The sequence below is a fragment of the Pseudomonas sp. MYb118 genome (genome assembly GCF_040947875.1).
Taxonomy (GTDB): Bacteria; Pseudomonadota; Gammaproteobacteria; order Pseudomonadales; family Pseudomonadaceae; genus Aquipseudomonas.
In genome coordinates this window covers 3355469-3396933 of the sequence record NZ_JBFRXN010000002.1, presented here as the reverse complement: position 1 = coordinate 3396933, position 41465 = coordinate 3355469, and the positions used below count along the sequence as shown (strand labels likewise).

Genomic DNA, 41465 nt, shown 5'->3' with positions numbered 1-41465 from the left:
CAAAGCCCGGAGCGCTTGACGACGCTGCCGGGCTTTTGGCGTTATGGGTGGTTTAGCTGTTCTTCTGCTGGGCGTTCATCGCTTCGAACATCGAAGTGATGTTGCTGGCAGTCGCCTTCAGCTTGCCGACCAGCGTGTCCATGTCGTTGTACTTTTTGGTCAGTACCGCGGTCAGGGACTCGATCCGGCGATCCAGGGCCAACTGGTCGTTGGCCAGCTTGGTCTTGGTCTTGTTCAGCGCCGTGGTACGGGTATCGAGGATGCCACCGGTATCGGTGTAGGGCTTGATGGCATTGTCCATACGAGCCAGCAGACCGTTTTCACCCGAGAATAGGGTTTGCACTTCGCCGCCGAGCTTTTTATCGGTCATTGCGGCGTTGAACTTGTTGGTATCGAAGTTCAGCGCACCGGTTTTCTGGTCGGTGGTGATACCCAACTGGGACAGCACGGTCAGCTTGTCACCGTTGCCAGTCTCAGCCAACGGACCGCGCATGGCCGCCAGGATCGAACGCGGCATGGAGTCGCCGGTCAGCGCCGCCGGAATGGTTGGGTTACCGTCGTCATCCAGCGATGGCTTGGTCAGCGAGCTGATGGCGTTGGCCACCGCGTTGTAGGCATCGACAAACTTCTGGATAGAAGCTTTCAGGCCATCATTGTTGGCGCCGATGGACACCTGGGAGTCGCCAGTGCCAGTCAAAGTCATCGACAGACCCGACAGCGTTTTGTCCAGCTTGTTGGTCGGGCTGGTGATCGCCATACCGTCCAGTGGGACAGCCTGGCGTCTTGCGCCAGCCCACCGACACGCCAGAGGTGGTGGCCGACGCAGGCGTGCCCATCACTGCCTTGCCATCAACTTCCAGACCCGGAACGCCGCTCAGCGAAATATCACTGCCTGCGCCAGTGTTGGTGGAACCCACCACCAGACGGGAACCGAAGTTATCGGTGACGACGCTGGCGCTGAGGCCACTGAATTGATACTTGCTGTTGAGCGCCTTGGCAACCGACTCAAGGGTCGAGCCAGCCGGCACTTCGAGGTTGTAGGTCTTGTCGGCCCCACCAGGCGTTCCCTGGGTGATGGTCAGGACACCGGCGGCACCGCCGTTGACGGGCGCAGTGGAACCCGCAGCAAATGCTTGCGTGGCCACTTTCGAACCGGTCGCGAGCGCGTCGACATGAATTTTGTAGATGCCACTGACAGCCGAATTGTTGGCGGTCGCGGTAAGCACCTTCTGGCTCGGAAGAAGTGGCCACGAATCCGGTGAACTGAGGCTCGGTGGTGCTGCCCAGGGTCTTCATGGCCGCCTGGAAGGTGGCGAGCAGCGACTTCAGGGTACCGACACCGGAGATCGACGCGGTGTTGGCAGTGGTGCCACGGTCGATCTGGCCTTGCTTGGCCGCTTTGTCAGCGTTGACCAGCGCCTTGACGATAGCGCCAGTATCGAGGCCCGAACCTAAGCCCGTGCCCGGTAGAATTGGACTTGCCATGTAGATCTCCCTTCAGTGTCTCGCCGGTCTTTTGACCACTACAACGCCCAAAAGAACATAGCAACAAATTTCGTGCCAGCTGTCAGACTTTGGCGCTGAACAGCAGACTGCTTGCGTCATTCAAACTATTGGCCAGCTTGAGGACTTCTTCGTTGGGGATCTGACGGATCACCTCACCGGAGTCACTGGCAATGACTTTGACCACGACTTTACCCGAAGGCTCGTCGATCGAGAATTCCAGGTTGCGCTTGAGCGACTGGACGAATTTCTCGATTTCCTTGACGGCCGTTTTCAGCTTGTCCTGATCACTCTGTGCATCCTTGGGCTCATCCTTGACCAATGCCACAGGCGCAGCATCGGCTTGAGGCTTTTCTACAGCCGCTTCAGCCACTGGCGTCGCCGGCTTGGCCGCAGGATAAGACAAGTTCAGCTTCACGCTCATATCCATGTCCATCACCTCACTTAATCAAAAAAGCGAGAGAGTGCGAAACGCACTCCCCCGCCGAAAGTCACCAGCTATTACTGAAGCAGTTTCAGTACAGCGGATGGCAGTTGGTTGGCTTGTGCCAGAACCGAGGTCGAAGCTTGTTGCAGAGTTTGTTGCTTGGTCAGCTGTGCAGTTTCAGCAGCGAAGTCGGTATCTTGTACGCGACCCAGTGCAGCACTGGCGTTTTCGTTGATGTTCTGCAGGTTGGAGATGGTGCTGGTCAGACGGTTTTGTGCAGCACCGAGGTCAGCACGGCTGGCGTTGATGGTCTTCAGTGCGGTGTCGATCGCGCCAACAGCAGCAGAGAAGTTGGTTTCAGCAACGGCGCTGGACGAACCGGCAATGGTGATACCGGAGGTGATACCCAGGCTCACGGCGTCGAACTTGCCGTTCAGGTCCAGAGTGATCTGGTTGGTAGCGCCAGTGTTGGAGCCAACCTGGAAGGTCATGGTGCTGGCGGAACCGTCGAGCAGGTTTTTGCCGTTCAGGTTGGTCGAACCGGCGATACGGGTCAGTTCGGCGGACATTTGCGAGAACTCTTTTTGCAGAGCATCGCGGTCGTCGGAGCTGTTGCTGTCGTTTCGGGATTGAACAGCCAGTTCACGCATACGTTGCAGGATGTTGGTTTGTTCCTGCATCGCGCCTTCAGCGGTCTGAGCGATGGAGATACCGTCGTTGGCGTTTTTGATCGCCATGGTCTGACCACGGATCTGCGAAGTCATGCGGGTTGCGATTTGCAGACCAGCAGCGTCGTCTTTGGCGCTGTTGATTTTCAGACCGGACGACAGGCGGGTCATCGAAGTCGACAGAGCATCGGAAGCCTTGTTCAGGTTTTTCTGAACGTTCAACGATGTAACGTTAGTGTTTACTGTTAAAGCCATGACGAATTCCTCGTTGGTTGGGTACTGCGGCTTCCGGCCCTGGCAACCGCCGGGTATGGCCTAGAGAACCTTCGTAATAGTTATCGTCGTCGTGGCAGGTTGCTTGAGGGCTTTTTTAAAAAAAATTACTAGCAGACTGCCACCCCCCGTAAATCAAGGACTTGCCGTCGGCGCACCATAAAAAAATGGCGCCAAAAAAGCCGCCAGCAAAAATTTCAGGCAAAAAAATAGCGCTGACGGCGAACCGGCAGCGCTACGCAAAAACCTCTGGCGATCAGCCGCGATAGAGAATCGCCGACCCCCAGGACAGGCCCACGCCGAATCCACTGATGGCCACTCGGCTCCAGTCAGACGTCAGCACGTGTTTTTCCAACAGCAAAGGAATGCTCGAGGAGACCGTGTTGCCCGTCTCGACCATGTCCTTGATGAACTTCTCCGGCTCGCCTTCGAAGCGTCGCGCCACGGCATCGACGATGGCCGCACTGCCCTGATGGATGCAGAAGGCGTCGATGTCAGTGGTTTGCAGGGACGATTCGTCGAGCAGTTCATGCAGGTGGGCAGGCACTTTCAACAAGGCAAAGTTGAATACCTGGCGGCCGTTCATGAAGAACACACCGTCACTGACCTTCAGATGCGGCGCACCGGAACCGTCGGTACCGAACTTGGACTTGCCCAACTGCCAGGACGCACCCTCCGCCATCCAGGTGGCCGTGGCAGCATCACCGAAGAGCATGGTGGTGTTGCGGTCTTCCGGATCGACGATCTTCGAGTAGGGGTCGGCGGTGATCAGCAGGCCGTTCTTCAAGCCAGCGGCTTCCATGAAGCCTTTCATGGCGTAGATGCCGTAGACATAACCCGAACAGCCCAGGGAGATATCGAACGCCGCGACGTGCGTAGGCAGGCCGAGCTTGTCCTGCACGATGGCTGCCGTGTGGGGCAGGCCCTCTTCATCACCGTTCTGGGTGACGACGATGAGCGCGTCGATGGACTCGCGCTTCAGATCAGGATTGCTGGCAAACAGTGCGTTGACGGCTTCAACACACAGGTCCGAGGTTTCCTGCTCAGCGCCTTTGCGCGGCAGGAACGCCGAACCGATCTTGCCCAGGATGAACTCTTCATCCTTGGCGAATTTGGCACCCTGAGCGTAGTTATCCACGCCGGCCACCGGCACGTAACTCGCTATGCTTTTTATGCCAATCATCATGGCTTCCCGATCATAAACAGCGACTAGGTTCACCCCGAAAAAGCTCAGGGGCGCATCAAAATGGTTGATTTCCGGAGGCAGACTGATCGCCCGCACCCAGGAACACAATACAGTGAAGATGCACTTTATGACCTATGCGTCACGCCGTTAAGCGCATGAATGTAATATTTCGCCTGCGAAAGGAAACAAGGCTGCAGGAAAATGCTGACTTCGCGTGGCCTCTGGACCGCTGGCCAGAGGTCGCCGCCGCAGAAAGAACAAAGCCCCGAACGGGGCTTTGTAGAGGGGTGGATCAGGTAAAGCTCAGGTTGACCCGTCGCTGCCCGTAGACAACCCGCGCCGCCGGCATGAGCTGATGAGGGATCTCGACAAACGGAATGTCCGAGTTGGTCAGCGCGATGTCGACGAGCTGCACCATGATCGAGTTCTTCCTCACCAGGATCACGTCGGACCAGTCGGTGCTGCTGACTGCCAGGGGGATGAAGTCCGAGCGCTTGATAAAGCTGCTCATCGCTTCGAGCACACCCAGGTTCTGCTTGGTGCCCTGCACGCTGTGGCAGCAATCGTTGAGCAGGATGAAACCATCGTCGGCCACCAGGTGCTGGTAGTACATCAAGTCACGCAGGATGTACTCGTACTGATGGTTGGCGTCGATGTAGACCAGGTCGAACTTCTCGATACCGGTTCTCGGCTGAATGTCGTCGATGGCGGCAATGGTCTCGGAACGGATCAGCGTCACGTTGTCCTTGTCGCTGAATCTGTTCAGGCACTCTTCATACAGCTTGTCAAAGGTGGCCATTTCATACATCGGGCCGCCATAGTAGTAAGCATATTTTTCGACCGGCTCAAGCCATGGCGGCAACTGGTCGAAAGGGTTGTAGGCATGAGTGGCAGCCGGGCTCCAGCTGTCGATCAGGACCATGTGTTTCGGGTTCAACGCGTTGTAAAGATTCAGCGCGTTCTCACCGCGCAGCACGCCCAGTTCGGCGACCAGGGGCTGTTTGTCGTACGCGGTAAACACTGCATGGAGAAGGTTGTAAAAGGCTTCTCGCTGGGTAATGCAGACTTTCATACCTGCTCCTTCTCTTTCATGACTTCAGCCCAGGCGATGCTGGTGACTGGCCCAAGCGTGAAACCGGTGCCTTCGACGGACAGGTTCCTGTTGTAGAAACGATCATGACCCAGTGCCTCAGCCCACTTCTCGGCAAACGCCTGACGGGCCGCTTCGGACTGCGCCAGCACCCCCGACTGGATGACGTGTACGTGAGGCGTCCACACCGTCAGATAACCGGCCTGGCCGACACGCAGGCACAAGTCGATATCACCGAACGCATCGCCGAACTGCTCGATATCAATGCCATCAGCCGCTTCGAACAGCTGCTTGGAGATCATCATGCAGGTGAAGGAAACGGCCGAGCAGTTCTGCTCTACCGCCAGGCGATTCATGTAGCCATTGGCAGTCTTCGTCTCGCCCACGAACGGCGAACCCACCAGGCCGTCGAAACCGAGGATCAGGCCCGCCTGGGTGACCAGGCCCTGGTCGTCGATCAATTTGGCGCCGGCAACGCCGACTTCCGGACGCAGCACCTGGTTGAGCAGGGACTCGATCCAGTTGACATTGACCACTTCGGCATCGGCCGCCAGGGTCACCAGGAATTCACCCTGGGCGTGCTGGCTGGCGGTGTTGATCAGGCTGGCGGTCGACAGGCCGGTTTCGGCACTGAACAGACGAACCCGATTGGCGTGCGGGCCCTGGCTGTCCAGCCAGTTACCCAGTGCCGCCGCGTACGCCGGATCGTCAGCCAGCAGCACTTCGTAACGGTGGTAACGCGTGCGCTGCAGGATGCTGCGGATGCAGCGCTGCAGGGTTTCGAGGTTGCTCGCGCCGTGGAGGATGATCGAGACCATCGGGCGCTCGGTGAAGCGGTAGTCGATTTTGTGAGTGCCCGGCACCACGGAGCCGACATCGGCCTGGTAGCCACGGGTGGCCAGGTGACGCAGCAGCGTCCTGCGCTCATCGGCATTGGTTTCCTGTTGCGGTGCCGTGCAAATCAGCAGGGGCTCGGCCAGATGCGCGAAACCGTCCAGGCCACCTTGTTCGATCAGACGCAGCAGCAGGTCGAATTCCAGGGCTTTCTTGAATTCGCGAGCATATCCGCCCGCCTGAACCAGCACTTCCCGGCGTACCAGCCAGTGACGCGCCATCACGCCCGGATAGCTTTGCAGCAGGTCGAGGTTGAAGCCCGGACGGAACACACCGGCCAGCGTCCCGTTTTCCTGGCGCTGGAATTCATCCATGGCCACGGCACGAATCTGCTTGTCGCCCAGCAGTTCCAGGCTCGCCTGGTACAGCCCGCTCGGCGTCAATTCATCGCCCGCCTCGGCAAGTACCAACCATTCGCAGTCGGACTGCTCGGCGACCTGATTGATCTTGTCGACGTAGTTGCTTTCGTTGACCTTGACGAAATGCAGAGTGTTTTGCAGCGTCGTTTCCGCCGGCAGATCGCCGGTGGTGAAAACGACGATTTTGAACGCCCGGCAGTAGTTGTTCATGATGCTGTCGAAGGTTGCCTGCAACTTGAAGATGTCGGCTTCCAGATCCAGCAACATGATGCCGAACGTCGGCCCACCGGCATTGCGCGCCAGGTGCCGGGAAATGTCCTTGACCTGGGCTTCGCTCGGATCACGCGCCTCCAGCCATTGCAGCAGTTGACCGGTCGGCGTGGCATCGAACAGCCGGCCATTGTCTTCGAGCGTCGCCGCCCCCAGGCGCTGACCCCATGCCAGTACCTTCTGCGCCTGCTCCTTGTCACCATCGGCCTGCAGCGAGCGAGCCAGTTGCTGCACCACATCCTGGTTGAAGGCATACAGGTCGAACGCCTTGAGCAGACGCTCATTGAGCGGCTCGGCACTGGTGTTGCGGTGAACGCGCGACAGTTCTTTCTGCTTGAGCATCGCTGCCTCAAGCTCTTCCAGTTGCACCGGACTCGTCGGCACTGCGTGCAGCAGGAACTCCAGCGAGCTCAGTACATCGAAAAATGCCTGGTTGTAGAACGGCAGCTCGACGTATTGCGTCGGTTCGAACAGACGAACCGGCTCACCCTGCTGCGCGTTCCAGGTCGACTCGAAGAGTTTTTCGGTCACTTCGCCAAACGTGACGCTGCGGCGCTCGTGCAACGCATAAGGGATGGGCAATACGCGCACTTTGGCGCCTGCCACCAGTGCATCCGAATAACCGTTGCCGCTTACGTTCGGGTTGAAACCCTGGCCCAACGAGGCAAACCAGCGCTTCAGGACTTCGGTGCGCGTGACGGCGTTGGCAAAGGACGGGCCATCGTTTTCCAGCACGGCCAGGCGAGCTTCGACCGAATCGTCGCTGTAGTCCTCGCAGCCCTTGCGGTCACGGCGGTAGAAATCGACGCGATCGGCATGGGCTTCGAATGCCAGGCTGTAACCCTGGCAAGTGCCGTAGTCGGCATTGGCCTCAAGGAACGCCACGGATTCGCCGAGCGCTTCCGGCAGCAGGAAACTTTCGACTTCAGCGACCACCATGTACGGCGTCGAGATCCGCTCGATCACCTTGCGTACGGTCACGGTGAAATGTTCGAAGCGCGGCGCCGGCGCGTGCAGGTACTGCACACCGGAGAAAGTCGCGGCGATGCCGGCATCCGGTTCGGCCGAAGAATCGACCACCAGTACGCTGCATGGCAACGCGCTGTAGTAGCGCAATGCACGACGCACGGCACGCGGTTGTTCGTGGGCCAGCAGCACCAGAGTCAACCGCTCGTTCAACGCAGCAGTTGTTCCATTCGAGAAGTTGCTTTGCATATAAATTCCTATAACGAGCAGGTTGCCGAATCAGCGGCATTACGTTCTTTTCGCGGTTCCACGTTCAGATTCATCACTCCGGCAGCCAGCCATCGGCCCAGTACTGCAGGTTATCGCCGCGCAACATGAAGTCGCGCAAGACCACTTCACGCAATTCGTCGCCCATCCGATAACTGGCCGCCGGGTCCGACAGATGCATGCGAATGGCCTGCAGCCATTCGTCCGTACTGTTGGTGCGGATGCGGGTGCACGGCAAATGGCCGCGATACGCTTCGGTATCGGAGCAAATCACCGGATACCCGCAGGCACCGTATTCGAGCAGTCGCAGGTTGCTCTTGCAGTCGTTGAAGATATGGAACTCCAGCGGTGCCAGCGCGAGATCGAGGTTCAGGCTCGCGAGTTTTGCCGGGTATTCCGACAGGGCCACGCCTGGATGGAACTCGTGAACATAGGGCTTGAGCAGGTCCGGGCACATGCCGAACAGCACCCAATCGACCTCATCGGCCAGCTCGCGAACCACGTCGACGATCAGTTCCAGGTCACCACGGTGACTGGTGCCGCCACCCCAGCCGACACGCGGCTTGTTCGAGGTCCGGCGCCGGCTGGTGAGATTGCTCCACAGGTACGGCGCCAGCATGTTCGGCACCACGCGGATGTTGTGGTGCATGTCCGAGAGGACACCGGCCAGCGCATGGGTCGACACCACCACGCGGTCGCACATGGCGATGCCTTTGCGCATCAGTGCCTCGATGTTGTCGGGCATGTTGCGGGTGTGTTCGTTCTTCTCCGGAATCCGCACGACGTAGTCGTCCAGCTCGTAGATGCGCATGGCCTGGGAATAGTTTTTCAGCTGAACGATGTCGTTGATCTTGTTGGGGTTGTAACGCCCCTGGAAAATCACCACGTCCGGCGACTGCCGTTCGACCTCGATGATCGACGGCATGTCATAGGCCACCCGCCCGACGATTCGGCCGGCATTCTGCAATTCGAACAACGGCTGGCTGACACGGTAGTGACCGATCGCCGAGCTGTTGAGCGCCAAGCCGAGAACGGTCGGCACGTTGCGCGTGCACAGCGGGTTCCAGCCGGTGCGCGCACCGGGATACAGGCCAAAGCTGTCGCCACTCAAGTTCAGGTTGCGGTTGTAGGCCGGGTCATTGGCGATCTGCGGCAACCAGCGTCGGTAGAACGTCTCTTGCTCGAGCTCCAGCTGCTTCTTGTCGTGCTCTTCGGCCCGGGTCTGCGCAGTCGGGATCAACACCACATTCGAATAGGGTGTGGTGACGATCAGGTAACCTTCCTGACCCACGCGCAGGCACAGTTCGAGGGCGTTGATGCCCTGAGTGCTGATGGCCTCTTCGAAGCCACCGACGCTGTCGAACACTTGCTTGCGTACCAACAGGCAATGACCGCTGACAGCACTCCAGTTCTGTACCACATGCAGACGCTGCATGTAGCCACCGGAGGCGACGGGCTCATTGACGAAGGCCCTGCCCGCCAGGCCATTGAGGCCGAGCACCAGGCCGGCGTCGATCACGTTGCCCTGCAGGTTGAGCGTACGCGGCCCGACGATTCCGACTTCCGGACGCTGGCCATGATTGAGCAGCTCGTCCAGCCAGCGGTCTTCGTGGGCCACACAAGACGGGCTGAGCAACAGCAGGTATTCACCGCGCGCCTGTTGCACGGCGAAGTTCCTGACCTGTGCATCGCTGCCCTTCTCGGCAAGGCAATGGATGCGCAGCGTGTCACTGCCCAGCTCGGCCATGGCGTTGAGCCAATGGCGCATTTCGGCGCCTTCGCTGGCGTTGTCGACGATGATGATTTCGTAGCGGGTGTACGCCGTGGTGCTGATCAGGCTGTTGACGCAACGCTCAAGCGCGGCCAGTTCGTCACGTACGTTGATGATGATCGACACCAGCGGGCGCTCGGCATGCTGATATTCGATCCGCGGGACCAGCTTCAGCACCGGCCCCGGATGCAATTGATGGCTGACACCGATGCGCTGCAAGTGCGCGCTGATCAGACGGGCGTTCTGTTCGATCACTTGCGGCAGGGATAACCACTGCGCAAAGGCGAACATCGACTCGACCTGCACCTCGGCGATATGCCCAATGACGTGCGGCCCGTCGGCTTCCACCAGACGCCAGATCAGGTCATGCGGTGCCAGCTCGCCCGCTGCCGAATCGAACCCGCCCAGCGCGAGGACGCGTTGGCGTTCGAACGCCAGGGTGCGTCCGACATAAGGGTAACCGCGCATCAGGTCGAGGTTGAAATCGGGCTTGAACACCGGCTGCTCGGACTCGTCATCCACCAGCGCACCTTCGTCGCTGTAGATGCAGGACGCACCCGGCGCACCCACGATCCGGTCAGCCAGCACCAGCAGTGCGGACTCGGTCAGCCGGTCGCCAGCGCGCAACAGATAGAACCAGTCGGCCTGATCCAGTTGCGGCATCAATTGATTGAGTTGCTGCGGCCAGTCCGCTTGCAGCGGCAAACGCACGATGCCCTCATCCAGCTCATCGGTGCCATTGGACAACAGCACGATCGACTCGCAGGCATAGGTCTGGGCCTGGAGACTCTTGAGGGTCACACTCAGTTCGTAGGCATCTGCGTTGGTGTCGATGATCACCGGCACGATGGCGGGACGATGCGCCCAACGCGCAATCTGCCGCGACAGCACTTGCTTGCGCGATGGCGTGAGGCGGCGGCACTCGATCCATTGCGCGTAAAGATCGGCGTAGCTTTCCGTGTCGGTGCCGACCTGAACCAGCATGATGCCCTGACGGTTCGACATGATGGTGTACAGGTTGAACTCGTCCCACTCGCGCGACTCCGGCGGCGTGAACTCCTCCATCATCACGTAGCGCACCCAGTCAGTGGCCGGTGCATCTTCACCACCACGCTGGGCGATCATCTGCGCCAGCCATTTCCATTCGACAGCCGCCGCGGAGACCATCTCCGGGCGCTTGCTCAAACGCTCCGGGTACAGGCGTTCGATGCTGCCGACGTTGCTGAGCTGCACCAGGTTGCCGCGGCGCAACAGGCAGACATACAAGGCGAAATCGAGCACGGCGCTAAAGCCGGCTTCGGCCAGCGCAGGCAGCAGAGTGGCGATATCCTCGCGACGCATCAGCGAGCAGGTGAAGCCGCCCAGGACATTGCGCGGGGTGCGCTCGAAGGCCGCCAGCAGATCATCGCCCTTGACCAGCACGTCGAATGGCGTCAGCCCGACGTTTTCCATGCGGATCGGCAAGACGTAGTTATCGGCATCGACCACGTGATGCTTGCTTACCACCAGGCTCACTTCGGCGTGCTCGCGCAAAATGGCGACCTGCTGGCTGACGTCGTTGACCATCAACTGATCGTCATCGCAGAGGAACTTGATGTACTCGCCCCGGCTCTGCTCGAAGCAGCGCAGCAGGTTCTGCTGGAAGCCCAGGCGCTCGGGGTTGCGCTGATAACGCACACGCACGTGCGCCGGGACGCTCAGCGAATCGACGATCTGCTCGATCTCATCGGAGCGGCAATCGTCGCAAATGACGATCTCAAGGTTTTCAAAGGTCTGGTCGAGTGCGCTTTGCAGTGCCACACGGAAAAAACGGGGGTTGAAGGCGGGGATGGCAATGCTGACAAGGGGAGTAGGTTTCACACGCGTGATTCTCGACCGGTGGGTGTCATCTGCTGGGGGAGCACAACGCCCTGAACCGTAAAAAGTAGAGGGTCAGGGAGCGCATGTGGTCATGCGCCCCCTGCTCCGGATCAGACCTTGTTGAACAGGCCCAATTGCGCGATTTTGCTGAACGCCAACTGCGAGGCCTGCAACATGGTTTGCTGCAGGGTCAGGCGAGTCATCACCTCAGCCGGGTCCGAATCACGGATCGTCGATTGAGTCTGAGCGTTCGCCAGTACCAGTGCCTGGTTGGTGTCGCTCTGGGTATCGAGTGCCGAACCACGACCACCGATCGAGCTCAAGCCGGCAGACACCTGGTCGATGCCGCTGGCGAGGTTGCCCAGGCCTGCGGTCATCGCTGCCTGTTGCTGCTGGGCAGCGACGGCGTTGCCGGTGGTCGGCGTGTTCAGCGCGGTTTTCAACTGGCTCACGGTGTCCAGGATGTTCTGGGTCTCGTGGGTGTTGACCGCAATGTTGAACTGGTCACCATTTTGCAGCGGATCGGCAGCGGTGTTGTTCAAGGTGAACTCCACACCGGAGGCGGTGGCGGTATTGCCAACCATGGTGCCGCTGGAAACCGGGCGGCTGTCGGCAGTGATCGGCGCCGCGTACAGATCGAACGTGGTAGCGCTGGTGAACTTGAGCACCGCGGAGCCATTCGGGAAGCTGGCCTTGTACGCCGCCGGATCGGTGATCCGGGTACCGGTGGCCTGTACCGGGCCCGGGTTGCCGGGCGCGCGGGAAACGTTGAAGGTGTCCGGCTTGGACTCCAGCGAGAACGAACGACCGGCCAATGGCGCGTTAGGGTCGTTGAAGTTCAGGTTCAGGTCGATGCCACGGAAGCTGAAGCTCTGATTGGTGCCGGTGGTGATCACGCCATTCTGCGAGGCTTCGTTGGTCACGTCGTTACCCAGGCCGTCAGTGATTCGCAACTGGGTGCCGCTGACAAACTCGATGGTGTAAGGCTCGCCACCACGGAATTTGTTGTTGTACGTCACGTTCGAGTTCACCTGACCATTGGACAGGGTCACCAGACCGTCATTCATCGAACCGGTCACCTGGGTGCGGGCGGTGTTGATGGCTTGCTGGAACAGCTCCCAACCGGTGCTGTTGGTGGCCATCGACATGCTGTCGCCCACGGGCAGGTTCAACGTCGACTGGTCGCCGTTGTAGGTGTAGGTACCGTCGGAGTTGCGGGTGAACGGAACGGTGTCGCCCTTGGAGCCGCCGAAGATGTATTTGCCGTTTTCATCCTGAGTGTTCATCAGGCTCAACAGCTGCTCTTCGATCTGGCCCAGCTCCGAAGCGTTGGCCTGACGGTCGGCGTCGGTGTAGCCGGAGTTGTTGGCACCGATGGCCAGTTCCTTGGCGCGTTGCAGCACGTTGTTGATGCTGTTCAACACCGACTCGGCCTGACCCAGGGTCGCCTTGATGGTGTTGGTGTTGGCCGCGTACTGATCGAGCATCGACGCCTGCTGGCCCAATTGCAGCAGACGCGAAGCGCCGACCGGATCATCGGCGGCGGTGTTGACGCGTACGAGGCTGCTGGCCTCTTCGCTGCTCTTGACCACGTTGGCGAAATTCTTCTGATAGTTGGCAGCCGTGGTCTCGTAAAACTGGGCGGTAGAAATGCGCATGGACTACGACTCCTTAAAGGCTGTTGATCAGTGTGCTGAAGATTTCCTGCGCAGCCTTGATGATCTGCGAAGACGCGGTGTAGTACTGCTGATACTTGACCAGGTTGCCGGTCTCTTCGTCGAGGTCGACACCCGACAGCGAGTCGCGTTGGCCCTTGGCGTTGGCCAGGATGGCTTCGGTCGCGGCGCTGTCGAGCTTGCCCTGGGCGGCCTTGGAACCCACACCTTCAACCAGTTTGCCGTAGGCGTCGGTCAGGGAAATGCCCTTGCTGCCCGAACCGGTGTCCACGGTCTGCGCGGTCTGCAGACCGGCCAGCGCGGTGCCGTTGCGGTTGTCCAGGGTGCCTGGCTGACTCAGCGAGACGTTGATCGCAGCACCCTTGGCCGGCGAACCGGCGACCGTCATTTCGAAGGTCGCGGTGTACTGGGTCGCAGGCGGCGGCGGAATCGGCGCGCCAGTGGCATCCTTGAGCGGGATGCTCAGGTTGAGCGTGTTGTTTTCGTTCGGCTTGATCGTGCCGCTGCTGATCACGCCGCCGTTGGCATCCAGGAACTGGTAGGTCTGGCTGGTGCCATCGGCCGACACGTCGCCGAACACGACCTTGGTCGGCGTGGAGTACTTCAGGCCGTTCTGCATCGCCGTGGCGGTGGCCGTGTCGTAGATGTCGAACTTGGTGGTCAGGGTCGGTTGACCGCTGGCCGGAATCGTCAGGGTGCCACTGGAGCCTGCCGCGATGGCCGCGCCCAGCGGTGCCGCGATGGCCAGACGCTTGGAGTCGGTCATCTCGGTCTTGATGTTGGCCGCCGCGTTGCGGGTCGGGGTGATCTTGAACGTGTCACCGGCAGTGGCGGTGTTGCCAGGTGCCGGCGTGCCGCCCTTGAGGTTCAGGGTGAAACCGTCGATCACCGGTGGCGGAGTGGTCGTGGTGTTGAAACTGCCCATCGGCGTGTTGTCCGGCAGACGCTGGACGGTGTAGTCGGTGGCGCTGGTGAAGGTCACCTTATAGTCGCTGGTGGTGAGCTTGCCAGTGTCTTTGATGGTCACATCAAAATTGCCGGTACCGGCGTTGTTGCCGATGGTCGCGATGCTGCGCTGGGAGACCTGGGCCGCACTGTTGATGCTGTTGAACAGGGCCGAACCGAAGTCACCGTTCTTGTCGATGCCCTGGGCCTGCAGGCTGTTCATCTGATCGGCGACGACCAGGGCCACGCGACCCAGTTCGTTCATGGCCGGGTCCAGCACGGTGCTGCGATAGCGCAGCAGGCCGCCGATTTCGCCACCGGTCATGATCGCGGTGATGTCGATGGTGCTCGAACCACGGTTCATTTGCAGCGCCAGACGATTCGGGTCGTCCTTGCTCGGCACGGTTTCCAGTTTGTTGACGGTGTTGCCCATGACCAGCGGCTGGCCGCTGCCCAGGTAAATATCGAGGTTGCCTTCACGCTCTACCACTTGCGCACCGGTGAAGGTCGACAGTTGGCGAACGGTTTCGTTACGGGCGTCGAGCAGCTCGTTCGGCGCGCCGCCGGCACTGGAAACTTCAGCGATTCGCTGGTTCAACTGGGCCACGGTCGCGGCCAGCTTGTTGACCTGGTCGGCCATGCTGGTCAGGTTGCCGTTGATCGTGGTGTTCTGCTGGTTCAACTGCGTGGACATCGAGTTGAAGCGATTGCTCAAGGCCTGGGCATCGCTGAGCAGCAACTGGCGGGAGGCGTCGTCGCCCGGCTTGGCATTGACGTTCTGTACCGAAGCAAAAAACTTGGTCAGGGCGCCGTTCAGGCCGGTGCCGCTGTCCGACAGCAGCTTGTCCAGCGGCGTCACCTGGCCCAGGTACGCGGCGGAGTCACTGTTGAGCGAAGTGGTGGTCTGCAACTGGGCGTCGAGGTAGCTGTTGTACACCCGGCGCACATCGGCCAGCGTGGTGCCGCTGCCAATCCACACGTTGCCATACTGTTGCGAGGCTTTGGTGCCCTGCACTGTTTGCTGGCGTGAGTACCCGGCGGTGTCGACGTTGGCAATGTTATTGCCGGTTGTCATCAATGAGGACTGACCAGCGGACAGCCCCGACATCCCGATATTGAGCAAACTCATGGTTCAGACCTTAATCCTTGTGCCCTTATAAAGGCGTGGTGGAAACGCCCGCCGCAGCGTAGTTCTGGTAACTCGTCATCTGCTTGGCTATCTGCGAAATCTTGCTTGCGTAGTTCGGGTCGGTTGCGTAACCGGCCTTTTGCAACTCGCGTACAAACTGTTCTGGGTTATCGGCCGATTTCACGACATCTTGATAGCGATTATTGGTTTGCAGCAAAGTCACAAGGTCATGAAAACTGTCCTTGTAAGAGTCGTAGGAACGGAACTCGGCCGTCTCCTTGACCATCGCACCATTCCTGAATTCGCTGGTGATCGCCCGCGCCGAATTGCCCGTCCAGTTGCCACTGGCCTTGATGCCGAACAGGTTGTGACTGCTGCTGCCATCCTGGGCGCGCATGACCGATTTACCCCAGCCGGTTTCCAACGCGGCCTGGGCCACCAGATAACGCGGATCGACACCGATGCGCGCGGCCGCTTCCTGAGCCATCGGCAGCATGGTGTCGACGAATTCGTCGGCGGAACCGAAGGCTTTCTTCGCCGGCGCCAAAGGAATCTGCGCCATGCTCCGACCGTGGATCTGCAAGCCACCGTTGGCGGCGGCCTGTGCATTGGCCAGCCAGTCGCCATTGAACAGCGGGCCCACACCGGTGAGGGTGTTGCGCTCTGGCAGTGGCGTCTTGTTGGCCGCTGCCACCGTCGCGGCAGCGTTCGTGGTTGCCGAAGGCACCAGGCCCGCCAACAGGCGATCGGCCAGTTTCGGTGGCAACGCCAGGCGCCGCTGATTGAGCAGCGCCATGTCATTGCGATGCTCGCCCTCACCCGCTGCCTGCGGTGCGCGAACCGAGCGCGAAGCCCACAATGGACGTTCGCCATTGACCCGCGACAACGGCCCGTTGACGGCCAGCGTACCGGCGGCAATCGGGGTTTCCACGGCGGCTTTCGCCGCCGCCTGCTTGGCCGCCGATGCCGCTTCGGCTTCGCCCGGCGCCAGGGGTTTGTTCTTCGACATCTGGCGCATCAGCACGTCCGCCAGGCCGATACCGCCGCCCTCGCGAGACATGGAAACCGCCAGTTGCTGGTCGTACATTTCCTGATATTGCTTGGCCGCCGGGGTGTTGAGCGGGTTACCCTCCCCCAGGGTGTCGGTGGCCTTGCGCATGGACTTGAGCATTTCGCCGAGGAATAGCGACTCGAATTCCTGCGCCACCTTGCGCAGGTTCGCATCACTGTTCTTGTCGCCGACCTTGAGCTGGTTCAGGCGATTGAGGTCCGAGTAGGAACCCGAGTCGCTGCTGCTGACCAGACCACTCTTGTACATATCCATGGTCGCCGTCCTTAGATCACGATCAGGTCGGCTTGCAACGCGCCGGCCTGCTTCAGTGCTTCGAGGATGGCCATCAAGTCACCCGGCGCCGCGCCCACCTGGTTCACCGCACGCACGATTTCGTCGAGGGTGGTGCCCGGGCCGAACTTGAACATCGGCTTGGCTTCCTGCTGGGCGTTGACCCGCGAGCGCGGCACGACCGCTGTCTGCCCATTGGACAGAGGGCCGGGCTGGCTGACGATCGGGTCTTCGGTGATGGTCACGGTCAGGCTGCCGTGGGTCACGGCGGCTGGAGAAACCTTGACGTTCTGACCGATCACGATGGTACCGGTACGCGAGTTGATGATGACTTTCGCCACCGCCTGGCCCGGATCGATTTCGAGGTTTTCCAGGATCGACAGATAGTCGACACGCTGGCTCGGATCCAGCGGCGCGCTGACGCGAATCGAACCGCCGTCGATGGCCTGGGCCACGCCTGGGCCGAGCATGTCGTTGATCTTGTCGACGATACGCTTGGCGGTGGTGAAGTCCGAACGGTTGAGGTTCAGGGTCAGGCTGTTGCCCTGGTTGAACCCGCTCGGCACGGCACGTTCAACCGAGGCACCACCAGGAATGCGACCCGCCGACGGAACGTTGACGGTGATCTTCGAACCGTCGCGACCTTCGGCATCGAAACCGCCGACCACCAGGTTGCCCTGGGCGACCGCATAGACGTTGCCGTCGATCCCCTTGAGCGGAGTCAGCAACAGGGTGCCGCCACGCAGGCTCTTGGAGTTACCGATGGACGAAACGGTGATGTCCACTTGCTGACCCGGCTTGGCGAACGCTGGCAGATCGGCACTGACCGACACCGCCGCGACGTTCTTCAACTGCACGTTGCCGGAGCCCGCCGGCACCTTGATGCCGAACTGCGAGAGCATGTTGTTGAAGGTCTGCAGGGTGAACGGGGTCTGGGTGGTCTGGTCACCCGTACCGTTGAGCCCGACCACCAGGCCGTAGCCGATCAATTGGTTGGAACGTACGCCGGAAATGCTGGCGATATCCTTCAAGCGCTCGGCTTGAGCGCTGAAGGTTGCGGACAGCAACAGGGCAGCCACCATAAGGTGTTTGAAATTCAACACGGGGCGCGTCATCTCTTATTTCCTGGGCTGCGTTGAGGCCTGAGCGCGTGCCAGGCAAGGCGCAGGCCGCCGCCAATGGTCGCTCCCTTGGCAAGGCCTGCAACGCAGCATGGCGCGCGCTCAGGCACAACCCGAAGGGCCGGGCCTGCTTTTACGCAGGGCGGCGTTACTCGTCGTTTATTTGGAACAACCAAACTGCACTCCTCGCGCCTTGCCCTGCGTAAAAGCAGGCCCGGCGCAACCCAGGAAATAAGAGATGACACGCCCCCCACCTAGAAAGGGAACAGCGGGCTGAGGAAGAAACGGTCGAACCAGCCTGGCTGACTCGCATCGGCAAACGAACCGGTACCCGAATAAGTGATGCGCGCATCGGCGATACGGGTCGACGACACGGTGTTGTCGGTGGCGATGTCATCGGCACGGACCAGGCCGGCAATACGCACCAGCTCATCACCGGTGTTAAGGGTCATCCACTTCTCGCCACGCACGGCGATGATGCCGTTGGGCAATACGTCGGCGACGGTCACGGTGATCGAACCGGTCAGGCTGTTGCCCTGCCCGGCCTTGCTGTCGCCCTTGGTGGCGCGATCGCCGCTGTAGCCGGCGTCCAGCGACAGGTCACCGCTGCCCAGCGGGTTATTGGTGTTGGGCACCGTCCCGAACAGCGAGGTCAGACCGATGCTGGCCTTGCTGGTCTTGCCCACCTGGGAGTTGGCATTCTTGCTGGCCTGGGTCTTCTCGTTCAGGGTGATGGTGATGATGTCACCGACCCGGAACGCCTTGCGGTCGCTGTACAGGTTCTGTTCGAAACCGGCCTGGTAGATCGAGCCATTGTTCGCGGCCGCCGGCAACGGCGTACGCGGCAACACCGGGGCGTAGTAAGGGTCATTGGGCTTGGGCGTCGGACCGACGCACCCCGCCAACGCGGCGACCCCACTCAGTGCCAGAACAGATACGAAGCGATTCATGACCCTACCTCACGGTGTAGCAGGCGACCGATCAGTCGCCACATAGACTTGATTACAGATTCTGCGTTACGAACGAGAGCATCTGGTCGGCGGTGGAGATCACCTTGGAGTTCATCTCGTAGGCGCGCTGAGTGGTGATCATGTTGACCATCTCTTCAACGGTGCTGACGTTGGACGTTTCCAGGGTGTTCTGCAGCGTGGTACCGAAACCGGCCAGGCCCGGGGTGCCGACTTGCGGCGCACCACTGGCGGCGGTTTCCAGGAACAGGTTGTTACCCACCGCTTGCAGGCCGGCCGGGTTGATGAAGTCGGCGGTCTGCAGGTTGCCGATCACCTGGGCAGCCGGGTTGCCGGCCACGGTGATGGACACGGTGCCGTCGCGACCCACGGTGAAGGTCTGGGCGTCGTTCGGGATGACGATGGCCGGCTCCAGGGCGAAACCGCTGGCGTTGACGATCTGGCCGTTGGAGTCGAGGTGGAAGGTACCGTCACGGGTGTAGGACGTGGTGCCGTCCGGTTGCAGGATCTGGAAGAAACCGCGACCGTCGATGGCCATGTCCAGCGGCTGCTCGGTGGTTTGCAGGCTGCCGGCGTTGAAGTTTTTCTGGGTGCCGACGATCCGCACACCGGTACCCAGTTGCAGACCGGACGGCAGTTCGCTGTCCTGGGTCGACTGGGCGCCTGGCTGACGCTTGATCTGGTACAGCAGGTCCTGGAACTCGGCACGGTCACGTTTGAAACCCGTGGTCGATACGTTCGCCAGGTTGTTGGAAATGGTGGTCAGGTTGGTGTCCTGGGCGGACAGACCTGTTTTGGCAACCCATAGAGCCGGAAGCATTCGATTCTCCTCGTGCGCCTGTTTTACGGCGCGACGTTCTGATAATTAGCTGATCTGCAAGACCCGAGCCATGGCCTGGTCGTCTTCTTTGGCGGTGTTCATCATCTTGACGTGCAGCTCGAACTGCTTGGCCAGCGCCAGCACCGAAGTCATTTCTTCCACGGCGTTGACGTTGCTCGACTCAAGGAACCCGGACACCAGTTTGACGCTGGCATCGGCTTGCGCCGGCTGCCCGTCCTTGGTGTGAATGGAGCCATCCAGGCCCTTGGTCATGTTCCTGAAGTCCGGGTTGACCAGCTTGATGCGGTCGACCTCGGCCATCACACGCGGACCTTCACCCATCGCACGAATGCTGACGGTGCCGTCCTCGCCGATTTCAACCTGCTGCTCGGGCGGCACGGAAATCGGCCCGCCGTTGCCCAGCACCGGCATGCCGTTGCCGGCGCGCAATACGCCCAGGGCATCAATGTTCAGGCTGCCGGTGCGCACATAGCTTTCACCGCCATCCGGGGTCTGCACGGCCAGCCAGCCGTTGCCCTGCACCGCGACGTCGAGGTCGCGACCGGTCTGCACCAGCGAACCGGGGGAGAAGTCGGTGGCCGGGCGCTCGGACATGGCAAACGCACGCGCCGGAAAGCTGTCACCGAACACCGGCATCGAACGCGCCTGCTCCAGGTCTCGCTGGAAACCGTTGGTGGAAATGTTCGCCAGGTTGTTCGCATGAGCCTTCTGCGCCAGTGCATTCTGGCTGGCGCCGGTCATTGCCACATAAAGGTACTTGTCCACACTCTTTCCTCTGCATGCCGGACGTTTGCCGCCCACTGCTGTACTGCACAGCCATAAGCAATTTGCAGACCAACTTTGTTCAAGCGGCGCCAGGGCCGCTAAACAAAGGGGTTGAGGGGATCGAGGGGCGGCCGAAAAATGTATCGAAGACGAAAAACCGGCGGTGTTATGCCGGTAAGAGGCAAGGACCGTCAGGCCCTTGCCAGCGCATCGCGCAGAACACTCACCACCTGGTTCTGTTGCTCCTTGGTCAAGCCAAGCCACAGAGGCAGGCGCAACAGGCGCTCGGAGTATCCATCGGTCACTTCCATGGAGCCCTGCACGCGACCATAACGCTTGCCAGCGGGCGAAGAATGCAGCGGCACGTAATGGAACACGGCGTAGATGGCGTACTTCTTCAGCTCATCGAGCACCCGTTGACGGTCTATGCCTGGGGCAAGCAGCACGTAGTACATGTGCGCGTTGTGCTGGCAGCTTTCCGGCACGATTGGGCGACGCAGCAAGCCGTCTCGCTCGAATTCCGCCAGGATCGTATGGTAGTAGTCCCAGATTGCCAGCCGGCTATTGGTGATGGCCTGAGCCTCTTCCAATTGCGCCCAGAGGAAAGCCGCGATCAGCTCGCCAGGCAGGAACGAGGAACCGACCTCCTGCCAGGTGTATTTGTCCACCTCGCCCCGGAAGAACCGGCTGCGATCGGTGCCCTTTTCCCGGATGATCTCGGCCCGCAATGCCATCTCGGGGTCATTGACCAGCAATGCCCCACCCTCTCCCGAAATGACGTTCTTGGTCTCGTGAAAACTGAAGGCGCCAAGGTCGCCGATACTGCCCAGGGCGCGCCCCTTGTAGGTCGACATCACGCCTTGCGCGGCATCCTCGACCACCGCCAGCCCATACTTGCGCGCAATCGCCAGGATTGCGTCCATCTCGCAGGCCACACCCGCGTAATGCACCGGCACGATCACCTTGGTCCGCGGCGTGATGGCCGCCTCGATCAGACGCTCGTCCAGGTTCAGGGTATCGGGACGGATATCGACGAAAACCGGCACGGCGCCACGCAACACAAAGGCATTGGCCGTGGAGACGAATGTAAAGGAAGGCAGGATGACTTCGTCACCCGGCTGGATGTCCAGCAGCAGCGCGGCCATTTCCAGCGCAGCGGTGCACGAGTGGGTGAGCAGGGCCTTGTTGCAGCCCGTTCGGGACTCCAGCCACCCGTGGCAGCGCTTGGTGAATGGACCGTCACCGGCAAGCATGTTGCCGAACTTGGCCTGGGCGATGTAATCCAGCTCCCTGCCAGTCATGTGCGGCCGGTTGAAGAATATTGTGTCTTTGCTCATTGCGAACTTCCCTGGGTGGGCGTGGTAATTAGTGGCGCACAGCACAATCGTTCAAAGTGTGCTGATCCGCCCACCGATCTGAGTGCCTTTTTCTAGGTTTTCGTAGAAGTACGGGGTGAAGCCGGCCTTCTTCATCGCCTGTTGGGTTTCACCGATATCGTATTCAACCCGGTACAGCTCGAATGCTTCGCCATCCCAGGTCGCGAAACCTGCTCGTGCATCGCCGTCCCGGGGTTGACCCACCGAACCGGGGTTGCAATAGGCCTTGTCCGCACCACGCCACAAGCACTGCACATGGGTGTGGCCCGATGCGAAAAACCGACCAGGCAAAGGCATGAAATATTCGCTCGATGGCCGCAGGTATTCATCCAGCGGATCGTTCCAGCCGCCATGGACGATGCTCAATTCACCCTGGGTCGAGCGCTCCGCAAGGGAGTCCAGCCACGCCAGGTTCTGCGCGGTGATGACACTGCGCTGATAGTCCAGGCAGGCATTGGCGCTGTTGGAGCGAGGACATTGCTCATGCCTGGCCAGATACCAGTCATGATTGCCCATCACGGAAAGGATGTTGCGCTCGCGCAGGGCCTCGCAACACTCGTTGACCTGACTGTAATAACCGGCCGTATCGCCCAGGCAGATAATCCGCGACACACCCAGCTCATCGAGCCTGGCAAGCACGGTCCGAAGGGCGCTGTAGTTGCCGTGTACGTCAGAAATGATCCCGATCATAGACAATGAAGTCCTCTATAAAACGAACGGCAAAACCACTGCGGATGACGGGCTGGACCAGCGTCTTGCCATCGAGGTAGTGGTCCAGGCACATGGCGGCCTCGTTGTAGCCGAATGCGCGACGGATCGAGCTGGTCGAGGAGATGCGCGGATTGATTTCGAGCAGGTGCCAGACACCGTCACTGCTGCGACGGAATTGCAGATTGGTCGGCCCTGCCGGCTTGAACGCCTGGCACAACCTGATGACCGTCTGGTCCAGCGAATCATGCTGCTCCACCCAGGCCTTGGCGGTGGATCCGTCCGAGGCCAGGCTGCGGCGGAAGGTGATCATCGGACCGGCATTCCCCGTCCCATCGCCAAACGCCGCCACGGTGAACTCATCGGCGGCGCTGCCAATGATCGGTTGTGCCATCAGGTGATCACCGAGCAGTGCCGCATGGGGGGTAAAGTCGCGCTCTTCGCGGACCCAGACCAGCCCCTTGGAGGCGTAGCTTCTGCGCGGCTTGAGCAGGAACGGCAGGCCCAGCGCAGCCTTGAGCGAATGAAAATCGCCGCTCAGCAGCGTGGGAATACGACTGGGATCGCCCAGCGCCACCAGCGCCTGGTCCATCGCCCATTTATCCCTGGAAAGCTCGATCAGGCGCTGATTGTTGAGCACGACCTGGCAGTCGAAAGTGGCCAGCAACGCCCGGTTGTCCGACAGCCAGTGAATATCCTGTTCGATCCCCGGAATCAGCAGGTCCACCTGGTATCGGGCCAGCGTATCGCCCAGCCATTGGCCGTACTCCGGCGCAGAGGTCAGCGGCGCCTGCTCGAAGACATCGCTCCAGCCGCGACCGACCGCATCTTCGTAGATGTCCGTGCCGACCAGGCGAATGGAAGGGGCCGCCGCACGCAGCGACTTGAGCAGGCCGTAGCCCATGATGGCGCCTACGCCTGTCACCATGACCGTCTTCATGACAGATTCTCCCGGTGCGCCCTCATCAATTCGAAGCCCCGGCGAATGTCTATTCGCGGGGAGAAACCGATGCGATCGAACAATGCCTGCCCACACTCGAAGGCTGGCAGATCGGGGATGTCGCTTTTGTCCGCGAGAAAGCGCACATCCACCGGCTTGCCAAACGCCTCGAATGCAGCCTCGGCGATCTCTGAAAGACGGGGGTTGTCGCTATGACCGCAGTTGTAAATACCGTAAATACGCTGCTCTGCCAGTCGCGCGCAGACCTGCGCCAGGTCATCGAGGTGAAGGTAATTGCGACGGGCGTCATTGCTGCCATACAGCTCGACAGTCTGCCCGGCCTGCGCCTTGTCGGCGAAGGTGTACAGCAGCGGCTGGTGCGACCTGCACTGGCCCTCGCTGTCGTAGACCTGACTGATGCGCAGGACCGTCAATGCCATGCCCTGCTGCTGGCAATAAAGGCTCGCCACTTCTTCGGCGTGGCGCTTGGACAGCGAGTAGATGCCAAAATAGGGATCCTTCTCCTGATGACCGGCCCAACGCGACGACAACAGAATGAAATGACGCGCCCCGCACTGTTCAGCCAGGCGGCACGCGGCCAGTGTCCCGACACTGTTGACCAACTCGGCACGAACCAGATCATCGGGCAGACTCCCGCCAAAATCGGCAGCGGCCAGCACGACCACGTCAAAGCGCTCGTCGCAGGTACCGGGCTGCTGGCTGCTCAAGTCAAAAGCCACATCGGCATCCCGACGCCCCGCCAGTTTGACCTGGCCATGGCGCGACAACTCACGGGCGACCGCCTTGCCGATGACAGAAGTACTTCCGATGATCAGGCTTTTCATGATGCAGCGACTGTCGCTTCCACCATCATTGCGCAACTGAGCTCCGGGTAGTCGATACCCACGGTGCACATGGCCGCCACGATGTCCGCACTCAGGTTCAGCTCTTTCAGCTGCCCGGTGGTGAAAGGCTTGAGGAATATGCCCTCCTTGCGCACTACCTGGTAGCCGGCAGCTTCCAGTTCAGCGGTCAGGGTCTGCACCGAGTAGCTGCGCATATGACCCAGTTCCAGGTCGCCCTGCCCCAGCGCCATCATGTCGTCGAGCAGTCCGGCCTCGTGACCGAACCGCCGATGCAGAGACTCGCCATTTGGCACCGCGACGAAGCAACGGCCGCCCGGCGCAAGATAGCGCTTGAACTTTTGCAATATGACCTGCGGGTCTTCCACATGCTCAAGGACAAACCCCATCACGATAAGGTCGAATCGCTTGTCGGTATCGAATGTCTCGAAATAACCTTCGACGATCTCGGCCCGACTGTCCGGGTACTGGGTCTTGAATTGATTGATCACCGACGCAGAACCGTCGATGACCGTGTGCTCACTGAAGAACTGCGAGAAGTGGTTCGTGCTGAAGCCATGCCCGACACCGAGTTCCAGCAGGGTCTGCTCACGGGTGCAGAGCGCCATGATGCGGCGCGGATACCAATTGAGAATGATGTTGTTGTCATACGCGTAGCCAAAGCTATCGCTGTAGGCTGCGATGAAAGTATCGAGATCGTTGCTCATGTCACATGCACTCCGCTGAGCGACCAAAGTCAGAATTAGTAGGCATCAATCGGCCAACCAGGCCCGTCGCCAGGCGTCCAGGCGCTCACCCTCGAGCAGCCATTGCGCACGCACGGTCGACTGCAAGGCATCCCCCAGCGTCGCGGAAGCGGCACGGTCTTCCAGGTGCAGGCGGATCGCCCGGATCCAGTCCTGCGCCTGGTTGCTGACCCGTGACAGCGGCAATACCTCGCCCCCGACAAAACCCTGCACTCGACTGCAAATGATCGGGTGCCCGCATGCGGCATGTTGCAGCACACGCAGATCAGCGGAACACGCGTTGTTCAGGGTCTCCTCCATCGGCACCAGCGCCAGGTCGAGATTCAACGCGGCCAGGGCCACGGCCAGTTGCTGTTGCCCGACAGCCGGGTGCAACTCCGCCAGAAACGGTCGCATGGACTCAGGGCAGTCGCCGAGCACCACCCATTCGACTTCGCCCGCCAGCGCTGGCAGCACATCGGCGAGCAGTTGCGAGTCCTTGCCACCCATCCAGCCCAGGCGTGGCTTGGACGCCACACCGCGCTGGCTCTGGATACGTCCCCACGGGGCCGGCAGCAGGCTTTCCACCACGCGGATATCGTCGTGCTCACCCTGCAGCAGTTCGGCCAGCGCAGGCGTGCCGACCAGTACCCGATCGGCCTGCATCATGCCGATGCGCAGGCGCTCGAGCAGCTCGTCGGTGGAGTAATTGCCCGGCAATTCCATATGCGGCAGGTAACCGTCCAGGTCGTAGACGATGAACGCCTTGGAAAACGCCCTCAGGCGCCGCAGAGCTGTCAGCCCGGCATCATCCAGAGGCCGCTGCAGCACCACGGTGGTCGGCGCCAGGCGCTCGATTTCCACGGGTGACAACAGACTCGAAACGGCGGCCCCTTCGACCTGTCCCGCCTCAAGCAGGGCCTTGAGCGGTTGCGCCAGTCGCGAGTGACCCGGCGCCTGCTGGTCGGTGACGCAGGCCAGCACCCTCGGCACGCTGCCTTGCGGCATTTGCCAGATCAGGTCGTTGTTTTCCAGCACAAAGCCCTCGCCGGCACGCAGCGAGAAATTGCTGTTGTAGGACGGGTCGCGGGCCAACTGCGGCAACCAGCGTGCGAACAACACATCTTCCTGATCACTGCTGGCGCAGGTGACGGGTGCCGGGTCCAGCAGCAGTCGCGCGTAGGGTGTCCAGACGTTCAGGTAGCCGGCCTGCTGCAACCTCAGGCACAGGTCGACCGCGGTCCAGGGGGCCAGCGACGGATCGGTGTCGAAACCGCCGGCCTCGAGGAACAGCGCCCGACGCACCATCAGGCATTCGCCGCCCATTGCCGAGCAGTGCTGCTCAAGGCCAAGGCGCCCCATGTAACCCGGTGCCTGGGACTGCAAGCCTTCAAAAGCCCGACCGACCGTGCCGCCCAGCCCCAGCACGAGGCCTGCCTGAACGATGCGATCACGGCTGTCCTGCAATTTGCCGCCCACGGCGCCGACTTCCGGACGCTGGGCGTGATTGAGCAAGGCCGCCAGCCAATCGGCGTCGAGCACGGCGCTGTGCGCATCGAGCCAGACCAGATATTCGCCACGGGCCTCCTGCGCCGCCGCATTGCACATCGCTGCGCGAGGCTGGCCCGGCATGAAGCGCAACACCTGGATGCGGTTTTCACCCATTTGCTCGATCAGCCCCAGCCACTCCAGCAAGGCGGGATCTTCGTTGCCCGGCTCGACCAGCAGGATTTCGTAGTCCACCGAGTGGGTCTGCGTCAGCAGGCTTTCCAGGCAACGCTGGAAATTCGCCAACTGCCCTTGCAGGTAAACCAGGATACTGACCGAGGCCTGCCGTACCTGGCCGTAGTCGATACGATAGCGGCCCGGCTCGTCGCTCAGCGCGATCGCACGCGCCTGCGCGTAACCACGCCCTTGAAGATGCGCCTCGATGACCGCGCGCTCTTCGGCGCAATCGGATTTTCGCACCTCGTTGGCGGTCAGCAGCGGCTCGCTGACATGGCCGATGCTCGCCACACCCTGCTCGCCGATCAGGCGCAGCTGGTAGGCCAGTTCGAAGGCAGCGCCACTGAAGTTGTCAAACCCGTGCAGGCGCACCAGCGCCTCGCGACGATACAGCCAATGACGGGACAGGCTGGCCGGGAACGCCAACAGCAATTCCAGGTTCAGGTCCGGACGCAACGAGATGTCGACCACCCCGCCGCCAACGCGCAATGCCTCGTCGGCGTACACCGCCAGGCAAGTGTCGGGCGCGTCGAGCAGATTCAGGGCCGTTACCAGCAACCCGGGGGCGATGATCTCCTCCCCGGCGTCGATCAGCAGCAACCAGTCGCTCTGATTGTTTTCGAGCCAGCCATTGATCGCGGCCGCCGGCTGCTTCGGATCACAGGCCAGCCACTGAACATGGGCACGCCCCGGATCCGCACTGCCCATCACGCAGACCTGCACCCCCGCGTACAACTGCTCATCCAGGCTGTCCAGGGTTCGAGCCAGTGCCAACCGATCGCCGTCATCACGGACCAGAACAGTGAAGGTCGGCGCCGCCGGGCCCGCCAGACGCTCATTGATCATTCGCAATTGCGGCGGCAGCGGGTAGCGTTGGCGCAACCAGTCGAGCATGCCCAGGCGGTTACCGTCCGCCTGGCGAGCGGCGCTCGCCTGGGTCTTGGCGATAAACGCGTCCAACTGGTCCCAGAAAGACGCTGTACGCTCGACATAACGGAGCAAGGCATCACCCAGGGTTGCCCGGGCGATGTCCAATGGCTGCGGCTGATCGAACATGGCAAAGCCGGTACTGCCGAAGAAACTGTTATCGAGCACCTGCTGGTCGATGCCATGCCCCGGCATGAAAATCACCGGGCAGCCGCACATTGCCGCCATCACGCAGGTCATCGACCACTCATAGCTGTACATCACTTCGGCCTGACGCAGCAGCTTGGCCAGCTCAGGCAGGGTCAGCGGATTGCTCATGCTCAGCAGCTGGATATCCGCCGGCAGTTGCGAGTAGTCGATCTTCTCCAGCGGGTGGCGGTTCTGGTACAGGTACGCACCCTTGCGCACGGTGCCAGGGGCAGTGGGCGAGAACATTTCGACGTCGATGGCCGGCACGCACAACAGGTCACCGTCGGGGTCACCGCGGTGTTCGGCGAGGCGAGCGGCGTAATAGAAAATCAAGTCGCTGGGGGCCGCATCCATGCTCTTTCCGTTGAGAAAGCCCTCGAAGTTCAGGAGAAAGCGCGCCACCACCGAACAGTTGAGCGGGTTACCCGGGAACACTTCGGGATACACCGCAATCGGCACCTTGCCCGCCGCCACATGGCGCTGGGCAATCGCCGAAGTCAGCACCGGGGTCTTCAGGTCCGGATTGACCACATCGTTACCGCAGATGTAAGCCTCGCGCCCACTGAGGTTGAGCATATGGCAGAGATAGTGCAGCGTGACGACACCCGACGACGTCTCACGGTAGGCAGGCGCCAGGAAGTAGTACGGGTGCTCGGGCTTGGCATACATCAGCCGCAGACGCGCCAGTGCCTGTTCGAGCGAGTGAGCGTCTAGCTGCGCTAGGTTCGACATCGGGTGCAATCTCCAGAATCAATCAAACAGAGGTCGAAGGCCTTTCAGGCCGCCCCTTTCGTCAGAAAAGCCGATGCATCCGCGCCGGTATTGAACAGCAGGTCGATCACACTGAGCGCATGCTGGAAGTCGCCGTACAGCTGTGGATATTCCGGGTAACCGGCATAGCTCATGTACGACACCGCGACGCCGTTGGCGGCGAATGCCGCTTCGTCGAGGTAGTGACTGGCTGCGGGGCCCGAGAGGTATTCGTCGGCACCGAGGGCCAGGCACAGGTGGATCAGGCGCTCATTCCTGCCCTGCGCACTGCCCAGGTCCTCGGACCGGTAGAGCGGTGTGTGAATGTCCAGCAGGGAGCACAGGCCGGAAATGAACAGATGGTTGATGGCGCTCAGATGGGTCAGGTCGGCGGCCTGCTCGTAGAGTGCGCGAATCGGCGCCTCCATCTGGGCAAAACACGATGCGCGCCGGTAGCTGCGCTCGATGGTCTTCCAGTGCGCGGCAGCCCAGTTCGGATCACTGACCTGCACTTCATTGATCAACTGGTCAACCTGCCCTTTCTGCTTCACCGGGATGCTCAGCCAGTGCTCGCCCTGGGCGGTCTTGACCTTGTTACGGTTGCGCCAGTCACGCCGCGTGTACTGAACATCGTCATACAGGACGAATGCATCGACGCTGCGAATCAGATCGAAATAGCCCTTCCAGGGGATATAGTTCGACTGCACCACAGCAATTTTCTTTTGCATCCTGAACCTCACGTACACAGCGCAAACCGCAGCGTTGCCTTGTCAAAAAGTCGCCGCCAGACACGAAAATGCCGGCACGAACCCCGAACTAGCAAATCCCATACCATACGATCAGCTGCGCGTGCCGCCTGCCGGGCTTAAGGCTCAGGGAGTTTTTGTACTTCGTACTCGCGCAACTTGTTGGCGATGGTGGTGTGCGAAACCCCCAACCGTTTGCCGAGTTGGCGGCTGCTGGGGTACTCGGCGTAAAGACACTCCAGCACCGCTTTCTCGAAGCGCCCGACAATCGCATCCAAGCCGCCTTCCAACGAGAAATCGCCAAGCGGCTGACGCACGCCGTAATCCGGCAGACGAATGTGTTCAGCCTTGACCGTGCCGCCTTCGCACAACGAAACCGCCTGGAACAACACGTTTTCCAACTGCCGCACATTACCCGGCCAGTGGTAATGGCTGAGCCGCTCCATGGCGGCCGGGGCCAGCCTGGGCAGCGGGCAACCGATCTGCCGGCTGGCCTGATCGAGGAAGTGCTCGACCAGCGGCGGCAAGCCGTCGAGGCATTCGCGCAGGGGCGGAATGTGCAACGACAGCACGTTCAGGCGGTGATAGAGGTCCTGGCGAAACTCGCCGCGGGCACACATCTCCGACAGATCGACCTGGGTCGCGCAGATCACCCGCACATCCAGGTAGACCTCTTCGTCGCTGCCGACACGGCGGAAGCAGCCCTCCTGCAAAAAGCGCAGCAGTTTCGCCTGCAAGCGCGGGCTCATTTCGGCCACCCCGTCGAGAAACAGCGTCCCGCCGGCCGTCAACTCCAGCAGCCCGAGCTTGCCTTCGGCGCGCGCCCCTTCGAACGCACCGGGGCCGTAGCCGAACAGTTCGGTCTCGGCCATCGACTCCGGCAGCCCCGCGCAATTGAGCGACATCAGCGGCGACTGCCCGCGCGGGCTGGCCAGGTGACAGGCACGTGCCAGCAGTTCCTTGCCGGTGCCGGTTTCGCCCTCGATCAGCAGCGGCGCATCCAGCGGTGCCATGCGCCGGGCTTCGCGGACCACGGCGGCCATCACCCTGGAGCTCTGGAAGATGCTGTCGAAGCCGCGCAGCTCCTGCTTGCGCACGTTGTAGATGCGCTCACCGACAAGATCGGCGCGGTGCAAGGTCAGCACCGCACCGGCCATGGCTTCACTGTCGTCATGCTCGGACTGCAACGGCGCGATGTCGGCCAGGAACACGTCGCCCTTGACCTTGACCCGCAGTCCGTTGATCCGCGACTTGTTGGCGCGCACCAGTTCCGGCAAGTCGAAATCCTCGGCGTAGCGCGACAACGGAATGCCCGGCACCTCATCCACCCGCACCCCGAGCAACTGCGCCGCCGCCCGGTTGGCCGCGACGATCGAACCACCCATGTCGATCGACAGCACCGGAAACTCCAGCGCGCCGAGCAAAGCGTTGAGTTCCATGTGCCGACGCTCGCTGGGCATCAGGCCCACCCGCTTGACGCCGAACACCCCGGCGATCGACTCGAACTTGGGCCGCAGCGCCTGGAATTGCAGGTTGATCAGGTTCGGGCAATGCAGGTAGATCGCGTTGCCATGCTCACCGCCCACCTCGCCGCGAGCGACGTTGATGCCGTATTCCACGAGCAGGTTGAGGATGTCACGCAGGATGCCGATGCGGTTCTGGCAGTGGACTTTGATGCGCATATAGAGGCCTGGGTGCGGTAGTTGGCTGTTGGAATGCATTTTTAAACTGTGGGAGCGGGCTTGCTCGCGAATGCAGTGTGTCAGTCAGTAAATTCGGTTCTGACACACCGCGTTCGCGAGCAAGCCCGCTCCCACAGGTACAAAGTATTTCTCAAGGGACGTAGATAACCGTAAAGATTATGTGCCAGCAACTGCACACTTCATACCCTGAAGACCCCACAAAATTCGTCAAAGCCTCGCCATCGTAACGAAAACTTTACGAAACCGTAGAAAACAACCTTCTATTCCAGCCCCCTACCCGCTGCAACCCCACCCTGTTTGCGCTATTCCTTCACTCCATAGCAGCCCCATAACAAGAACGAATCCCCGTGCAGGAGAGCAGCATGAAGCAGACGCAATACGTGGCCCGCGAGCCCGATGCGCAAGGTTTTATCGACTACACCGCTGAAGAACACGCGGTGTGGAATACGCTGATCACCCGCCAACTGAAAGTGATCGAGGGCCGTGCGTGCCAGGAATACCTGGACGGCATCGACAAGCTCGGCCTGCCCCACGACCGCATTCCGCAACTCGGCGAAATCAACAAGGTCCTGGGCGAAACCACCGGCTGGCAAGTGGCACGCGTGCCCGCGCTGATTCCCTTCCAGACATTTTTCGAATTGCTGGCCAGCAAGCAGTTTCCCGTGGCGACGTTCATTCGTACGCGAGAAGAGCTGGATTACCTGCAAGAACCGGACATTTTCCACGAGATCTTCGGTCACTGCCCGCTGCTGACCAACCCCTGGTTCGCCGAATTCACCCACACCTACGGCAAGCTCGGCCTCCAGGCCACGAAGGAAGAGCGCGTCTACCTCGCACGCCTGTACTGGATGACCATCGAGTTCGGCCTGATGGACACCGCGCAGGGCCTGCGTATCTATGGCGGCGGCATACTCTCCTCGCCGAAGGAAACCGTTTACTGCCTGTCGGACGAACCCGAGCACCAGCCGTTCGATCCACTGGAATGCATGCGCACGCCTTACCGCATCGACATCCTGCAACCCCTGTACTTTGTCCTGCCCAATCTCAAGCGCCTGTTCGATCTGGCCCATGAGGACATCATGGGCATGGTCAGGCAAGCCATGCAGCTGGGCCTGCACGCACCGAAATTTCCACCGAAAGCCGCGTGATCCGCGTCTTTTCGTACCAGGTGTATCTGTTATGGAAAGACGCTTTGCTTTAGCGTGGATCCATCAATCGACACCGTCTTCCCAAACATTCGATTTCAGGAACACATCATGTCCACATTGAACCAAGCCCATTGCGAAGCCTGCCGCGCCGACGCCCCTCAGGTCAGCGACGAAGAACTGCCGGTCCTGCTCAAGCAGATCCCCGACTGGAACATCGAAGTTCGCGACGGCGTCATGCAACTGGAAAAGGTCTACCTGTTCAAGAACTTCAAACACGCCCTGGCGTTCACCAATGCCGTCGGTGAAATCTCCGAAGCTGAGGGCCATCACCCGGGCCTGTTGACTGAATGGGGCAAAGTCACCGTGACCTGGTGGAGCCACTCGATCAAGGGCCTGCACCGCAACGACTTCATCATGGCCGCACGCACCGACGACGTGGCCAAGGACGCCGAGGGCCGCAAGTAATGCATTTCGATGCCATTGGTCGAGTCCCCGGTGACCCGATCCTGGGCCTGATGGAGGCCTATGCGCAGGACCCGAACCCGCGCAAGTTCGACCTTGGCGTGGGCGTCTACAAGGACGCCCAGGGCCTGACGCCGATCCTCGCCAGCGTCAAGCTCGCCGAGCAACGGCTGGTCGAAGGCCAGAACACCAAGACCTACATCGGCGGGCATGGTGAACCGGCGTTCGGCAAGGCCATCAACGAACTGGTGCTCGGCGCCGATTCCCGGCTGATCGCCGAACAACGCGTCGGCGCCACCCAGACCCCGGGCGGCACCGGCGCACTGCGCCTGAGTGCCGACTTCATCGCGCAATGCCTGCCGGGGCGTGGCGTGTGGCTGAGCAACCCGACCTGGCCGATTCACGAAACCATTTTCGCCACCGCCGGGGTCAAGGTGAATCACTACCCTTATGTGGGCAGCGATAACCGCCTCGACGTGGAAGCGATGCTGGCCGCGCTGAACGAAGCACCCGTGGGCGATGTGGTGCTGCTGCACGCGTGCTGCCACAACCCGACCGGTTTCGACCTGAACCCCGATCAGTGGCATCGCGTGCTGGACGTGGTGCGCCGGCGCAACCTGCTGCCGCTGATCGACTTCGCCTACCAGGGTTTCGGCGATGGCCTTGAGCAGGACGCCTGGTCGACGCGCCTGTTGGCATCCGAATTGCCGGAGGTGTTGATCACCAGCTCCTGCTCGAAGAACTTCGGCCTGTACCGCGACCGCACCGGGGCGTTGATCGTCTGCGCCAGCGATGCCGACAAACTGCTGGATATCCGCAGCCAACTGGCCAACATCGCCCGCAACCTGTGGTCGACACCGCCGGACCATGGCGCCGCCGTGGTGGCGACGATCCTCGGCGACGCGGAACTGAAAAACCTCTGGCGCGACGAAGTGGAAGCCATGCGCCTGCGCATCGCGCAACTGCGCAGCGGCCTGCTCGAAGCCCTCGAACCCCATGGCTTGCGCGAGCGTTTCGCGCACATTGGCGTGCAACGCGGCATGTTCTCCTACACGGGCCTGAGCCCGGAACAGGTCAGGCAACTGCGCGATCGCCATAGCGTGTACATGGTCGGCACCGGCCGGGCGAACGTGGCAGGGATCGACGCGACGCGCCTGGATTTGCTGGCGGAGGCGATTGCGGACGTTTGCAAGTAATCCATACCCCTGCCCCTTTGTGGGAGCGAGCCTGCTCGCGATGGTTTGTCTGCTACACCGAGGTGACTGACACACCATCGCGAGCAGGCTCGCTCCCACATTGGCTTCCTCAGTGCCCATACCAACCTGTCTAGACAACCCCATCCGTCGAAACAAACAGATATAAAAGTCTATTTGTCATTTCTCCTGCTGTATCCTGCCCAGGCTTTTTTGAAAGCGCGGATCTACCAGATCTACCAACAGACTTAGCGAGGAGCGCAACCATGCACGAGATTCCCAATCTCCCCTTCCCAAGCCTGCACGAACCTGAGCAGACGACCCCGCAACAAGCCGGTGCCCAACAGCCCGAGCCGAAAGAAGCCACTGACAGCCGCAAGGCTGACAGCGAAGACTGAAACACCCGCCGTACAGACCGTGTGGAAAGCGCTAACATGCGCTTTCCACACCGCCTGAACCCCGAGCCCTCCCCCATGACCGATGAATTCTCCGAAGAGCAAGCCAGCGCCCTGATCGGCACCGCCGAGAAAATGATCGAGATCTGGAATCGTCTCTCCCCGGAAAAACAGGCCGCCCTGCTCGCCCGTTTCGGCAGCGAAGAAAACGCCCTCGCCGCCCTGGTCACCACGCAATTGCTCGCGCCTGCCAAACCCTGACGGCCCCGCCCGGCAAATAGTTTTACTTTTCCACGCCTGAGGGTCGTGTGCACCGCTATCATAAGCAGCCTATCTATCCTGCTTTACCGTGGACCTCTACCCCATGTCTGAAAACCAGCGCCCCCTGGCGGTCACGCTGCAAGTCGTTTCCATCGTCCTGTTTACCTTTATCGGCTACCTCAACATCGGCATTCCCCTGGCCGTGCTGCCCGGCTACGTGCACAACGAGCTGGGTTTCAGCGCGGTGATCGCCGGGCTGGTGATCAGCGTGCAATACCTGGCCACCCTGCTCAGCCGCCCCTACGCCGGGAAAATCATCGACAGCAAGGGCAGCAAACTTGCCGTGATGTACGGCCTGGCGGGTTGCGGCCTGAGCGGTGTGTTCATGCTGATATCAGCCTGGACCCAGAGCCTGCCGATGCTCAGCCTGATCAGCCTGTTGATCGGCCGGCTGGTGCTGGGCAGCGCAGAGAGCCTGGTGGGTTCCGGCTCGATCGGCTGGGGCATCGGCCGGGTCGGTGCGGCCAACACCGCCAAGGTGATTTCCTGGAACGGCATCGCCAGCTATGGCGCGCTGGCCGTCGGTGCGCCGCTGGGGGTGTTCCTGGTCAGTAAGATGGGCCTGTGGAGCATGGGCGTGAGTATCCTGCTGCTGGCTGCACTGGGCCTGGCGCTGGCCTGGCCGAAGACCGCTGCACCCATCGTCGCCGGTGAGCGCCTGCCGTTCATGCATGTGCTGGGTCGCGTGCTGCCACACGGCTGCGGCCTGGCATTGGGCTCGATCGGTTTTGGCACCATCGCCACCTTCATCACCCTGTACTACGCCACGCAACATTGGGATAACGCGGTGCTGTGCCTGAGCCTGTTCGGCGCCAGCTTCATCGGTGCGCGCCTGCTGTTCGGCAACCTGATCAACCGGCTCGGCGGTTTCCGTGTGGCGATTGCCTGCCTGTCGGTGGAGACCCTCGGCCTGTTGCTGCTGTGGCTGGCACCGGACGCCCATTGGGCGCTGGCGGGTGCGGCGTTGAGCGGCTTCGGTTTTTCGCTGGTGTTCCCGGCGCTGGGGGTGGAGGCAGTCAATCTGGTGCCGGCTTCCAGTCGCGGTGCGGCGGTGGGTGCCTACTCGTTGTTCATCGACCTGTCGCTGGGCATCACCGGGCCGCTGGCCGGCGCGATTGCCGCCGGTTTCGGCTTTGCCTCGATCTTCCTGTTCGCCGCTCTCGCCGCATTGAGCGGCTTGATGCTCAGCGTCTACCTGTACCGGCAGGCGCCACGGCAGCTGGCAGAAAAACACCGCGAAGAGCGCTCGGCGCGCTAGTAATCGACCTTGCCCCGGCCGGCCTTGATGCTGCCGCGCTTGCTCTTGGATTCGAGCCGGCGGGTTTTCGAGCCCAGGGTCGGCTTGGTCGGGCGGCGTTTCTTTTCGACCTTGGTGGCGCTCAGGATCAACTCGACCAGGCGCTCCAGCGCATCGGCGCGATTGGCCTCCTGCGTACGGTATTGCTGGGCCTTGATGATCAGCACGCCGTCGCTGGTGATGCGGCTGTCACGCAGCGCCAGCAGGCGTTCCTTGTAGAACTCGGGCAACGATGAAGCCGGGATGTCGAAACGCAGGTGCACGGCGCTGGAGACCTTGTTGACGTTCTGCCCACCCGCCCCCTGGGCGCGAATGGCGGTCAACTCGATCTCGTGATCCGGCAGTTGTACGTTGTTGGAAATCACCAGCATGCAATGGCGTCCCTATTCAAAAGCGATGCCCCCCTGTAGGAGCGAGCTTGCTCGCGATGGCGGTGTGTCAGACAACCTTTCTTTACCTGACACGCCATCATCGCGAGCAAGCTCGCTCCTACAGGGGACCGTGAGCGGTCCTGAGAAGTTTACCTCGCCCCCGCCAACTCACGCCCCGCACTGCGCTTGTTCTTGATCCAGTAGCAAACGCCCATGAACACCACCCACACCGGGATCGCATACACGGAGATCTGGATGCCCGGGATCAGCAGCATCACGCCCAGGATGAACACCACGAACGCCAGGCAGATGAAGTTGCCGTAGGGGTACCACAACGCCTTGAACAGTGGCGTCTGGCCGGTCTTGTTCAGGTGCTGGCGGAATTTGAAGTGCGAGTAGCTGATCATCGCCCAGTTGATCACCAGGGTGGCCACCACCAGCGACATCAACAGTTCCAGAGCGTTTTGCGGGATCAGGTAGTTGAGCAGCACCGCGATCAGCGTCACCGCCGCCGACGCCAGGATCGAGCGCACCGGCACGCCGCGCTTGTCGATCTTCGCCAAGGCTCGGGGCGCATCACCCTGCTCGGCCATGCCCAGGAGCATGCGGCTGTTGCAGTAGGTGCCGCTGTTGTACACCGACAGGGCCGCCGTCAGCACCACGAAGTTGAGGATGTGCGCGGCGGTGTTGCTGCCGAGCATCGAGAACACCTGCACGAACGGGCTGCCGCTGTAGGAGTCGCCGGACGCGTTGAGCGTTGCCAGCAGGCTGTCCCAGGGGGTCAGCGACAGCAGGATGACCAGGGCGCCGATGTAGAAAATCAGGATCCGGTAGATCACCTGGTTGATCGCCTTGGGGATCACGGTCTTCGGCTTGTCCGCTTCGGCTGCGGTGAAACCGAGCATTTCCAGGCCACCGAAGGAGAACATGATGATCGCCATGGCCATCACCAGACCGCCGACGCCATTGGGGAAGAACCCGCCATGGGCCCACAGGTTGGTCACCGAAGCTTCAGGACCGCCGTGGCCGCTGACCAGCAGGTAGCTGCCCAAGGCAATCATGCCGATGATCGCCACGACTTTGATGATCGCGAACCAGAACTCGGCTTCGCCGAAGATTTTCACATTGGCCAGGTTGATCAGGTTGATCAGCACGAAGAAGGCGGCCGCCGTGACCCAGGTCGGGATTTCCGGTGCCCAGTAATGGATGTATTTGCCGACCGCGGTCAGCTCCGACATGCCCACCAGGATGTACAGGATCCAGCAGTTCCAGCCCGACAGGAAGCCGGCGAAACCGCCCCAGTATTTGTGCGCGAAGTGGCTGAAGGAGCCGGCCACCGGTTCTTCGACGATCATTTCGCCGAGCTGGCGCATGATCATGAACGCGATGAAACCGCAGATGGCGTAGCCGAGGATCATCGACGGGCCGGCGGATTTCAGGACACCGGCCGAGCCCAGGAACAGGCCGGTACCGATTGCGCCCCCGAGGGCGATCAATTGGATATGACGATTTTTCAGGCCGCGTTTCAGCTCGCCTGAATTCAGATTATCTACAGCGGTCATGCGTCACCTGTTTGTTTTTATCTGTGACGAAATCGAACCCGACACGCTCGTGACGTGGCGGAGTGAACAAAGCGGGTAGCCTTGAGGGTTGCGCTGCTGCGCAGGTGGTCACAGGTAAAACGGCGCGCATTGTACACCGCTGACTGCGCGGTGCCAGACGCTGGGGCATCGGCGGCTTGTTGCCGGGGATGTCCGGGTAGACATTTGTGTGTTGCGGATGGCCTCATCGCGGGCAAGCCCGCTCCTACAGGGGGGTTGTGTACGACGCTGAACCCTGTAGGAGCGAGCTTGCTCGCGATGAGGCCATCCGCCGCACCACACATCTAAAAGGCAGACCAAAAAAAACGCCACCCCGAAGGATGGCGTTTCTCACGTGCAGCTTACCGCTTAGCGCTTCTTCACACCCGTCGGTGCACCGCGGCGCTTGCTCGCCGGCGCATCGCCGTCGGTCAGCTTGATCCCCGGACGCTTGGCGGCCGGTTTGGCCGGGCGCTTGGTCTCGACCGGACGCTCGGCCACCGGCGTACCGCGACCTTCGCCACGCTCGCTACGGCCACTGGCCGGACGCGGCGCACGCGGGGCACGCTCACCGTCCTGGCGCGCGGCCGGTTTGCGACGCTCGCCTTCAAGCTGCGGCTCACGGGCCACCCGTGGCGATGCAGGTGCATCGGTCGCCGGACGCAGGGTGCGCACGCGATCGGTACGGGCCATTGGCCGCGACGATTTACGCTGCATACGCTCCAGCTTGTCCTTGCTCTTGGCGTTCATCTGCGGCATCGCCACCGGGGTCAGGCCTACTTCGGCGCTGAGGATGTCCACTTCGTACTGGCTCATTTCGCGCCAGCGGCCCATCGGCAGGTCGGAGTTGAGGAACACCGGACCGAAACGCACGCGCTTCAGGCGGCTGACCACCAGGCCCTGGGATTCCCACAGGCGACGCACTTCACGGTTACGACCTTCCATCACCACGCAGTGGTACCAGTGGTTGAAACCTTCGCCGCCCGGTGCCTGCTGAATGTCGGTGAAACGCGCCGGGCCGTCTTCGAGGACCACACCCGCTTTCAGGCGCTCGATCATCTCGTCGTCGACTTCACCGCGGACACGCACGGCGTATTCACGGTCCATCTCGAAGGACGGGTGCATCAGGCGGTTGGCCAGCTCACCGTCGGTGGTGAACATCAAAAGGCCGGTGGTGTTGATGTCCAGGCGGCCGATGTTGATCCAGCGCCCTTCTTTGGGTTTTGGCAGCTTGTCGAATACGGTCGGGCGGCCTTCCGGGTCGACGCGGGTGCAGATTTCGCCATCGGGCTTGTTGTACATGATCACGCGGCGCACCGATTCGGCGGCTTCTTCACGCTTGATCACGCGGCCATCAATGGTGATGGCGTCGTGCATGTCGACACGCTGGCCCAAGGTGGCGTCTTTGCCGTTGACCTTGATCCGGCCGTGGCTGATCCAGGCCTCTACGTCACGGCGCGAGCCGACGCCGATACGGGCGAGGACTTTCTGCAGTTTTTCGCCTGCTGGGCCGATTGGCTGGTCGTCTTGCTGATCGTTGATACTCATCTGGGCACCTCCCGGTGTGGTCTGTTCAGGCGAAGGGATCGCATGAGGGTCGCGAATCATACGCGCATGGCAGCGTTTGCGCATCAGAGACTAGTTGATGGATGGGAATTTGCCGGGGGTGGGGCGACCGGTGGTGGGTTGCCCGCAGATAGCCCTTCCCCCCTCCATGTGGGAGCGAGCCTGCTCGCGATAGCGGTGGGTCTGTGAAGAAAATACTGACAGACACTCCGCTATCGCGAGCAGGCTCGCTCCCACAGGGTTATCCATCAAGGTCTGCTCAGTCTTCGAATTCGCGGCGTTCGGCTTCGATGGCTTCGGCCAGGGCGCGGGCTTCGGCTTCTTCTTCGCTCAGCTCGGGCTCCGGCTCGGGCTCGGGCGGTGTCTGTTCGAGGGCGGCGACGGCGGCCAGGAGTTTTTCCCGGGCCTCGGCCACGCCGAGCACATCGTCTTCCTGCTCGGGTTCGGGCTCAGCTTCGACCTCAACTTCGGCTTCGGCCTCAACCTCCGGCATCTCCCCAGGCTCACCATCACGCAACAGATCGTCGAAGTCGGTCTTGAGCCCCTCTTCCATGCTGTCCAGCTCCAGCAGCAGCGTGTGGAAACTGGTTTCTTCCTTGGGTTCTTCCGGTTCCGCGCTGGCGTCGGCCAGTTCCTGCAACCCGGCGGGCACCGGCGCGTCGTCGAAGTCCAGCACCGGGTCCGGTTCCAGTTCGCGCAGCTCGGCGAGCGGTGGCAGGTCGTCGAGGTTCTTCAGGTTGAAGTGATCGAGAAACGCCTTGGTCGTGGCGAACATCGCCGGTTTGCCCGGCACGTCACGGTAGCCGACGATGCGAATCCACTCGCGTTCCATCAATGTCTTGACGATGTTGCTGTTGACCGCCACACCGCGCACGTCTTCGATTTCGCCGCGGGTAATGGGCTGGCGATAGGCGATCAGCGCCATGGTTTCCAGCAAGGCCCGGGAATAACGCTGCGGGCGCTCTTCCCACAAGCGCCCTACCCACGGCGAAAACTTCTCGCGAATCTGCAAACGGTAGCCGGAAGCCACTTCCTTCAATTCGAAGGCGCGCCCCTCGCAGGATTTGGCCAGCAGGGTCAGGGCTTTCTTGAAGACCGGCGGCTCCGGGCGCTCGCCTTCTTCGAACAGTTCGAACAGGCGTTCAAGCGATTGCGGTTTTCCCGAGGCCAACAGAAAGGCTTCAAGCAGTGACGCCAGCTCGCGGGGTTCAGTCAGGTTCATGATTGGACTCGTTATTCGGCTCGGGCTCGCACGTGGATCGCGGCGAACGGCTCATTCTGCACCAGCTCGACCAAGGATTCCTTGACGAGCTCGAGGATCGCCATGAAGGTCACCACCACACCCAGGCGGCCTTCCTCGGCGGTGAACAGCTCGATGAACGGCACAAACCCGCCACCCTTGAGGCGTTCCAGCACATCGCTCATGCGTTCGCGGGTGGACAGCGCCTCGCGGCTGACCTGGTGGCTTTCGAACATGTCGCCGCGGCGCAGCACCTCGGCCATGGACATCAACAGCTCTTCGAGGCTGACATCCGGCAGCAATTTACGCGCCCGCGCCTCCGGGGCATCCAGCTTGGGCACTACCAGGTCGCGACCGACGCGGCTGAGGCCGTCGATGCCTTCGGCGGCATTCTTGAAGCGCTCGTATTCCTGCAGGCGGCGGATCAGCTCGGCACGCGGGTCGTCTTCTTCGTCTTCGACGGTTTCCGCCCGCGGCAGCAGCATCCGCGACTTGATCTCGGCCAGCATCGCGGCCATCACCAGGTACTCGGCGGCCAGTTCCAGGCGCACCGACTGCATCAGCTCGACGTAGCCCATGTACTGGCGGGTGATTTCCGCCACCGGGATGTCGAGGATGTTGATGTTCTGCTTGCGGATCAGGTACAGCAGCAGGTCGAGCGGGCCTTCGAAGGCTTCCAGGAATACTTCCAGCGCATCCGGCGGGATGTACAGGTCCAGGGGCATTTCCAGCACCGCCTGGCCATAGACCATGGCGAAGGGCAGTTCCTGCTGGGCGTCGGCCTGACTGTCGACAACGGGTTCCACGGCCGACATCTAGGCCTCGGCCATGAACGGTGAAGGGTCGCCGCAACCGACGCGGATCACTTCCGGCTCGCCGTCGGCGAGGTTGATCACGGTGGACGCCTTGATCCCGCCGA

General features: G+C 61.3%; 33 protein-coding genes and 1 pseudogene (1 of these 34 cut by a window edge). 6 read left to right on the top strand and 28 right to left on the bottom strand.

From position 1 onward, the window contains the following. Window positions 1-52 precede the first annotated feature (52 nt). From fliD to ABVN20_RS21240, 22 genes and pseudogenes are all read right to left on the bottom strand, one after another. Window positions 53-1485, bottom strand: a pseudogene (gene fliD / locus ABVN20_RS21345) (flagellar filament capping protein FliD). A gap of 82 nt (window positions 1486-1567) precedes the next feature. After that, complete coding sequence (locus tag ABVN20_RS21340) at window positions 1568-1933, bottom strand: flagellar protein FlaG (protein WP_368557669.1); 366 nt, start codon at window positions 1931-1933, stop codon at window positions 1568-1570. Window positions 1934-2004: 71 nt separating this feature from the next. Next, window positions 2005-2853: a flagellin domain-containing protein gene (locus ABVN20_RS21335; RefSeq protein WP_368557668.1), complete on the bottom strand. Its 849-nt coding sequence runs from the start codon at window positions 2851-2853 to the stop codon at window positions 2005-2007. A gap of 274 nt (window positions 2854-3127) precedes the next feature. After that, window positions 3128-4054: a ketoacyl-ACP synthase III gene (locus ABVN20_RS21330; protein ID WP_368557667.1), complete on the bottom strand. Its 927-nt coding sequence runs from the start codon at window positions 4052-4054 to the stop codon at window positions 3128-3130. 295 nt (window positions 4055-4349) lie between these two features. Then, complete coding sequence (locus ABVN20_RS21325) at window positions 4350-5129, bottom strand: class I SAM-dependent methyltransferase (protein ID WP_368557666.1); 780 nt, start codon at window positions 5127-5129, stop codon at window positions 4350-4352. After that, window positions 5126-7885 carry a TIGR00180 family glycosyltransferase gene (locus tag ABVN20_RS21320; RefSeq protein WP_368557665.1) on the bottom strand — a complete coding sequence of 920 codons (2760 nt, stop codon included), beginning with the start codon at window positions 7883-7885 and terminating at the stop codon, window positions 5126-5128. The genes ABVN20_RS21325 and ABVN20_RS21320 overlap by 4 nt, the downstream gene beginning before the upstream one ends. Before the next feature lie 73 nt (window positions 7886-7958). Next, the gene (locus tag ABVN20_RS21315) at window positions 7959-11534 is read right to left on the bottom strand and encodes a glycosyltransferase (protein WP_368557664.1); all 3576 of its coding nucleotides are present in this window, start codon (window positions 11532-11534) and stop codon (window positions 7959-7961) included. A 110-nt stretch (window positions 11535-11644) separates the two neighbouring features. Then, window positions 11645-13192 (bottom strand): flagellar hook-associated protein 3, encoded by a 1548-nt coding sequence (locus ABVN20_RS21310; protein ID WP_368557663.1) that lies wholly within the window; start codon window positions 13190-13192, stop codon window positions 11645-11647. 13 nt (window positions 13193-13205) lie between these two features. After that, window positions 13206-15284, bottom strand: a complete 2079-nt coding sequence (gene flgK / locus ABVN20_RS21305) for a flagellar hook-associated protein FlgK (protein WP_368557662.1) — start codon at window positions 15282-15284, stop codon at window positions 13206-13208. A 25-nt stretch (window positions 15285-15309) separates the two neighbouring features. Then, complete coding sequence (gene flgJ, locus ABVN20_RS21300) at window positions 15310-16608, bottom strand: flagellar assembly peptidoglycan hydrolase FlgJ (protein WP_368557660.1); 1299 nt, start codon at window positions 16606-16608, stop codon at window positions 15310-15312. A gap of 11 nt (window positions 16609-16619) precedes the next feature. Beyond that, window positions 16620-17729, bottom strand: coding sequence for a flagellar basal body P-ring protein FlgI (locus tag ABVN20_RS21295; protein WP_368557739.1), 1110 nt, complete (start codon window positions 17727-17729; stop codon window positions 16620-16622). Window positions 17730-18001: 272 nt separating this feature from the next. Then, window positions 18002-18697: a flagellar basal body L-ring protein FlgH gene (flgH, locus tag ABVN20_RS21290; protein WP_368557658.1), complete on the bottom strand. Its 696-nt coding sequence runs from the start codon at window positions 18695-18697 to the stop codon at window positions 18002-18004. A 52-nt stretch (window positions 18698-18749) separates the two neighbouring features. Further along, window positions 18750-19535: a flagellar basal-body rod protein FlgG gene (flgG, locus tag ABVN20_RS21285; protein WP_192302164.1), complete on the bottom strand. Its 786-nt coding sequence runs from the start codon at window positions 19533-19535 to the stop codon at window positions 18750-18752. Window positions 19536-19580: 45 nt separating this feature from the next. Then, complete coding sequence (locus ABVN20_RS21280) at window positions 19581-20321, bottom strand: flagellar basal body rod protein FlgF (protein WP_368557657.1); 741 nt, start codon at window positions 20319-20321, stop codon at window positions 19581-19583. Between the two features lie 191 nt (window positions 20322-20512). Next, the gene (rffA, locus tag ABVN20_RS21275) at window positions 20513-21658 is read right to left on the bottom strand and encodes a dTDP-4-amino-4,6-dideoxygalactose transaminase (RefSeq protein ID WP_368557656.1); all 1146 of its coding nucleotides are present in this window, start codon (window positions 21656-21658) and stop codon (window positions 20513-20515) included. Between the two features lie 51 nt (window positions 21659-21709). Further along, window positions 21710-22387, bottom strand: coding sequence for a metallophosphoesterase (locus tag ABVN20_RS21270; protein ID WP_368557654.1), 678 nt, complete (start codon window positions 22385-22387; stop codon window positions 21710-21712). Beyond that, the gene (locus tag ABVN20_RS21265; protein WP_368557653.1) at window positions 22368-23345 is read right to left on the bottom strand and encodes an ATP-grasp domain-containing protein; all 978 of its coding nucleotides are present in this window, start codon (window positions 23343-23345) and stop codon (window positions 22368-22370) included. The genes ABVN20_RS21270 and ABVN20_RS21265 overlap by 20 nt, the downstream gene beginning before the upstream one ends. After that, window positions 23342-24190: an NAD-dependent epimerase/dehydratase family protein gene (locus tag ABVN20_RS21260; RefSeq protein WP_368557652.1), complete on the bottom strand. Its 849-nt coding sequence runs from the start codon at window positions 24188-24190 to the stop codon at window positions 23342-23344. The genes ABVN20_RS21265 and ABVN20_RS21260 overlap by 4 nt, the downstream gene beginning before the upstream one ends. Then, complete coding sequence (locus tag ABVN20_RS21255; RefSeq protein WP_368557651.1) at window positions 24187-24915, bottom strand: class I SAM-dependent methyltransferase; 729 nt, start codon at window positions 24913-24915, stop codon at window positions 24187-24189. Before ABVN20_RS21255 ends, ABVN20_RS21260 begins: the two co-directional genes overlap by 4 nt. A 45-nt stretch (window positions 24916-24960) precedes the next feature. Further along, window positions 24961-28506, bottom strand: coding sequence for a glycosyltransferase (locus ABVN20_RS21250; RefSeq protein WP_368557650.1), 3546 nt, complete (start codon window positions 28504-28506; stop codon window positions 24961-24963). A 44-nt stretch (window positions 28507-28550) separates the two neighbouring features. Further along, complete coding sequence (locus ABVN20_RS21245; protein ID WP_368557649.1) at window positions 28551-29252, bottom strand: WbqC family protein; 702 nt, start codon at window positions 29250-29252, stop codon at window positions 28551-28553. A 137-nt stretch (window positions 29253-29389) separates the two neighbouring features. After that, a complete protein-coding gene (locus ABVN20_RS21240; RefSeq protein ID WP_368557648.1) occupies window positions 29390-30952 on the bottom strand; it encodes a sigma-54-dependent transcriptional regulator in 1563 nt (520 codons plus the stop codon). Window positions 30953-31335: 383 nt separating this feature from the next. Between ABVN20_RS21240 and phhA the strand changes: the two genes are divergently transcribed. The 6 genes from phhA to ABVN20_RS21210 all read left to right on the top strand — a co-directional run bounded on the left by phhA (window position 31336) and on the right by ABVN20_RS21210 (window position 35750). Beyond that, a complete protein-coding gene (gene phhA, locus ABVN20_RS21235) occupies window positions 31336-32121 on the top strand; it encodes a phenylalanine 4-monooxygenase (RefSeq protein WP_368557647.1) in 786 nt (261 codons plus the stop codon). 108 nt (window positions 32122-32229) lie between these two features. After that, on the top strand, window positions 32230-32586 hold the full coding sequence (locus ABVN20_RS21230) for a 4a-hydroxytetrahydrobiopterin dehydratase (protein ID WP_368557646.1): 357 nt from the start codon (window positions 32230-32232) through the stop codon (window positions 32584-32586). After that, on the top strand, window positions 32586-33779 hold the full coding sequence (locus ABVN20_RS21225; protein WP_368557645.1) for an amino acid aminotransferase: 1194 nt from the start codon (window positions 32586-32588) through the stop codon (window positions 33777-33779). Before ABVN20_RS21230 ends, ABVN20_RS21225 begins: the two co-directional genes overlap by 1 nt. Window positions 33780-34042: 263 nt before the next feature. Then, window positions 34043-34174, top strand: a complete 132-nt coding sequence (locus ABVN20_RS21220; RefSeq protein ID WP_368557644.1) for a hypothetical protein — start codon at window positions 34043-34045, stop codon at window positions 34172-34174. 75 nt (window positions 34175-34249) lie between these two features. Continuing rightward, complete coding sequence (locus ABVN20_RS21215; protein ID WP_368557738.1) at window positions 34250-34432, top strand: hypothetical protein; 183 nt, start codon at window positions 34250-34252, stop codon at window positions 34430-34432. Between the two features lie 103 nt (window positions 34433-34535). After that, window positions 34536-35750 carry an MFS transporter gene (locus ABVN20_RS21210; RefSeq protein ID WP_368557643.1) on the top strand — a complete coding sequence of 405 codons (1215 nt, stop codon included), beginning with the start codon at window positions 34536-34538 and terminating at the stop codon, window positions 35748-35750. Here the strand turns inward: ABVN20_RS21210 and arfB are convergent. The 6 genes from arfB to ABVN20_RS21180 form a co-directional block, all read right to left on the bottom strand. Beyond that, on the bottom strand, window positions 35747-36160 hold the full coding sequence (arfB, locus tag ABVN20_RS21205; protein WP_368557642.1) for an alternative ribosome rescue aminoacyl-tRNA hydrolase ArfB: 414 nt from the start codon (window positions 36158-36160) through the stop codon (window positions 35747-35749). The genes ABVN20_RS21210 and arfB overlap by 4 nt on opposite strands. 149 nt (window positions 36161-36309) lie before the next feature. After that, on the bottom strand, window positions 36310-37722 hold the full coding sequence (locus ABVN20_RS21200; protein WP_368557641.1) for an amino acid permease: 1413 nt from the start codon (window positions 37720-37722) through the stop codon (window positions 36310-36312). A gap of 387 nt (window positions 37723-38109) precedes the next feature. Next, window positions 38110-39288 carry a 23S rRNA pseudouridine(2605) synthase RluB gene (gene rluB / locus ABVN20_RS21195; RefSeq protein ID WP_368557640.1) on the bottom strand — a complete coding sequence of 393 codons (1179 nt, stop codon included), beginning with the start codon at window positions 39286-39288 and terminating at the stop codon, window positions 38110-38112. 277 nt (window positions 39289-39565) lie between these two features. Next, window positions 39566-40528 carry an SMC-Scp complex subunit ScpB gene (gene scpB / locus ABVN20_RS21190; RefSeq protein WP_368557639.1) on the bottom strand — a complete coding sequence of 321 codons (963 nt, stop codon included), beginning with the start codon at window positions 40526-40528 and terminating at the stop codon, window positions 39566-39568. An 11-nt stretch (window positions 40529-40539) separates the two neighbouring features. Next, window positions 40540-41238, bottom strand: a complete 699-nt coding sequence (locus tag ABVN20_RS21185; protein WP_368557737.1) for a ScpA family protein — start codon at window positions 41236-41238, stop codon at window positions 40540-40542. A 123-nt stretch (window positions 41239-41361) separates the two neighbouring features. Continuing rightward, window positions 41362-41465, bottom strand: partial view of an L-threonylcarbamoyladenylate synthase gene (locus tag ABVN20_RS21180; protein ID WP_368557638.1) — the end only. It continues 526 nt past the right edge of the window; the window shows 104 of its 630 coding nt (coding positions 527-630); its start codon lies beyond the right edge, outside the window — the gene reads right to left on this strand; its stop codon occupies window positions 41362-41364.

Coding starts and splice junctions, on each gene's coding strand:
- ABVN20_RS21340 (WP_368557669.1), bottom strand. CDS start 1,933: ATGGATATGAGCGTGAAGCTGAACTTGTCTTATCCTGCGGCCAAGCCG.
- ABVN20_RS21335 (WP_368557668.1), bottom strand. CDS start 2,853: ATGGCTTTAACAGTAAACACTAACGTTACATCGTTGAACGTTCAGAAA.
- ABVN20_RS21330 (WP_368557667.1), bottom strand. CDS start 4,054: ATGATTGGCATAAAAAGCATAGCGAGTTACGTGCCGGTGGCCGGCGTG.
- ABVN20_RS21325 (WP_368557666.1), bottom strand. CDS start 5,129: ATGAAAGTCTGCATTACCCAGCGAGAAGCCTTTTACAACCTTCTCCAT.
- ABVN20_RS21320 (WP_368557665.1), bottom strand. CDS start 7,885: ATGCAAAGCAACTTCTCGAATGGAACAACTGCTGCGTTGAACGAGCGG.
- ABVN20_RS21310 (WP_368557663.1), bottom strand. CDS start 13,192: ATGCGCATTTCTACCGCCCAGTTTTACGAGACCACGGCTGCCAACTAT.
- flgK (WP_368557662.1), bottom strand. CDS start 15,284: ATGAGTTTGCTCAATATCGGGATGTCGGGGCTGTCCGCTGGTCAGTCC.
- flgJ (WP_368557660.1), bottom strand. CDS start 16,608: ATGGATATGTACAAGAGTGGTCTGGTCAGCAGCAGCGACTCGGGTTCC.
- flgH (WP_368557658.1), bottom strand. CDS start 18,697: ATGAATCGCTTCGTATCTGTTCTGGCACTGAGTGGGGTCGCCGCGTTG.
- flgG (WP_192302164.1), bottom strand. CDS start 19,535: ATGCTTCCGGCTCTATGGGTTGCCAAAACAGGTCTGTCCGCCCAGGAC.
- rffA (WP_368557656.1), bottom strand. CDS start 21,658: ATGAGCAAAGACACAATATTCTTCAACCGGCCGCACATGACTGGCAGG.
- ABVN20_RS21270 (WP_368557654.1), bottom strand. CDS start 22,387: ATGATCGGGATCATTTCTGACGTACACGGCAACTACAGCGCCCTTCGG.
- ABVN20_RS21265 (WP_368557653.1), bottom strand. CDS start 23,345: ATGAAGACGGTCATGGTGACAGGCGTAGGCGCCATCATGGGCTACGGC.
- ABVN20_RS21260 (WP_368557652.1), bottom strand. CDS start 24,190: ATGAAAAGCCTGATCATCGGAAGTACTTCTGTCATCGGCAAGGCGGTC.
- ABVN20_RS21255 (WP_368557651.1), bottom strand. CDS start 24,915: ATGAGCAACGATCTCGATACTTTCATCGCAGCCTACAGCGATAGCTTT.
- ABVN20_RS21250 (WP_368557650.1), bottom strand. CDS start 28,506: ATGTCGAACCTAGCGCAGCTAGACGCTCACTCGCTCGAACAGGCACTG.
- ABVN20_RS21245 (WP_368557649.1), bottom strand. CDS start 29,252: ATGCAAAAGAAAATTGCTGTGGTGCAGTCGAACTATATCCCCTGGAAG.
- ABVN20_RS21240 (WP_368557648.1), bottom strand. CDS start 30,952: ATGCGCATCAAAGTCCACTGCCAGAACCGCATCGGCATCCTGCGTGAC.
- phhA (WP_368557647.1), top strand. CDS start 31,336: ATGAAGCAGACGCAATACGTGGCCCGCGAGCCCGATGCGCAAGGTTTT.
- ABVN20_RS21230 (WP_368557646.1), top strand. CDS start 32,230: ATGTCCACATTGAACCAAGCCCATTGCGAAGCCTGCCGCGCCGACGCC.
- ABVN20_RS21225 (WP_368557645.1), top strand. CDS start 32,586: ATGCATTTCGATGCCATTGGTCGAGTCCCCGGTGACCCGATCCTGGGC.
- ABVN20_RS21220 (WP_368557644.1), top strand. CDS start 34,043: ATGCACGAGATTCCCAATCTCCCCTTCCCAAGCCTGCACGAACCTGAG.
- ABVN20_RS21215 (WP_368557738.1), top strand. CDS start 34,250: ATGACCGATGAATTCTCCGAAGAGCAAGCCAGCGCCCTGATCGGCACC.
- ABVN20_RS21210 (WP_368557643.1), top strand. CDS start 34,536: ATGTCTGAAAACCAGCGCCCCCTGGCGGTCACGCTGCAAGTCGTTTCC.
- arfB (WP_368557642.1), bottom strand. CDS start 36,160: ATGCTGGTGATTTCCAACAACGTACAACTGCCGGATCACGAGATCGAG.
- ABVN20_RS21200 (WP_368557641.1), bottom strand. CDS start 37,722: ATGACCGCTGTAGATAATCTGAATTCAGGCGAGCTGAAACGCGGCCTG.
- rluB (WP_368557640.1), bottom strand. CDS start 39,288: ATGAGTATCAACGATCAGCAAGACGACCAGCCAATCGGCCCAGCAGGC.
- scpB (WP_368557639.1), bottom strand. CDS start 40,528: ATGAACCTGACTGAACCCCGCGAGCTGGCGTCACTGCTTGAAGCCTTT.